Origin of the sequence: Chthonobacter albigriseus, assembly GCF_013839445.1 — a bacterium.
Taxonomy (GTDB): domain Bacteria; phylum Pseudomonadota; class Alphaproteobacteria; order Rhizobiales; family Pleomorphomonadaceae; genus Chthonobacter; species Chthonobacter albigriseus.
Genome location: NZ_JACDIT010000003.1, coordinates 1 through 52845, shown reverse-complemented (window position 1 = coordinate 52845; position 52845 = coordinate 1). Strand labels below are relative to the sequence as shown.

61 protein-coding genes and 1 tRNA gene (1 of these 62 only partly in view) are annotated in these 52845 nt (G+C 66.6%); 36 read left to right on the top strand and 26 right to left on the bottom strand.

The window, feature by feature from the left end:
* The 4 genes from purB to HZ321_RS10520 form a co-directional block, all read right to left on the bottom strand.
* On the bottom strand, positions 1–1138 hold the 5' portion of the coding sequence (gene purB, locus HZ321_RS10535) for an adenylosuccinate lyase (protein WP_181702258.1). 191 nt of this gene lie to the left of the window's left edge; only the first 1138 of its 1329 coding nucleotides appear in the window; it begins with the start codon at positions 1136–1138; its stop codon lies beyond the left edge, outside the window.
* 65 nt (positions 1139–1203) lie between these two features.
* Positions 1204–1758: a hypothetical protein gene (locus HZ321_RS10530; protein ID WP_181702257.1), complete on the bottom strand. Its 555-nt coding sequence runs from the start codon at positions 1756–1758 to the stop codon at positions 1204–1206.
* A 108-nt stretch (positions 1759–1866) separates the two neighbouring features.
* On the bottom strand, positions 1867–2895 hold the full coding sequence (locus HZ321_RS10525) for a P1 family peptidase (RefSeq protein ID WP_181702256.1): 1029 nt from the start codon (positions 2893–2895) through the stop codon (positions 1867–1869).
* Positions 2896–3009: 114 nt separating this feature from the next.
* Complete coding sequence (locus tag HZ321_RS10520; RefSeq protein ID WP_244635788.1) at positions 3010–3558, bottom strand: flavin reductase; 549 nt, start codon at positions 3556–3558, stop codon at positions 3010–3012.
* A gap of 351 nt (positions 3559–3909) precedes the next feature.
* Here HZ321_RS10520 and HZ321_RS10515 point away from each other — a divergent pair, with 351 nt between their 5' ends.
* The 11 genes from HZ321_RS10515 (at position 3910) to HZ321_RS10465 (ending at position 13877) form a co-directional block, all read left to right on the top strand.
* Positions 3910–4827: a branched-chain amino acid ABC transporter permease gene (locus HZ321_RS10515; RefSeq protein WP_181702255.1), complete on the top strand. Its 918-nt coding sequence runs from the start codon at positions 3910–3912 to the stop codon at positions 4825–4827.
* Positions 4828–4831: 4 nt separating this feature from the next.
* On the top strand, positions 4832–6217 hold the full coding sequence (gene livM / locus HZ321_RS10510) for a high-affinity branched-chain amino acid ABC transporter permease LivM (RefSeq protein ID WP_181702254.1): 1386 nt from the start codon (positions 4832–4834) through the stop codon (positions 6215–6217).
* Entirely contained in the window at positions 6217–7089 is an 873-nt protein-coding gene (locus HZ321_RS10505; RefSeq protein WP_181702253.1) for an ABC transporter ATP-binding protein, read from the top strand. Before livM ends, HZ321_RS10505 begins: the two co-directional genes overlap by 1 nt.
* Positions 7089–7826 carry an ABC transporter ATP-binding protein gene (locus tag HZ321_RS10500; RefSeq protein ID WP_181702252.1) on the top strand — a complete coding sequence of 246 codons (738 nt, stop codon included), beginning with the start codon at positions 7089–7091 and terminating at the stop codon, positions 7824–7826. Before HZ321_RS10505 ends, HZ321_RS10500 begins: the two co-directional genes overlap by 1 nt.
* A 10-nt stretch (positions 7827–7836) precedes the next feature.
* The gene (locus HZ321_RS10495) at positions 7837–8184 is read left to right on the top strand and encodes a DUF6867 family protein (protein WP_181702251.1); all 348 of its coding nucleotides are present in this window, start codon (positions 7837–7839) and stop codon (positions 8182–8184) included.
* A gap of 417 nt (positions 8185–8601) precedes the next feature.
* Complete coding sequence (locus tag HZ321_RS10490) at positions 8602–9720, top strand: branched-chain amino acid ABC transporter substrate-binding protein (protein WP_181702250.1); 1119 nt, start codon at positions 8602–8604, stop codon at positions 9718–9720.
* A 178-nt stretch (positions 9721–9898) separates the two neighbouring features.
* Positions 9899–10984: a branched-chain amino acid ABC transporter substrate-binding protein gene (locus tag HZ321_RS10485; RefSeq protein ID WP_181702249.1), complete on the top strand. Its 1086-nt coding sequence runs from the start codon at positions 9899–9901 to the stop codon at positions 10982–10984.
* A gap of 103 nt (positions 10985–11087) precedes the next feature.
* Complete coding sequence (locus HZ321_RS10480) at positions 11088–12005, top strand: AAA family ATPase (protein WP_181702248.1); 918 nt, start codon at positions 11088–11090, stop codon at positions 12003–12005.
* 50 nt (positions 12006–12055) lie between these two features.
* Positions 12056–12322, top strand: coding sequence for a hypothetical protein (locus HZ321_RS10475; RefSeq protein ID WP_181702247.1), 267 nt, complete (start codon positions 12056–12058; stop codon positions 12320–12322).
* Complete coding sequence (locus HZ321_RS22015) at positions 12319–12657, top strand: type II toxin-antitoxin system RelE/ParE family toxin (protein ID WP_181702246.1); 339 nt, start codon at positions 12319–12321, stop codon at positions 12655–12657. The genes HZ321_RS10475 and HZ321_RS22015 overlap by 4 nt, the downstream gene beginning before the upstream one ends.
* Positions 12654–13877: a vWA domain-containing protein gene (locus HZ321_RS10465; protein WP_181702245.1), complete on the top strand. Its 1224-nt coding sequence runs from the start codon at positions 12654–12656 to the stop codon at positions 13875–13877. Before HZ321_RS22015 ends, HZ321_RS10465 begins: the two co-directional genes overlap by 4 nt.
* Positions 13878–13914: 37 nt before the next feature.
* On the opposite strand, the gene HZ321_RS10460 is transcribed toward HZ321_RS10465, so the two are convergent.
* A complete protein-coding gene (locus HZ321_RS10460; RefSeq protein WP_181702244.1) occupies positions 13915–14073 on the bottom strand; it encodes a DUF2256 domain-containing protein in 159 nt (52 codons plus the stop codon).
* A 68-nt stretch (positions 14074–14141) separates the two neighbouring features.
* Here HZ321_RS10460 and HZ321_RS10455 point away from each other — a divergent pair, with 68 nt between their 5' ends.
* From HZ321_RS10455 to cueR, 4 genes are all read left to right on the top strand, one after another.
* The gene (locus HZ321_RS10455; RefSeq protein WP_181702243.1) at positions 14142–14873 is read left to right on the top strand and encodes an SDR family NAD(P)-dependent oxidoreductase; all 732 of its coding nucleotides are present in this window, start codon (positions 14142–14144) and stop codon (positions 14871–14873) included.
* 85 nt (positions 14874–14958) lie between these two features.
* The gene (locus HZ321_RS10450) at positions 14959–15402 is read left to right on the top strand and encodes a c-type cytochrome (RefSeq protein ID WP_181702242.1); all 444 of its coding nucleotides are present in this window, start codon (positions 14959–14961) and stop codon (positions 15400–15402) included.
* Positions 15403–15642: 240 nt separating this feature from the next.
* Positions 15643–15912, top strand: a complete 270-nt coding sequence (locus HZ321_RS10445) for an usg protein (RefSeq protein WP_181702241.1) — start codon at positions 15643–15645, stop codon at positions 15910–15912.
* 67 nt (positions 15913–15979) lie between these two features.
* Positions 15980–16369 (top strand): Cu(I)-responsive transcriptional regulator, encoded by a 390-nt coding sequence (cueR, locus tag HZ321_RS10440; protein WP_181702240.1) that lies wholly within the window; start codon positions 15980–15982, stop codon positions 16367–16369.
* A 3-nt stretch (positions 16370–16372) separates the two neighbouring features.
* Here cueR and HZ321_RS10435 read toward each other — a convergent pair whose 3' ends face one another.
* The 8 genes from HZ321_RS10435 to sfsA all read right to left on the bottom strand — a co-directional run bounded on the left by HZ321_RS10435 (position 16373) and on the right by sfsA (position 23747).
* Entirely contained in the window at positions 16373–17113 is a 741-nt protein-coding gene (locus tag HZ321_RS10435) for a proteasome-type protease (protein WP_181702239.1), read from the bottom strand.
* A 180-nt stretch (positions 17114–17293) separates the two neighbouring features.
* Positions 17294–18121 (bottom strand): transglutaminase family protein, encoded by an 828-nt coding sequence (locus tag HZ321_RS10430; RefSeq protein WP_181702238.1) that lies wholly within the window; start codon positions 18119–18121, stop codon positions 17294–17296.
* A 5-nt stretch (positions 18122–18126) separates the two neighbouring features.
* Complete coding sequence (locus HZ321_RS10425) at positions 18127–19068, bottom strand: alpha-E domain-containing protein (protein WP_181702237.1); 942 nt, start codon at positions 19066–19068, stop codon at positions 18127–18129.
* 61 nt (positions 19069–19129) lie between these two features.
* On the bottom strand, positions 19130–20626 hold the full coding sequence (locus tag HZ321_RS10420; RefSeq protein WP_181702236.1) for a circularly permuted type 2 ATP-grasp protein: 1497 nt from the start codon (positions 20624–20626) through the stop codon (positions 19130–19132).
* Positions 20627–20803: 177 nt separating this feature from the next.
* Complete coding sequence (radC, locus tag HZ321_RS10415; RefSeq protein ID WP_181702235.1) at positions 20804–21505, bottom strand: RadC family protein; 702 nt, start codon at positions 21503–21505, stop codon at positions 20804–20806.
* A 131-nt stretch (positions 21506–21636) separates the two neighbouring features.
* Complete coding sequence (locus HZ321_RS10410) at positions 21637–22095, bottom strand: VOC family protein (protein ID WP_181702234.1); 459 nt, start codon at positions 22093–22095, stop codon at positions 21637–21639.
* On the bottom strand, positions 22092–22922 hold the full coding sequence (gene map, locus HZ321_RS10405; RefSeq protein WP_181702233.1) for a type I methionyl aminopeptidase: 831 nt from the start codon (positions 22920–22922) through the stop codon (positions 22092–22094). The genes HZ321_RS10410 and map overlap by 4 nt, the downstream gene beginning before the upstream one ends.
* A gap of 120 nt (positions 22923–23042) precedes the next feature.
* On the bottom strand, positions 23043–23747 hold the full coding sequence (sfsA, locus tag HZ321_RS10400) for a DNA/RNA nuclease SfsA (RefSeq protein ID WP_181702232.1): 705 nt from the start codon (positions 23745–23747) through the stop codon (positions 23043–23045).
* A 118-nt stretch (positions 23748–23865) separates the two neighbouring features.
* Here sfsA and HZ321_RS10395 point away from each other — a divergent pair, with 118 nt between their 5' ends.
* The 5 genes from HZ321_RS10395 to HZ321_RS10375 all read left to right on the top strand — a co-directional run bounded on the left by HZ321_RS10395 (position 23866) and on the right by HZ321_RS10375 (position 26665).
* The gene (locus tag HZ321_RS10395; RefSeq protein ID WP_181702231.1) at positions 23866–24648 is read left to right on the top strand and encodes a competence/damage-inducible protein A; all 783 of its coding nucleotides are present in this window, start codon (positions 23866–23868) and stop codon (positions 24646–24648) included.
* A gap of 36 nt (positions 24649–24684) precedes the next feature.
* The gene (gene gpt, locus HZ321_RS10390) at positions 24685–25203 is read left to right on the top strand and encodes a xanthine phosphoribosyltransferase (RefSeq protein WP_181702230.1); all 519 of its coding nucleotides are present in this window, start codon (positions 24685–24687) and stop codon (positions 25201–25203) included.
* Positions 25204–25349: 146 nt separating this feature from the next.
* A complete protein-coding gene (locus HZ321_RS10385) occupies positions 25350–25826 on the top strand; it encodes a septal ring lytic transglycosylase RlpA family protein (protein WP_425305389.1) in 477 nt (158 codons plus the stop codon).
* Positions 25827–25940: 114 nt separating this feature from the next.
* Positions 25941–26026: transfer RNA gene (locus HZ321_RS10380), tRNA-Leu, on the top strand.
* A gap of 285 nt (positions 26027–26311) precedes the next feature.
* On the top strand, positions 26312–26665 hold the full coding sequence (locus HZ321_RS10375; protein ID WP_181702229.1) for a hypothetical protein: 354 nt from the start codon (positions 26312–26314) through the stop codon (positions 26663–26665).
* A gap of 78 nt (positions 26666–26743) precedes the next feature.
* Here HZ321_RS10375 and HZ321_RS10370 read toward each other — a convergent pair whose 3' ends face one another.
* Positions 26744–27592: a quinoprotein dehydrogenase-associated SoxYZ-like carrier gene (locus tag HZ321_RS10370; protein WP_181702228.1), complete on the bottom strand. Its 849-nt coding sequence runs from the start codon at positions 27590–27592 to the stop codon at positions 26744–26746.
* Between the two features lie 123 nt (positions 27593–27715).
* Entirely contained in the window at positions 27716–28816 is a 1101-nt protein-coding gene (locus tag HZ321_RS10365) for a quinoprotein relay system zinc metallohydrolase 2 (protein ID WP_244635785.1), read from the bottom strand.
* A 315-nt stretch (positions 28817–29131) separates the two neighbouring features.
* Here HZ321_RS10365 and xoxF5 point away from each other — a divergent pair, with 315 nt between their 5' ends.
* From xoxF5 to HZ321_RS10345, 4 genes are all read left to right on the top strand, one after another.
* Positions 29132–30940: a lanthanide-dependent methanol dehydrogenase XoxF5 gene (gene xoxF5, locus HZ321_RS10360; RefSeq protein WP_181702227.1), complete on the top strand. Its 1809-nt coding sequence runs from the start codon at positions 29132–29134 to the stop codon at positions 30938–30940.
* 157 nt (positions 30941–31097) lie between these two features.
* Positions 31098–31607, top strand: coding sequence for a c-type cytochrome, methanol metabolism-related (locus tag HZ321_RS10355; RefSeq protein ID WP_244635783.1), 510 nt, complete (start codon positions 31098–31100; stop codon positions 31605–31607).
* 334 nt (positions 31608–31941) lie between these two features.
* Entirely contained in the window at positions 31942–32805 is an 864-nt protein-coding gene (locus tag HZ321_RS10350; protein WP_342343834.1) for a substrate-binding domain-containing protein, read from the top strand.
* 13 nt (positions 32806–32818) lie between these two features.
* The gene (locus HZ321_RS10345) at positions 32819–33454 is read left to right on the top strand and encodes a PQQ-dependent catabolism-associated CXXCW motif protein (protein ID WP_181702226.1); all 636 of its coding nucleotides are present in this window, start codon (positions 32819–32821) and stop codon (positions 33452–33454) included.
* 18 nt (positions 33455–33472) lie between these two features.
* On the opposite strand, the gene HZ321_RS10340 is transcribed toward HZ321_RS10345, so the two are convergent.
* Together HZ321_RS10340 and HZ321_RS10335 are read right to left on the bottom strand one after the other, a co-directional pair.
* The gene (locus HZ321_RS10340) at positions 33473–34192 is read right to left on the bottom strand and encodes an ABC transporter ATP-binding protein (RefSeq protein ID WP_342343833.1); all 720 of its coding nucleotides are present in this window, start codon (positions 34190–34192) and stop codon (positions 33473–33475) included.
* Positions 34176–34868, bottom strand: coding sequence for an ABC transporter permease (locus HZ321_RS10335; protein ID WP_244635806.1), 693 nt, complete (start codon positions 34866–34868; stop codon positions 34176–34178). Before HZ321_RS10335 ends, HZ321_RS10340 begins: the two co-directional genes overlap by 17 nt.
* A gap of 375 nt (positions 34869–35243) precedes the next feature.
* Between HZ321_RS10335 and HZ321_RS10330 the strand changes: the two genes are divergently transcribed.
* Positions 35244–36422 carry an AGE family epimerase/isomerase gene (locus HZ321_RS10330; protein WP_181702224.1) on the top strand — a complete coding sequence of 393 codons (1179 nt, stop codon included), beginning with the start codon at positions 35244–35246 and terminating at the stop codon, positions 36420–36422.
* A gap of 297 nt (positions 36423–36719) precedes the next feature.
* Positions 36720–38342, top strand: a complete 1623-nt coding sequence (locus HZ321_RS10325) for an AMP-binding protein (protein WP_181702223.1) — start codon at positions 36720–36722, stop codon at positions 38340–38342.
* 333 nt (positions 38343–38675) lie between these two features.
* On the opposite strand, the gene HZ321_RS10320 is transcribed toward HZ321_RS10325, so the two are convergent.
* On the bottom strand, positions 38676–39485 hold the full coding sequence (locus HZ321_RS10320) for an enoyl-CoA hydratase (RefSeq protein ID WP_181702222.1): 810 nt from the start codon (positions 39483–39485) through the stop codon (positions 38676–38678).
* Positions 39486–39672: 187 nt separating this feature from the next.
* Between HZ321_RS10320 and cysE the strand changes: the two genes are divergently transcribed.
* Together cysE and HZ321_RS10310 are read left to right on the top strand one after the other, a co-directional pair.
* Complete coding sequence (gene cysE, locus HZ321_RS10315) at positions 39673–40509, top strand: serine O-acetyltransferase (RefSeq protein WP_181702221.1); 837 nt, start codon at positions 39673–39675, stop codon at positions 40507–40509.
* Between the two features lie 99 nt (positions 40510–40608).
* Entirely contained in the window at positions 40609–40830 is a 222-nt protein-coding gene (locus HZ321_RS10310; RefSeq protein ID WP_194304009.1) for a DUF3126 family protein, read from the top strand.
* A gap of 10 nt (positions 40831–40840) precedes the next feature.
* Here HZ321_RS10310 and HZ321_RS10305 read toward each other — a convergent pair whose 3' ends face one another.
* On the bottom strand, positions 40841–41596 hold the full coding sequence (locus HZ321_RS10305; RefSeq protein ID WP_181702219.1) for a hypothetical protein: 756 nt from the start codon (positions 41594–41596) through the stop codon (positions 40841–40843).
* A 201-nt stretch (positions 41597–41797) separates the two neighbouring features.
* On the opposite strand from HZ321_RS10305, the gene HZ321_RS10300 reads away from it, so the two are divergent.
* Positions 41798–42124: a DUF6949 family protein gene (locus HZ321_RS10300; protein WP_181702218.1), complete on the top strand. Its 327-nt coding sequence runs from the start codon at positions 41798–41800 to the stop codon at positions 42122–42124.
* A gap of 74 nt (positions 42125–42198) precedes the next feature.
* Complete coding sequence (locus tag HZ321_RS10295; protein WP_181702217.1) at positions 42199–42735, top strand: gamma carbonic anhydrase family protein; 537 nt, start codon at positions 42199–42201, stop codon at positions 42733–42735.
* A 62-nt stretch (positions 42736–42797) separates the two neighbouring features.
* Here the strand turns inward: HZ321_RS10295 and HZ321_RS10290 are convergent, their stop codons facing one another.
* The 3 genes from HZ321_RS10290 to HZ321_RS10280 all read right to left on the bottom strand — a co-directional run bounded on the left by HZ321_RS10290 (position 42798) and on the right by HZ321_RS10280 (position 45086).
* The gene (locus HZ321_RS10290; RefSeq protein WP_244635781.1) at positions 42798–43403 is read right to left on the bottom strand and encodes a transglutaminase-like cysteine peptidase; all 606 of its coding nucleotides are present in this window, start codon (positions 43401–43403) and stop codon (positions 42798–42800) included.
* 280 nt (positions 43404–43683) lie between these two features.
* Complete coding sequence (locus HZ321_RS10285; RefSeq protein ID WP_181702216.1) at positions 43684–44301, bottom strand: PilZ domain-containing protein; 618 nt, start codon at positions 44299–44301, stop codon at positions 43684–43686.
* Positions 44302–44420: 119 nt separating this feature from the next.
* Positions 44421–45086: a PAS domain-containing protein gene (locus tag HZ321_RS10280; RefSeq protein WP_206682767.1), complete on the bottom strand. Its 666-nt coding sequence runs from the start codon at positions 45084–45086 to the stop codon at positions 44421–44423.
* Positions 45087–45586: 500 nt separating this feature from the next.
* Here HZ321_RS10280 and HZ321_RS10275 point away from each other — a divergent pair, with 500 nt between their 5' ends.
* Positions 45587–46351, top strand: coding sequence for a rhomboid family intramembrane serine protease (locus HZ321_RS10275; RefSeq protein WP_181702214.1), 765 nt, complete (start codon positions 45587–45589; stop codon positions 46349–46351).
* Between the two features lie 186 nt (positions 46352–46537).
* A complete protein-coding gene (locus HZ321_RS10270; protein ID WP_181702213.1) occupies positions 46538–46969 on the top strand; it encodes a CBS domain-containing protein in 432 nt (143 codons plus the stop codon).
* A gap of 3 nt (positions 46970–46972) precedes the next feature.
* On the opposite strand, the gene HZ321_RS10265 is transcribed toward HZ321_RS10270, so the two are convergent.
* The 3 genes from HZ321_RS10265 to folE all read right to left on the bottom strand — a co-directional run bounded on the left by HZ321_RS10265 (position 46973) and on the right by folE (position 49232).
* On the bottom strand, positions 46973–47983 hold the full coding sequence (locus tag HZ321_RS10265) for a patatin-like phospholipase family protein (protein ID WP_181702212.1): 1011 nt from the start codon (positions 47981–47983) through the stop codon (positions 46973–46975).
* A gap of 105 nt (positions 47984–48088) precedes the next feature.
* Positions 48089–48559: a phosphoribosyl-AMP cyclohydrolase gene (gene hisI, locus HZ321_RS10260; RefSeq protein WP_181702211.1), complete on the bottom strand. Its 471-nt coding sequence runs from the start codon at positions 48557–48559 to the stop codon at positions 48089–48091.
* Between the two features lie 40 nt (positions 48560–48599).
* Positions 48600–49232, bottom strand: a complete 633-nt coding sequence (gene folE, locus HZ321_RS10255; protein ID WP_244635779.1) for a GTP cyclohydrolase I FolE — start codon at positions 49230–49232, stop codon at positions 48600–48602.
* A 227-nt stretch (positions 49233–49459) separates the two neighbouring features.
* Here folE and HZ321_RS10250 point away from each other — a divergent pair, with 227 nt between their 5' ends.
* Genes HZ321_RS10250 through yidD form a run of 4 tightly spaced genes read left to right on the top strand, consistent with a single transcriptional unit; the run spans position 49460 to position 50912 of the window.
* Complete coding sequence (locus HZ321_RS10250; RefSeq protein ID WP_181702209.1) at positions 49460–49909, top strand: iron-sulfur cluster assembly scaffold protein; 450 nt, start codon at positions 49460–49462, stop codon at positions 49907–49909.
* A 37-nt stretch (positions 49910–49946) separates the two neighbouring features.
* Positions 49947–50171, top strand: a complete 225-nt coding sequence (locus HZ321_RS10245; protein ID WP_181702208.1) for a hypothetical protein — start codon at positions 49947–49949, stop codon at positions 50169–50171.
* Complete coding sequence (locus HZ321_RS10240) at positions 50168–50590, top strand: type II toxin-antitoxin system VapC family toxin (RefSeq protein WP_181702207.1); 423 nt, start codon at positions 50168–50170, stop codon at positions 50588–50590. The genes HZ321_RS10245 and HZ321_RS10240 overlap by 4 nt, the downstream gene beginning before the upstream one ends.
* Positions 50565–50912 carry a membrane protein insertion efficiency factor YidD gene (gene yidD, locus HZ321_RS10235; protein WP_181702206.1) on the top strand — a complete coding sequence of 116 codons (348 nt, stop codon included), beginning with the start codon at positions 50565–50567 and terminating at the stop codon, positions 50910–50912. Before HZ321_RS10240 ends, yidD begins: the two co-directional genes overlap by 26 nt.
* Positions 50913–50941: 29 nt before the next feature.
* Here the strand turns inward: yidD and HZ321_RS10230 are convergent, their stop codons facing one another.
* Complete coding sequence (locus HZ321_RS10230; protein ID WP_181702205.1) at positions 50942–52336, bottom strand: MFS transporter; 1395 nt, start codon at positions 52334–52336, stop codon at positions 50942–50944.
* Between the last annotated feature and the right edge of the window lie 509 nt (positions 52337–52845).

Genomic DNA, 52845 nt, shown 5'->3' with positions numbered 1-52845 from the left:
GCTGGACCAGGCGATAGGCGTCCTCGCGGGAGACGCCCTTCTGGGTGAGCGCGAGCAGGATGCGCTGGGAGTGAACGAGGCCGCCCAGGCGGTCCATGTTGGCGACCATCCGGTCGGGGTAGACCAGCAGCTTGTCGACGACGCCGGTGAGCCGGGCGAGCGCGAAGTCCAGCGTCACGGTGGCATCAGGGCCGATCATGCGCTCCACCGAGGAGTGCGATATGTCGCGTTCGTGCCAGAGCGCCACGTTCTCCATCGCCGGGAAGGCGTAGGCGCGGACCATGCGGGCAAGGCCGGTGAGGTTTTCCGTCAGCACAGGGTTGCGCTTGTGCGGCATCGCCGAGGAGCCCTTCTGGCCGGGCGAGAAATACTCTTCGGCCTCCAGAACCTCGGTGCGCTGCAGATGGCGGATCTCGATGGCGAGCCGCTCGACGGACGAGGCGACGACGCCGAGCACGGCGAAGTACATGGCGTGGCGGTCGCGCGGGATCACCTGCGTCGACACCGGCTCCACCTCCAGGCCGAGGGCCTTGGCGACGTGCTCCTCCACCCGCGGGTCGATGTTGGCGAAGGTGCCGACCGCGCCGGAAATGGCGCAGGTGGCGATCTCCTTGCGGGCATGGACGAGACGCTCGCGGCAGCGGGAGAACTCCGCATAGGCCTCGGCCATCTTCAGGCCGAAGGTCACCGGCTCGGCGTGGATGCCGTGGCTGCGGCCGATGCAGACGGTGTCCTTGTGCTCGAAGGCGCGGCGTTCGATGGCGGCGAGCAGGGCGTCGACGTCGCGCAGCAGCAGGTCCGTCGCGCGGACGAGCTGGACGTTGAAGCAGGTGTCGAGCACGTCGGAGGAGGTCATGCCCTGGTGGACGAAGCGGGCGTCCGGGCCGACGATCTCGGCGAGGTGGGTGAGGAAGGCGATCACGTCGTGCTTGGTGACGCGTTCGATCTCGTCGATGCGGTCCACGTCGAAGGTCGCGGCGCCGCCCTTTTCCCAGATGGTCCTGGCGGCTTCACGCGGGACGACGCCGAGGTCGGCGAGTGCATCGGTGGCGTGCGCCTCGATCTCGAACCAGATGCGGAACTTGGTCTCCTGGCTCCAGATGGCGGTCATCTCGGGGCGGGAGTAGCGCGGGATCATCGGCAGGCGCCTCGGCTTTCAGAGGGGAGAAGTCGGGCGCGGTGTAGCAGGAAGGGGCGGGCGCCTCAACCGGAGCGGCTGCCGGCGAGGTGCGCGAAGGCGGCGGCGCCGCCGATCAGCGGGACCACGCCCCACGGCATCAGCAGCGGGGCTCCAGAGGCGGCGAAGGTGTAGGCGACGCTGGCGGTGGCGAACACGAAGCCGACGACATACTGGAGCAGCGACATGCCCTCGTGGACGTTCTGGAAGTAGCTCGTGAAGGCCACGAAATAGATGGTCGCGATGCCGCCGGCCGTGCCGACCGACAGGGCGAGCAGCATGCCGGCGAAGCGGGCGGTGACGGGGCGCGCCGCGACGACGACGGCCGCGACGATCCAGGCTGCGAAGCCGCCGAGCGCGGAGCCGAGCGCGAAGGTGGAGATCAGTTCCATGCTGCGCGACCCGAACGCCATGTCGCGCGCGCCGATCCCGTGGATAGTGATCAGCGTGACCAGGGTCGCATGGACGAGACCGAAGGCGGCGGCATGCGCAAGGGCGCCGCGCGCCCGGACCAGCGATGTCGCGATCAGGCGATAGGTCCGGCTTGGCCGGTAGGGCTGGGAAGCAGTCTGGTCAACCATCGCGTCAATGTAGATGTGCGCCGTTTCCGGCCGCTTAATCCAATCGGCAGAATGCAAAAAGCATGTTCTGGCAAGTGACTGAGAGGACTGAACGAAGAATATGGCCGGCTAAAGGCTGCCGAAGCGTTCCGTCCAGGTGACGTAGGGATCGCGCGACGCGGGTCGGGCGGCATGGACGCCGCGGGCGATGGCGCGCGACAGCGTGGAGGCGGCGATAGCGCAGAGCACCAGCAAGTCGCGGTCCGGGTTGGCCAGCGGCCGGCGGCCTGTCGACAGCGCGAAGACGATGTCGCCATCGAAGGGCGTGTGGGCCGGCCAGACCGCGCGGGCGATGCCGTCGTGGGCGGCTACGGCCAGCCGGCGGGCTTGTGCCTTGGTCAGGGCGGCGTCCGTGGCCACTGCGCAGATGGTCGTCGCGGCCAACGGGTCGCCGGAGAATTTGGTGCGGACCGCGCAGGCCTCGGGCACGAAGATCGGCGGCCAACCAAGGCCGCCGAACTCGTCGCCGATCTCGAACGGCGCCGCCCAGAAATGGCCGGTGTCGCCGAGTGTGGCAGAGCCGACGGCATTGACCGCGGCGATCGCGCCGACGGTGGTTCCGTCGTCGAGCAGCGTGGAGGCCGAACCGAGGCCCCCCTTCAGGCCGGCGGTGTTGGCGCCGGTGCCGGCGCCGACCGAGCCGAGGCTGAAATCGCGTTCGACGGCGAGGAGCGCGCGGCGACCGAGGCCCTTGTAGGGCGGATCCACGGGGCGGCCGGGCTGGGCGGCGACCCAGGGCTTGTCGCCGCCGTTGAGGAGGTCGAACAGGATGGCGGTCGGCACGATCGGTACGCGCGCGACGCCGACGGAAAAGCCGCGGCCCGCTTCCGCGAGGGCGTTCATCACGCCGGAGCCGGCTTCAAGGCCGTAAGCCGATCCGCCGGACAGGACGACCGCGTCGACGCGCTCCACCGTCTGCTCGGGGGCAAGCAGGTCGGTCTCGCGCGTGCCCGGCGCGCCGCCCATCACCATGCAGGACGCGACGGCCGGCTCGTCGGCCAGCACCACCGAAACGCCGGTCTTGGCGAGTTCGTCCGTGGCGTTGCCGACGCGGATGCCGGGAACGTCGGTGATGAGGTTGAGCGGTCCGCTTCGCATGGGCACCGGGTCTGCGCGGTTGAGTCGGCGCCAACTATAGCGGAGCGCGGGCGCCGGTGTCGCGGCGGACGCCGGCAGTGGCGGCCGAACCCGGTCTGATCGGGGAAGCCCGGCTCAGGACTGGCCGTAGCGGCGGTCGTGATAGGTCAACACCGCGCCGGTCGGGTCGTCGGTGCGGATGCCGACCACCCGTCCGAACATCACCGTATGCGTGCCGACCTCGGCGACCTCGACGAGCAGGCAGTCCATGGTGCCGATGGCGCCTGCCAGCACGGGTGCGCCGGTGACCAGCGTGTCCCAGTGGCCTGCGGTGAAGCGCTCTGCCATGGAGAGTCCGGCTCGGCCGGCGAAGACGTCGGCGATCGCCTGGGTTCCGGCAGCCATCAGATTCACGGCAAAGCGACCGTTGGCCTTGAAGATCGGGTTCTGGCTGCTCTTGCGGTTGAGGCAGACGAGCACGGTCGGCGGATCGTCGGAGACGGACGCGAAGGCGGTGGCGGTGAAGCCGCAGCGGCCGGCCTCACCGTCCGTGGTAATCACATGGACCGCCGACGGGACCCGGGCGATGCAGTCGCGAAAGAGCTGGCCCGCAACGGCCGGCATCGCGCCGGAAAGTTCCTGATCGCCGCCGCCGATGGTGACCGCCCCCAATTCCTCAGACATCTTCAATCCTTCGACCCGGCCGATCGCTCACCGGCAAGGAGGGATGTAGCGGCCCTTCCGTGCTTTGGCAAAGCGCGGAAAACAGCCTATATCCGCGTTTTTCCGAATAGGCGACGGGCTTAACCGGGCATTCAACCGTATCTTTCTCCGCTCCTTGTTTAGACGTCAGCGAATCTTCCGGACATAAGCTGATTTGCCGAGCTTTTCCCCGTTTTCACTGGATACCCCTGCGATACCTGCGGAGTGAGTTGTGCTCCGCAAAATGGCCTGATATTGGAATCCTAACCGCGCTTAATTATTGCGATGCAAAAAACTAAATGCACGCACTGCGGTCGCAGGGGGTCAGTCGGTATGGAGATCTTCGTCCAGCAGCTGATCAACGGGATCACCCTCGGGTCGATCTACGGGTTGATCGCCATCGGCTATACGATGGTATTTGGCATCATCGGCATGGTTAACTTCTCCCATGGCGATGTATTTATGGTATCCGCCTTCTTTGCGTTGATCTTCTTCTTGGTCCTGACGCAATGGCTGGGCGTTTCGTCTGTGATCGTGGCGCTGATCATCGTGATGGTCATCTCGATGATCCTGACAGGCCTGCTGTCCTGGGCGATCGAGCGGATCGCCTACAGGCCGCTGCGGGGGTCCTTCCGCCTGGCGCCGCTGATCTCGGCGATCGGCATGTCGATCGTCCTGTCCAACTTCATCCAGGTGGCGCAGGGCCCGCGCAACAAGCCGACACCGCCGATGGTGCGCGACGTCTACACGCTCTGGGACGCCAACGGCTATGCGGTGACGCTGTCCCTGAAGCAGATCATCATCATCGCGGTGACGATCATCCTCCTGGCTGCCTTCTGGTACCTCGTCCAGAAGACGCCGCTCGGTCGCGCCCAACGCGCCTGCGAGCAGGACCGCAAGATGGCCGGCCTGCTCGGCATCAACGTCGACCGGACGATCTCGCTGACCTTCGTCATGGGCGCAGCGCTCGCCGCGGTCGCCGGAACGCTGTTCCTGATGTACTACGGCGTGGTGCATTTCGCCGACGGCTTCGCGCCGGGCATCATGGCGTTCACCGCGGCCGTGCTCGGGGGCATCGGCTCGCTGCCCGGAGCGGTTCTCGGCGGATTGCTGATCGGCCTGATCGAGACGCTGTGGGGCCAGTACGTGTCGGCCGACTACAAGAACGTCGCCGCGTTCTCGATCCTCGTGGTCGTTCTGATCTTCATGCCGCAAGGCATCCTGGGTCGTCCCGAAGTCGAGAAGGTCTGATCCCATGGCAGAATCCAGCAAAGCGGCGGCCGCAGGCCCCGACTTCGGCAAGGCTGCGAAGGACGCTCTCCTTTCCGGCATCATCGCCTTCGCGCTGTTCGGCCCGCTCGTCGGGCTGCGCACGGCGCAGAACATGAACAACGAGCTCGTCGTCCTGAACGAGCTCGGCAAGGCCCTCCTGATCACCGCCATCGTGGTGGCCGGACGCTTCCTGCTGTCGGCCTTCGTCTTCCCGGCGATCGCGTCCCGCGGCAAGAAGAGCAAGGCCATACTGACCCCGGAGGAAGTGGCCGCCGCCAGCGCGCGGACCCGCAACGTTTCCCGCGGGGCGCTGCTCTTCCTGCTGGTCTATCCCTTCCTGATGGTGCTCATCTTCGGGGTACAGGGCTCGATCAAGTGGGTAGACAACTTCGGCATCCAGATCCTGATCTACGTGATGCTGGGGTGGGGCCTCAACATCGTGATCGGCCTCGCCGGCCTGCTCGACCTCGGCTACGTCGCCTTCTACGCGGTCGGGGCCTATTCCTACGCGCTGCTGGCGATCAACTTCGACCTCAGCTTTTGGATCCTGCTGCCGCTCTCCGGCATCCTCGCCGCGTTCTGGGGCATGATCCTCGGCTTCCCGGTGCTGCGGCTCAGGGGCGACTATCTGGCCATTGTGACGCTGGCGTTCGGTGAAATCATCCGTCTGGTCCTGATCAACTGGAAGGACTTCTCCGGCGGCTCGGCGGGTATCTCGTCGATTCCCAAGGTGACGCTGTTCGGCATCAAGTTCGACGCCTCGCCCGAAGGCTTCGCGAAGATGTTCGACCTGCCGATGTCGTCGGCCTACTACAAGATCTTCCTCTACTACCTGATCCTGGCGCTGGCGCTGCTCACCGCCTACGTCACGCTCCGGCTGCGGCGCCTGCCGATCGGCCGGGCCTGGGAGGCGCTCCGCGAGGACGAGGTGGCGTGCCGGTCGCTCGGCATCAACACCACCAACACCAAGCTGACAGCGTTTGCCATCGGCGCCATGTTCGCCGGCTTCGCGGGCTCCTTCTTCGCGGCACGGCAGGGGTTCGTCTCGCCTGAATCCTTCGTGTTCATGGAATCGGCCGTCATCGTCGCCATCGTGGTGCTCGGCGGCATGGGCTCCATGGTGGGTGTCGCGATCGCCGCGGTGGTGATGATCGGCGGCACGGAGCTCCTGCGCGAACTATCCTTCCTGAAGGTGGTGTTCGGCAACGACTTCAATCCTGACCAGTTCCGCATGCTGATCTTCGGCCTGGCCATGGTGGCCACGATGATCGTCCGGCCGCGTGGCTTCGTCTCCGCGCGCCAGCCGACCGCCGTGCTCTTCGAGCGCAAGGCGATCTCCGGCGACCTCGTCAAGGAAGGCCACGGCTGATGAGCACGCAGAACCGCTGGGAGAATGATCCCATCCTCGAGGTCCAGCATCTCACCATGCGCTTCGGCGGCCTGGTGGCGGTGAACGACCTCACCTTCCGCGCCGGTCGCGGCGACGTCACGGCGCTGATCGGGCCGAACGGCGCCGGCAAGACCACCGTGTTCAACTGCATCACCGGCTTCTACAAGCCGACCACCGGCATGCTCCAGCTGAAGCACCGGGCGGGCGGCGAGTGGCTCCTGGAACGGATGCCGGACTTCAAGATCGCCCAGAAGGCGAGGGTGGCGCGCACCTTCCAGAACATCCGCCTGTTCTCCGGCATGACCGTGCTGGAGAACCTCCTCGTGGCGCAGCACAACCCGCTGATGATCGCGTCGGGCATGACCTTCCTCGGCGTGCTCGGCATCGGCGGCTATCGGGCCAAGGAGAAGGAGGCGATCGAACGGGCCAAGTACTGGCTCGACAAGACGCGCCTGATGGAGCGGGCCGACGATCCGGCCGGCGATCTTCCCTATGGCGCGCAGCGCCGTCTGGAGATCGCCCGGGCGATGTGCACCGAACCGGAACTGCTGTGCCTCGACGAACCGGCAGCGGGCCTCAATCCCCGCGAGTCCGCCGAACTCAACCAGCTCCTGCTCGGCATCCGCGAGACGGAGGGGACTTCGCTGCTGCTCATCGAGCATGACATGTCGGTGGTGATGGAGATCTCCGACCACGTGGTCGTGCTGGAATACGGCACCAAGATCTCCGACGGCACGCCGGCCGAAGTGAAGAGCGACCCGAAGGTCATCGCGGCCTATCTGGGCGTCGACGACGAGGAAGTGGAGACGGTGGAGCATCAACTCGACGTCCTGACCGGGGAGGCGAACTGATGACCGCCACCAACGGTTCGCCGCTGCTCGCCATCCGCGGCGTGAAGACCTACTACGGCAACATCATTGCGCTGAAGGGCGTGGACGTGGATGTCCATCCGGGCGAGATCGTCACGCTGATCGGCGCCAATGGTGCCGGCAAGTCCACCCTGATGATGACGGTGTTCGGCAGCCCGCAGGCGCGGGAAGGCCGGATCACCTACCAGGGCCAGGACATCACGCGGATGCCGCCGCACGAGATCGCCCGGCTGCGGATCGCGCAGAGCCCGGAAGGGCGACGGATCTTCCCGCGCATGACCGTGCTGGAAAACCTGCAGATGGGGGCGTCGCTGGACGGCCTCAAATACTTCGATGAGGACGCGGAGAAGATGTTCGTTCTCTTCCCGCGCCTGAAGGAGCGCCTGAACCAGCGCGGCGGCACGCTGTCCGGCGGCGAGCAGCAGATGCTCGCCATCGCCCGCGCGCTGATGGCCCGTCCCAAGCTGCTGATGCTGGACGAGCCGTCGCTGGGCCTGGCCCCGCTGATCGTGAAGCAGATCTTCGACGCGATCCGCGAGCTGAACCGCACGCAGGGGCTCACCGTGTTCCTGGTGGAACAGAACGCCTACCACGCGCTGAAGCTCGCGCATCGGGCCTATGTGATGGTCAACGGCGTGATCACGATGACCGGGTCGGGCCGCGAACTGCTGGAGAACCCCGAGGTGCGCGCCGCGTACCTCGAGGGTGGCCGGCACTGAGGAGGGCGGGATGCAGGGCATTCTCTACGAAGAACACAGCATCGTCCTCTTCGCGCTGATCACCGTTCTGATCGGCGGATGGGCGGCGTGGATGACCGGACGGGCCTGCGCCAAGACCTGGCGGGGCGGGCTCATCCTGTTCATCTACATCCTGTTCCTGGGGATGGCGGTGCGGTTCATCCACTTCGCGGTGTTCGGCGGGACGCTGCTTTCGCTGCACTACTACATCGTCGATACGGTGATCCTGGAGATCATCGCCTTCGTCGGTTTCCGCTACACCCGGACGCGGCAGATGGTGCGCCAGTACTTCTGGCTCTACGAGCAGTCGGGGCCTATATCGTGGCGTTCGAAAGGTTAACTGAAAGCTGTTTCAGATTTGTCTGAATCCGGGTGACAACGCTGAAAAGATGGGCGAAATTCTCCACGCGGCGCGTCATCAGGAGTTCGCGACCCGAGGTTCCGGCCAACCTCGGGGACCACAAGGGAGAGGTCTCATGATCGGCGGTCGGTTGCGGGCTTTCCGCCGGATGAGCCGGAAACCGCCCGGCACCCACGACCGTCGTACCGCTCAGCGCGGTTGCCGTTACCATCATTTCCGCGTGCCTGCCGGCAAGCCCTTCGGTGGATCCATGGGGCAGCGGGACATGATGCTAAAGGGGAGCTTATCCCGAGCGTTGGTTCGGGAAGCGACCTAGTAAAACGCCTTCCGGCCTGTGGCTTGGTCCGGATGGCGCTACCCAGCAGTCAAGTCACGGACACAGATGGGAGCACAAGAATGAAGAAGCATCTTCTGACAGGGGCGGTCTTCGCGGCGAGTGTTCTGTTCGCCGGTTCCGCATTCGCCGATATCAAGATCGGCGTCGCGGGTCCGCTGACCGGTCCGAACGCAGCGTTCGGTGCACAGCTCCAGAAGGGCGCCGAGCAGGCGGTTGCGGACATCAATGCCGCCGGCGGCATCAACGGCGAGCAGCTGGTGATCTCGCTCGGCGACGACGTCTCCGATCCCAAGCAGGGCGTGTCGGTCGCCAACAAGTTCGTTGGTGACGGCGTGCAGTACGTGGTCGGCCACTTCAACTCGGGCGTCTCGATCCCGGCCTCGGAAGTCTATGCCGAGAACGGCATCTTCCAGATCACCCCGGCCTCGACCAACCCGAACTTCACCGAGCGCGGCCTGTGGAACACCTTCCGCACCTGCGGTCGCGACGACCAGCAGGGCGCGGTCGCCGGCAAGTACATCGCCGACAACTTCAAGGACGTTCCGGTCGCGATCGTCCACGACAAGACCCCCTACGGCCAGGGCCTTGCCGACGAGACCAAGAAGGCCGCCAACGGCCTCGGCATCACCGAAGCCGTCTACGAAGGCATCAACGTCGGTGACAAGGACTTCTCCGCCCTCATCTCCAAGCTGAAGGCTGCGAACGTCGGCGTCATCTACTACGGCGGCCTGCACACCGAAGCCGGCCTCATCGTCCGCCAGGCGGCCGACCAGGGCCTCAAGGCCGTCCTGATGTCCGGCGACGGCATCACCTCCGACGAGTTCGCCTCGATCGGTGGCCCGGCCGTCGAAGGCACCCTGATGACCTTCCCGCCCGACCCGCGTGCGAACCCGAACTCCAAGGACATCGTGGAGAAGTTCCGCACCGCCGGCTTCGAGCCGGAGGCCTACACCCTCTACTCCTACGCTGCGGTTCAGATCATCGCTGCCGGCATCAAGGCCGCCGGCGAGAACGATCCGCAGAAGGTGGCCGAGGCGCTGAAGGGCGGCGCGGTGACCGAGACGGCCGTCGGCCCGCTCGGCTACGACGAGAAGGGTGACATCACCCGTCCGGACTACACCATGTACGTCTGGAAGAAGAACGACGCGGGCAAGATCACCTACATCCAGATGCAGTGATCCGGTCGGCCCTTTGAGGGCTGACTTACCGATCAGGCCCGTCCCGGGAGACCGGGGCGGGCCTTTCCGCGCGACGGAGCGGGCGACCGCTAACCATGGCTCCAGTCCCGCCGCGACTCCGATTTGATTCCGCCGCCATCCATGAAACAGTGAAACCGGTTTCTTCCGCGAAATTGCCATGCGATCCTTCATCCTCATCCCGATCCTGACCGCGCTGACTTCGCCTGCCTCGGCAGACGTGGTGATCGGCGTTGCGGGTCCGATGAGCGGCATCTTCGCGCCGGTCGGGTCCGAGATCCTCGCCGGCGTGACGCAGGCGGTCGATGTGCTGAACGCGGCCGGCGGCGTGGGCGGGCAGAGCGTCGTGGTCGAAGTGGTCGACGACAAGTGCGAGGCGAAGACCGGGGAAGCCGTGGCGAACCAGCTCGTCGGCAAGGGGGCGGTGCTGGTGGTCGGGCACGCCTGCGCCGCGGCGGCGATCCCGGCCGGAAAGGTCTATTCACAGGCCGGCATCGTCTTCATCAGTCCGGCGACGACCAACCCGCGCTTCACGGACGAGCGGATCGGGCCGGGCGTCTTCCGGCTCGCGGCCCGTGCCGACGAGCAGCCAAAGGCGATCGCCGCGCATCTTCTCAAGGCCTTCGCCGGCGGCCGGGTGGGCTTTGCCAGCGACGGCAGCGTCTACGGGCGCCAGATCACCGACGGCGCCCGGGAGGCCTTCGAGGCCGGCGGCGGGACGACGATCCTCAACGAGACCTTCACCCCCGGCGAGAAGAGCCAGGTGAACCTGACCGGCAAGGTGCAGGACGCCGCGCTCGATGTGCTCGTGGTGGGGGCAGGGGCTGCGGACGGCGCCGTGGTGGCGACGGAGATGGCCAACCGGGGGCTCTCGACGCGGCTGATCGGCGGGGATGCGCTGGGGCTGGAGGAGTTCCGCGATATCGCCGGTCCTGCGGCAACGGGCGTGATCTTCGCGCTGCCGACCGACTACCGCCGCGAGCCGGCCGCGGCGGACGCGGTCGCCGCGTTCCGGGCCGCCGGCTCGGAGGCGGCCGGCTTCACGCTGCCGGCCTATGCCGCGGTGGAGGTGTGGGCGGCCGCGGCGGCAGGGGGCGGCGGCTTCGAAACCGTTGCCGCAGCGATCGCGGAGGGCGCCTTCCCCACGGTGATCGGGCCTGTCTCCTTCGACGACAAGGGCGACCTGGAGGGGCTGAACTTCACGCTCCAGGCATGGCAGGATGGCGGCTTCGAGCCGGTTCCCTGAGCGCTCTCCCGTACTATCGGCCACCCTCGGAATCCGGCGCGGCGGTGCTATAACGGCGGCAACGAACGGCCAACCCCGCAGCCGAACTGCGCCCGAGGAATTCATGTCCATCGATAGTCCCGCTTCCATCGACGACACGCTCGCGCTTCTCACCCGTGGCGGCTACGTCGCCGACCGGGCGCTCGCGACCGTCCTGTTCCTCAGCCTGAAGATGCAGCGGCCGCTGTTCCTGGAGGGTGAGGCGGGCGTCGGGAAGACCGAGATCGCCAAGGTACTGGCCGCCACGCTGGATCGGCCGCTGATCCGCCTGCAGTGCTACGAAGGCCTGGATCTCTCAAGCGCGGTCTACGAGTGGAACTACGCCGCGCAGATGGTGGAGATCCGGATCGCGGAAGCCTCCGGCGTGGAGGATCGCGGCGAGATCGCCTCGGACGTGTTCTCCGAGAAGTTCCTGATCAAGCGGCCGATCCTGAAGGCGCTGGAGCCGACGGTGGACGGGCGCGCGCCGGTGCTCCTGATCGACGAACTCGATCGGGCCGACGAGGCGTTCGAAGCGTTTCTTCTCGAAGTGCTCGCCGATGCGCAGGTGACGATTCCCGAGTTCGGCACCGTGAGGGCGCCAACGCCGCCGATCGTGATCATCACCACCAATCGGACGCGCGAGATCCACGACGCCCTGAAACGTCGCTGCCTCTACCATTGGGTCGACTACCCCGACGTGGAGCGAGAGATGGCGATCGTGCGGACCAAGGTGCCGAAGGCGCCCGACCTGCTCGCGCGGCAAGTGGTCGCCTTTGTCCAGAAGCTGCGCGAGATGGACCTCTTCAAGGTGCCGGGCGTCGCCGAGACGCTGGACTGGGCGACGGCGCTCGCCGAACTCGACAAGCTCGCGCTCGATCCGGAGACGGTGTCCGACACCCTCGGCGTGCTCCTGAAGTACCAGGACGACATCGCCCGAGTGAAGACATCCGACCTCGGCCGCGTTGTGGAGGAGGCGAAGGGCAGGGCGCTGGCGGGGTGAAGCTTTGCAACCTCCGGCGGTGTGGTATCATTGAAGTTCTGGAGAACGCCATGCCTCTGGAAGTCACGCCTCAGCTTCTACGGATTATCTCCGATCTGCGCGGTACGAACGCCGAGCAGATCGAAATCTGCATCGCACAGGCCTGGCAGGATCATAGTCGCGGACACGATCTGCCGCTCGATCCCGCGTTCGCCGCTGCCTTGCGCGATGCAATCCAGGAGACCGTTCGGGACGCGGACGGTCCTTACTATTCCGACGACGAAGTCTTCGGCCAGCTCGTGACAGAACTCGACGATGTCGGGAGCGATGCTGGGTGAGGACGCTCATCTATCACGCAAGGGCACGAGACGACATTATCGAGCTTCGACGTCATCTCGATCGCACGTCTGGTGAGCCGCGCGTCTCTGATGCCTTCCTACGCAAGGTGAGAAGCAGGATCGGCAAGCTGGCACGGAGTTCGACCGTCCAGGGAAGGCTTAGGCCGGAGTTCGGGCCGGACTTCAGATCGGTACCGGTTGACGACTATCCCTTGATAGTCCGCTATTTCCCTGAATACCTCCTCGTGCTCCGCTTCGTTCACAGCGCTCGCCGTCTCGATCGCATGCGTTTCGATGAAGAGCGCCAGCCGTACATTAGCGAGAATGCTGGATGAACAACGAAGCTGTCGTCATTCCCCCCTCCAGCCGTCTTCCCGAAAACGTCGTGCACTTCGCGCGGCTGCTGCGGCGCGCCGGAATGCCGGTGGGGCCGGCGTCGGTGGTCGAGGCGGTGGAGGCGATGACGATCGCCGGTGTCGGATCGCGGGAGGACGTCTACTGGACGCTGCATGCGATCTTCGTGACCCGGCGCGAGCACCACATCCTGTTCGACGAGGCGTTCCGGACGTTCTGGCGGTCCCGCGGGCTCGTGGAGAAGATGCTGCAGGTGTTCTCGCCCGTGGCGCCACCGCGCGCGCCCCTGGACAAGCCGAAGGCCGGAGCGGCGCGGCTGGCGCATGCGCTGTTCGGCGACGCCGCGGCCGACCGGCAGGTGGAGCGGCCGGAGGTGGAGATCGACGCCCGCTTCACCGTGTCGGACCGGGAGATCCTGCAGAAGAAGGATTTCGCCCAAATGTCCGCGGACGAGATCGCGCTGGCCCTCCAGGCGGTGCGCGGGCTGGTGATGCCGGTGGACAAGGTGCCCGTCCGGCGGCGGATGGCGGCGCCGCGGGCGCGCGAGATCGACCTCAGGCGCACGATGCAGGCCTCGCTGAGGGCCGGGGGCGCGATCATCCCGCTCGCCTTCCGCGAGCCGAAGCAGGTTCATCCGCCGATCGTGGCGCTGCTCGACATCTCGGGGTCGATGACGCAGTACTCGCGGCTGTTCCTGCACTTTCTCCATGCGCTGTCGTCGACGCGCCGGGTCACCACCTTCCTGTTCGGGACGCGGCTGACCAACGTGACCCGGCAGATGCGCATGAAGGACCCGGACGAGGCGCTGATCGCCTGCACCAACCACGTGGTCGACTGGTCGGGCGGCACCCGCATCGGAGAGGCGCTGCATCTCTTCAACAAGGAATGGTCGCGCCGGGTGATGTCGGGCGGACCCATCGTGCTTCTCATCACCGACGGATTGGAACGCGACGATGTCGCCGGACTGGCCCAGGAAACCGATCGGCTGCACCGGTCCTGTCGCCGGCTGGTCTGGCTCAATCCGCTGCTGCGCTTCGAAGGCTTCGAAGCACGCGCGGCCGGCGTCAAGGCGATGCTGCCGCATGTGGACGAGTTCCGGCCGATCCACAATCTCGACGCCGTGAAGGATTTGTGCGGCGCCTTGGCCGGTGACGACGCGAAGCGGTTCGATCCGCGCAAGTGGCTGCGCCAGATCGCCTGAGGCGGGTTCAGAGATCGAATCCGATTCAAGGCGCAGCCTATTGAACCCGCTCGCTTTTTCCGGACCGACGGCAGCGGTTTGAGCAGAACCTCACCTCTGTCCAGACGCGTTCCCATTTCTTGCGCCAGGCGAACGGGCGACCGCATGCGGCGCAGGTCTTGGTCGGCAGGTCGGCCTTCTTGATCATCTTCGGCATGATGCGTCCTGAACCAGGGCGACCGGCTCAGCGTAGACCCTCTATCAGCAGTTTGCAGGGATACGCATATGACGGACCGGACGATCATCTACGGCGGAACGGGCGGCATCGGATCAGAGATCGCGCGGGCCTTGGCCCGGGCCGGACGGGCGGTGCATCTGGTCGCCCGCGACGGAGGCCGGCTCGCCGCGCTCGGCGCGGAGATCGGCTGCGGCGTCACCGAGGGCGACGTCACCGATCCCGCAACCTTCGATCGCGTCGTGCAGGATGTCGGAGACAGCCCGGTCGCCGGGCTGGTCTACGCGGTGGGGACGATCACGCTGAAGCCGCTCGCCCGTCTCACCGACGCGGACTATCTCAGCGATTTCACGCTCAACGCGCTCGGGGCGGCACGTGCCGTGCGGGCGCACCTGCCGGCGATGCAGCGCGCCGCCAGCGGGGCTTCCGTGGTGCTTTTCTCCAGCGTCGCCGCCCGGCAGGGATTCGCCAATCACGCCTCGATCGCGATGGCCAAGGGCGCTGTGGAGGGGCTCGTGCTGTCGCTCGGCGCCGAACTGGCGCCCAAGGTTCGGGTCAATGCCGTCGCGCCGAGCCTCACCGATACGCCACTTGCCGCCGGCATGACTTCCAACGAGGCGATGGTGAAGGCGATTGCCGGCCTGCATGCCCTGCCGCGGATCGGCACGCCTGTCGACATTGCGGGCCTCGCCGTCTTTCTCCTCGGCGAGGGAGCGTCCTGGATCACCGGGCAAGTGATCGGCGTTGACGGCGGCCGGTCCACGCTCCGCACCAAGGGCTGATCGTCGAACGGAAGCCGTTGTCCGGCGTTGCCCCCCTGGCGCGGCGGAGGCGGGATCTCCATGCTGGCCGCCTGGAGATTCGACCATGACCATGCGACACGCTCTCGTCATTCTCGCCGTATCGCTGCTCGGCACCGTTCCGGCGGCGGCGCAGTCCGCGCCGACCGGGGCTCCCGATGCCACCGTCGCCGGGCCGACCAGCCCGCCGCCGGAGACGCCGGCCGACGCCCCGACGGCCGCCGGCAGCGCCGCGCCCACGGAGGGGCCGTCGGCCCTCCAGGGAAAGATCTATCTGCAGACGACCTGCTCCGGTTGCCATGCCGTTGGGGCCACCGACGCCAGCACGGATCCGAAGGCGCCGGCGTTCCGCGAGGTGGTCACCCGCTACCAGCCGGAGGACCTGGAGGAGAGCCTGGCGGAGGGGATCGTCACAGGCCATCCGGAGATGCCACAGGTCACGCTGGACCCGCCCCAGATCGCCAACGTGATCGCCTATCTCGACGCGCTGAAGGTGGTGACCTCCCCGTAGGGCCATCACCGTCGGGCCGTGGCGCATCCGCTTGACAGATCGGCCGGGCGGGACTATCGGTCCCGCGCGCCCAAGTTCGCGGCAGGCCTGTTTTGGCAGCACTCTCGCCACTCTGCTGCTAACTTATTGATTAAGCTTGTAAAAACACTTTTCCCCGCAGTCTCGTGATGGCACCATTGGCTGTCGGCGCCGCAAGGGTTCGACGCCGGATCAGCCATCCGTGTCACTGCGAGGTATGGAATGGTCACACCCGAGTTCAAGCTACAGTTGGCGGGCTACGGACTTACCACGGCCCATATTCTCTACCGACTGCCGGACCACCCCAAGATCCTGCAAAGCTACGTCTGGCAGGACTACGATCTGGCGCCCGAGTTTCCAGAGCTGTCGCGATTTCTGCAGTTTTGGCGAACCAAACTCGATGGGGCGCTCCACTCGGTCGACGTTGCCCATCGCAAGCTCATCGGCCCGGCCGAGGTGAGGAAGGTGGACGCCCAGTTCCTGCTGCACTGAAACCCTTCGCAACGGCGTCGCTTCGCACCTACATGAGAGCGAAGCGATTCTTTCTGCGAGGTCAGCCATGAACATCGGCGAGGCGGCGGAATTGTCGGGCCTACCGGCCAAGACGATCCGCTACTACGAGGACATCGGCCTTCTGAAGCCGCCGCGGACCGGCAACGGTTATCGTGAGTACCGGGACACGGAGCTCCACAAGCTGCGCTTCCTGCAGCGGGCGCGTTCGCTCGGCTTCTCCATCGAGGACTGCCGCCACCTGCTGTCGCTCTACGAAGATCGGTCGCGGGCGAGCGCGGACGTGCGAGCGCTTGCGGAGGCGCGGATCCGCGACGTCGAGGTGAAGATCCGCGAACTCCAGGCGATGAAGGCGACGCTCAACCGTCTCGTCCATGCCTGCCATGGCGACGATCGACCGGACTGCCCGATCCTCACGGATCTTGCCGGCGCGGACTGACCGTCAGCCGGAATAGGGCGGCTTGGGAATCGCCTGGTGGGCGGCGCGCAAGGCGGCCCCCCAGCGTTCGCGCAGGTCGTGGAAATAGGGCTCGCCCGCCTCGATGCGGTGGAGCACGTCGTGGCGGATCGCGTCCCGGCGGATGGTGACCAGGTCGATCGGCATGCCCACACCGAGGTTCGAGCGCATGGTGGAATCCATCGAGATCAGGCCCAGTTTCAACGCCTCGTCGATGCCGGTGGTGAACTTGATGGCGCGGTCGAGGATCGGCTTGCCGTACTTGTGCTCGCCGATCTGGAGGAAGGGCGTGTCTTCGGTCGCCTCGATGAAGTTGCCCTGGCGATAGATCATGAACAGGCGCAAACGGCCCTTGGAGATCTGCCCGCCGACCAGCATCGTCACGTCGAAGCCGGCTGCGGACTGCTCCAGCGCCGCGCCGTCGACGCGATAGACCTCGCGGATCGCCTTGCCGACGAACTGCGCCACGCGGAACATGGAGGGCTGCGTCCACAGCGTCTCGTGGTCGCCGGTGTCCGGGTCGCGGATCCCCTCGTTGAGCAGCGAGATCACCGCCTGCGTCACCGCCAGGTTTCCGGCGGTGGCGATCGAGACGATGCGGTCGCCAGGGCGCTCGAAGATGTGGAGCTTGCGGTATTGGGCGATGTTGTCGAGGCCCGCGTTGGTGCGGGTATCCGCGATCAAGGTCAGCCCGTCGGCGACGAGGATCCCCACGCAGTAGGTCATCGGTAGCTCCAGCCATTCCCCCCGGCAGCTCGAAAGCGCCGTCAATCCCTAGCCGCGGCTTTTAGAGCATGCCGGGGCCGTCGTCAGTCGACAATTCGACGCGAAGAGCCGGACGGAAGCGTGCCGCGTCCGCCGAGGCCGGCCACACGATCCCAGCCCCAGCCGCACGGCCGGACCGTATCATCCCCGCGAAACGGCGATGGTCGCCCGGCTCTCCGTGCTGGCGGCCGTAACCCCCGTGTTGGCGCCGCGCATAAAGGCGGCGCCGTTCTGGTCCAGGCTCGCCGACACCCGGACGTAGGCGTCCGTCGGGCAGGTCCGTCCCGTCACGTCGAAGCCCACCCAGCCGAGACCGTCGACATGAGCTTCGGCCCAGGCGTGGGCCGCGCTGCCGCTGTCGCGCTCGTCGTCGCGCCAGACGTAGCCCGTGACGAAGCGAGCCGGTACCCCGATATGGCGCGCCGCCGCGATGAAGACGTGCGCCATTCCGATCGGGCCGGCCTTGCCGGACGCGAAGACCGCGGGCGCGGCGGTGGTCACCGTTCCGCAGATGTCGTCGGCCGGATCGCCTTCCGGCTGCATCCTGTCGGCCAGGGCGTGCATCAGCGCGTGGCAGCGGTCGAGCGGATTTTCGCCCGCGGCCTCGGCCACGGTCCACCCGAAGTCGCGCAGGTCCTGGTCCGCGTGGGTCAGCGGCGTCTCGCGCATGAAGAGCCCGGGCGGCAGGCGCGCGGCCGTCTGCAGCACGCCGGCAGTGTCGTCGACCTCCACCTCGCCCATGGCGGTGACGGTGAAGGCACGGACCGGGCCGGCAAGGGAGAAGTTGTGGATGATGTTGCCGTAGGCGTCGAGGACGCGGTCGAGGCGGCAGTCCTGGTCGACGTCGATGCGCCATTCGCCGACGTACTGGCCGTCGTAGGTGCGCGGGGTCAGGCGAACCTTGCGAATCGCGCTGGTGATCGGCGGGTCGAACTGGGATGCGATCTCGTGGACGATCTTCAGACGCATCGCGGCTACTCAAGATACTGTTCGGCGATCGCGGCGCCGAGGCGGCCGTTGTCCCAGACGAAATCGGCGAGGAAATCGGTGAGGCCGGCCTTGAAGAGCTCGTCGAGGTCGCAGCCCTGCAGTCGGCCGAGCGTGGAGCGTGCCCGACGCTGGCTGGGGCCCTGGCGGCCGTAGTCGCGGGCGAGGCTGTCGAGGAAGCGGGTGATGTTGTCGTAGCAGGAGACCAGAGAACGCGGCATCTCCTCTTTGAGGATCAGCAGGTCGGCGACCAGGTGCGGCTTCAGGTTCTCCCGATAGACCCAGTGGTAGCTGGTCAGAGCGGACACGGACCGTAGGATCCAGGACCACTGGTAGTAGTCGAAGCCGCCGCCGACGGTGGGGCGGTCCGGGTCGAGCACGTTGGCCTTGACGTTGAGGATGCGGGCTGTGAAGTCGGCCCGCTCGATGTAGGTGCCGAGGCGCAGGAAATAATAGGCGTCGTTTCGCAGCATCGTCCGGTAGGCCGAACCGTCGAAGCGCAGCGAGGTCTCCTTAACCCAGGTGAGGAAGTCGGAGAGCTCCTGCCGGTTCATCTTGGCGGCGGAGAAGCGGCGCATCTCCAGCCAGCCGAGGTTGATGGTCTCCCACATGTCCATGGTCAGCGCGGTGCGGACCGAGCGGGCGTTGGTGCGGGCGGTCTCCAGGCAGGAGCGGATCGAGGAGGGGTTGGTGCTCGAGAAGGCGAGATGGTCGACCACAGTGCGGGCGTTGGCCTCGCCGTAGGTGGCGGCGAAGCTGTCGAGCGTGCCGGTGGCGGCGACGGCCATCTCCCATTCGTTGGCGCCCTCGGCATGGGCTACCGGCATGGCGGAAAGGCGGGCGGCCGCCTCCAGCAGGCGGGCCGTGTTCTCCGCGCGTTCGACGTAGCGGGCGAGCCAGAAGAGACTGTCGGCGTGGCGGCTCAGCATGATGGACGGGTCCGGTCGGTGTGGGGCAGGGGTTCGGTCCGCGCGGGCAGGGGCAAGGCCGTCACGACCCCCCTTGCGATTGGGATTGGCTCTGCGAAACCATCCCGCCGCCGAGGGCCGCGTCCTCGTCGTCGTCGGGGTCCTCGATGATCCAGGTGTCCTTGGTGCCGCCGCCCTGGCTGGAGTTGACCACCAGGGAGCCCTCCTTCAGCGCCACGCGCGTCAGACCGCCGGGAACGATGCGCACCCGGTCCGAACCGGTGAGAACGAAGGGGCGCAGGTCGACGTGACGAGGGGCGATGCCCTCGCCGACGAAGGTGGGTGAGGTGGAGAGCGCCAGCGTCGGCTGGGCGATGAAGTTGTCGGGATCGGCGCGCAGCTTGGCGGCGAAGGTCTCGATCATGGCCTTGTCAGCCTTGGGACCGACCAGCATGCCGTAGCCGCCAGAGCCCTGGACCTCCTTCACGACGAGTTCGGGGAGGTGCTCCAGCACGTATTTCAGCGAATCGGGCTCGCGGCAGCGCCAGGTCGGCACGTTCTTCAGGATCGGCTCCTCACCGAGGTAGAAGCGGACGATGTCGGGCATGTAGGTGTACATGGCCTTGTCGTCGGCGACCCCGGTGCCGACGGCGTTGGCCAGCGTGACGTTGCCGGCGCGGTAGGCCGAGATCAGGCCGGGCACGCCGATCACGCTATCGGGCCGGAACACCAGCGGGTCGAGGAAGTCGTCGTCGATGCGGCGGTAGATCACGTCGACCCGCTGCGGGCCCTCGGTGGTGCGCATGTAGACGACGTTGTCGCGCACGAAGAGGTCGCGGCCCTCCACCAGGTCCACGCCCAGCTTGTCGGCCAGGAAGGAGTGCTCGTAGTAGGCCGAGTTCAGCGGGCCGGGCGTCATCAGCACCACGGTCGGCTCGGACGGGGCGGAGGCAGGCGCTAGGCTGCGCAGCGTCGCCAGCAGTTCGTCCGGATAGTTCTCCACCGGCTGGATGCGCGCCTCGGCGAACAGGTCGGGGAAGAGGCGCATCATCACGTCCCGGTTCTCCAGCATGTAGGAGACGCCGGACGGCGTGCGCGCGTTATCCTCAAGGACGTAGAAGTCCTTGTCGTCGGTGCGGATCACGTCGATGCCGGCGATCTGAACGTAGACGTCGGCGGGCAGCTTGACGCCCAGCATCTCGGGCCGGAACGACGGGTTCTGATAGACCAGTTGCTCGGGGATGATGCCGGCGCGGATGATGTCACCCTTGCCGTAGATGTCCGCCAGGAAGCGGTTCAAGGCCGTCACGCGCTGCGTCAGACCCTTTGAGAGGGTGCCCCACTCGCTGTTGGTCAGCACGCGCGGCACGATGTCGAAGGGAATGATCCGCTCGTCGGCCTCCGCGTCGCCGTAGACGGCGAAGGTGATGCCGATCCGCCGGAAGAGGAACTCGGCCTCCTGCTGGCGGCGCTTCAGGAACTCCGGATCCGTCGCGTCGAGCCAGGATTTGATCAGTCCATAGGCGGCCCGGCACGCGTCGCCGGTCCCATTCATCTCGTCGAACGCTACAGGAGGCATTCATTCGCCCTTCGCACACCGTCATGCTGATTTAAGCGGCAAAATCATCTGCGGGGCAAGGACACGGGATGAGCAAGTTTTACGCGTCTCTGCCCATAGTGTAGGCTGAACGGCTCTCTTACCCCGGCTTCGAGCGCCGAACAGGTCAACCGACATCCGGCGCGCACGCCGAAAGCACTACATCAGCTTCAGCCCCTTCAGGCTGGAGTGACCGTCGCGGCCGATGATGACGTGGTCGTGGACGGCGATGCCGAGCGGCTGGGCGACGTCGACGATCTGCTTGGTCATGGTCACGTCGGCGCGCGAGGGGGTCGGGTCGCCGGACGGGTGGTTGTGCACCAGGATGATGGCGGTGGCCGACAGTTCCAGCGCCCGCTTCACCACTTCGCGCGGGTAGACCGGGGTGTGGTCCACGGTGCCGGTCTGCTGCACCTCGTCGGCGATGACGGCGTTCTTCTTGTCCAGGAAGAGGATGCGGAACTGCTCCTTCTCCTCGAAGGCCATCGCCGCGCGGCAATAGTCGAGCACCGCGCTCCAGGAGGACAGAACCGGCCGCTTCAGCACGGCGCCGCGGGCGATCCGGCGGGCGGCGGCCTGCACGATCTTCAGGTCGAGGATGGTCGCCTCGCCGAGGCCCTGGACCGAGCGCAGCCGGGTTTCCGAGGCGCCGATCACCTCGGCGAAGGTGCCGAACTGGGCGATCAGCGTCTTGGCAAGCGGCTTGACGTCCTGACGCGGAATGGAGCGGAACAGCACAAGCTCGAGCAGTTCGTAGTCGGCCAGCAGGTCGCCGCCGGCGTCGCGAAAGCGGGCGCGCAGCCGGTCGCGGTGGCCGTGGTAGTGCGGCACGGCAGCCTTGCCATCCTCCAGCCCGTCCATCGCCCTTGCGCTCCGCGGTGGGAAAGACTCGCGATAACTATCAATGGCGGGGGCGGGGAGGGTTGTCGAGGGGGAGCGGCGGGAAGATCGGCGTCGGCGCTGCCGAGGCGCGTTGGCGGAGCTTGCGCTGCTCAGCCCTCCGCCGCGGCCGCTTGGCTGCCGTCGTTGGGCCAGAGTCCCGGGGTGGCGAACTCGATCGCGTGGCCGTCGGGGTCGCGGATGTAGAGGCTGGTGCCGCCGCGGCTCCAGCGCGCCTCGCCGGCGAGCGGGATTCCATGCGCAGCGAGGTGCGCGCGCCAGGGGTCCAGGTCCTCGGCGCAGATCGCGAAGGCCATGTGCAGGCGGCCGGCGCCTTCGTGGCCGGGGATGGTGCCGGAGGACTCGACGAGATCGTCCGACGTGGCGCCCGCCTGGAAGAGCAGCAGCGTGCCGCCGGCGCCGGCGTCCATCGCCACGAGGCGCGGGGTCTCCAGCATCGGGAGAAGGCCGATCACGTCGCGATAGAAGCGCGCCGACCTCTCGAGGTCGGCGACGTAGAGCGCGGTCTCCAGGATGTTGGCGACGCGCGGCCGTTGCGCCGCGCCGGTCACCGCAGCCCGACCGGCGGCTTGTCGAGGCCCGCGGGCGACAGCGTGAAGATCTCGCAGCCGTTGTCGGTGACGCCGACGGCGTGCTCGAACTGGGCCGAAAGGGAGCGGTCGCGCGTGACGGCGGTCCAGCCGTCGGCCAGCACCTTCACCTGCGGGCGGCCGAGGTTCACCATCGGCTCCACCGTGAAGATCATGCCGGGCTTCAGGACGACGCCTTCGCCGCGCCGGCCGTAGTGGAGGATGTTCGGGGCGTCGTGGAACAGGCGGCCGACGCCGTGGCCGCAGAAATCGCGGACGACCGAGCAGCGCTCGCTCTCCACATACTTCTGGATCGCCTCGCCGATGTCGCCGGTGGTGGCACCGGGACGGATGGCCGCGATGCCGCGCAGCAAGGACTCGTAGGTCACGTCGATAAGGCGCTCGGCGGCGCGCTTGACGTCGCCCACGCCGTACATCCGGCTGGAATCGCCGTGCCAGCCATCGAGGATCAGCGTCACGTCGATGTTGACGATGTCGCCGTCCTTGAGGGGCTTGTCGTTGGGAATGCCGTGGCAGACGACGTGGTTGATCGAGGTGCAGGACGACTTGGTGTAGCCGCGGTAGTAGAGCGTCGCGGGCAGGGCGCCGTGGTCCATGCCGAACTCGAAGACGAAGCGGTCGATCTCGTCGGTCGAGACGCCGGGGCGGACCCGCTCGACCAGTTCGTCGAGGCAGCGGGCGGTCAACTGGCAGGCGCGGCGCATGCCTTCGAAATCGTCGGCGTTGTAGAGGCGAATGTCGCCTGTGTTGCGCAGCGGCGCGACCGCGGCGTCGACGTAAGTCACCATGAGCCATCTCGTCTTGAAGGACGACGGGAGCCGTCCGGGTCGGGCAGCACGGTCCGGCGCGCTGCGTTCGTTCTCACTTATATAAACATTCCTGACGTTTTGCGCATCCGCCAAAGAATGTCAGGGCGGCGTGATCGGAATTCGCCGTTCCGTGTGGATTCCGGCCGGGTCGATCCGACAGGCGTAGGCGACGGCTTCGACGCCGCGCGCCATCGCTTCCCGGAAGGCGGCCGCGTAGGCCGGGTCGATGTCGGCGGCAAGCGCCATCGCCGTGCAATCGGTGCGCTGAACGAGGAACACCATCACCGCCCGGTGGCCGGCCTCCACCATGTCGCCGAGCTCCACCAGATGCTTGGCGCCGCGGCTGGTGACGCTGTCGGGAAACTCGGCAAGGCCGGGCGTGCGCATGAGGTGGACGTTCTTGACTTCCACATAGGCGGGCGGCTTCTCGGGGCATTCCAGCAGCAGGTCTACGCGGCTGTTCCTGCCGTACTTCACCTCGCGCCGGAGAACGGGGTAGCCGGCGAGTTCGGCGATGATGCCGCCGAGGATGGCCTCCGCGACGAGCCCGTTTGGGTGGGCGGTGTTGATGCCGACGAGGCCGCCGTCCGCCTCGACGATCTCCCAGGAGTACTTCAGCTTGCGCTTGGGATCGGAGGACCGCGACAGCCAGACCCGCGAACCGGGGGCGGCAAGGCCCAGCATGGAGCCGGGGTTGGCGCAGTGGGCCGTTACCTCCTCGCCGGTGTCGAGGACGACGTCGGCCAGGAAGCGCTTGTAGCGCCGGACGAGGCGGGCGGAGACGAGCGGATCGGCGAACTGCATGGGGAGACTCGGTCCATCGGATGGGGTGCCGGACCATATCCGCGCGGGGGTGCGCCGGGAAGCTCCCGCTTGAGCGGGGCGCGGCGACGCGCTAGACCGCTGGACCGGGAGGACTTCGATGAGCGGCGAACAGGGCAGCGAGAGACGCGTCACGGCGGGCGTGGTCGTCATCGGCGACGAGATCCTGTCCGGGCGGACACGCGACACCAACTCCGGCACCATCGCATCCTTCCTGACGGCCATCGGCATCGACCTCACCGAAATCCGCGTGGTGCCCGACGACCAGCCGATGATCGTGGAGGCGATTAACACGCTGCGGTCCCGCTACACCTATGTGTTCACCACCGGCGGCATCGGCCCCACGCACGACGACATCACCGCGGACGCGGTCGGAGCGGCGTTCGGCGTTCCGGTCGACCTCGACCCGCGGGCGGTGGAGATCCTCAAGGGGCACTACCAGCGTCCCGAGGACCTGACCGAGGCCCGGCTGCGGATGGCGCGGATCCCGGCCGGTGCGGATCTCATCCCCAATGCGCTGACCAAGGCGCCGGGCTTCCGCCTGGGCAACGTGTTCGTCATGGCGGGCGTGCCCAAGGTGATGGAGGTCATGCTGCAGGCGATCGGTCCACTGCTGGAGACCGGGGAGAAGGTGCTCTCCAACACGGTGGACTGTCCGTTCGGCGAGGGGCTGATCGGCACGGCACTCGGCGCGGTCGCCGCCGCCCACGCCGATGTGATGATCGGCAGCTATCCCGTCATGAACGGCACCAGCTTCTCCACCAAGCTCGTCGTGCGGTCGCGCGATCCGGAGGCGCTCGCCCGGGCCACCGCTGCGGTGGAGGCGATGCTCGCCCGGATCGCCGCCGAACAGGCCGCCGGCTCCAGGCCGGTCAAGTATTGAACCCAGAACCGTCCGTCTGATCCGAAGGTCGCCGCCATGAAAGACAGCCACCAGCCGCTCAACCCCAAGGCGTTTCCCGTTTCCTGGGACCAGTTCCACCGCGACGCGCGGGCGCTCGCCTGGCGGCTGTCCGGGCAGGGGAAATGGACTGCGATCGTCTGCATCACGCGTGGCGGTCTGGTGCCGGCGGCGATCGTAGCGCGCGAGCTTGGCATCCGGGTGATCGAGACGGTGGGGGTCGCCTCCTACCACGAGTACAAGGACCAGGGGCAGCTGCAGGTGCTGAAAGGCGTCGATCCCAAGCTGATCGAGATGGACGGCGGGCAGGGCGCCGGCATCCTGATCATCGACGACCTCGTGGACACCGGGGCGACGGCACGCATCGTCCGGGAGATGATCCCCAAGGCGCATTTCGCCACCGTCTATGCCAAGCCGAAGGGACGACCGCTGGTCGACACCTTCGTCACCGAGGTCAGCCAGGACACCTGGATCTATTTTCCGTGGGACATGGACTTCGCCTACGCGCCCCCGATCAGCGGTCGCGGGGACGGCTGATTCCGGCGGTTTCGCCCGATAAAATCTTGTGACGATCTTGTAAAAGAGGCGTGCGACCTCTTGACGAATCGCAATCGATTCTTAACGCCTGCCTGATTCTCGCCACAGTTGGCCGGCTTCTCGGTTCTTGCGCGCCTGTTCCGTTCTTGAACAGAACCCGCGTGGAGGCTTGGAAGACCGCCGCGGCAGCAACGCGGACCATCTGGAAAGGCGAGACATTGATCACCACGACGAAGGGCGCTCGCCGCGCCATCATCGCGGCCGTTGCCATGGCCGCATTCGCCGCCGGTGCCATCCCGGCATCCGCCCGCGTCCAGTGCGGAAAGGCATCGTGGTATGCGATGCATACCCGGACGGCGAGCGGGGAGCGGGCCAATCCGCAGGCCCTCGTCGCGGCCCACAAGACGCTTCCCTTCGGCACCATGGTCAAGGTGGAGAACCTGCGCAACGGCAAGTCCGTCGTGGTGCGGATCAACGACCGCGGCCCGTTCGTGCGCGGCCGGGTGATCGACCTCTCCAAACGCGCCGCCAACGATCTCGGCTTCGTGTCGCGCGGCGTCGCCTCCGTCCGCGTGAGCGTGATCGGCAAGGACGGCGAGGCCACTGCGGCGACCTGCGGCTGATCTCCCCCGCGCCCGGGATCCTGCCCGACGTCGTGACAGTTGCTCGATCAGTCTTGACCTGTCGCCTCCGTGCCACGTAACCCAGGGGCCTGCCGGCGCGTCCGCTCCGGCGATGGCCGCTTGGTGGAACTGGTATACACAAGGCACTTAAAATGCCTCGGGCTTAGCCCATGGGGGTTCGATCCCCCCAGCGGCCACCACTCCCCGATTCTCCTGAAAGCTGAACGTCTGGTCAAAAGATCAATAATTTCCGCCGCCTTGGGATCGGCGAGGCGGGCAGCGCTTGCGTTGGAACGTCGCAGGTAACGCCGCAGTTACTAAACAATCGCGACGAAACACTCAACATGACTCCTTCTTCCGTAGGAGGAAGCCTCCGGAGACCGGCTGGGCGGAGCGGCGTTGTGACCGTCGTCACGCCTATGGAAATGGGTGGGGGCCGGTGCCATGTTAGCGGCAACAGTGAAGAACCGAGGGAGGATGCCTGGATGAGACTCAACGCGACCCTGTGCGCGGCCGCCTTCGCGATGGCCGCGGCGCCGGCCCTGGCGCAGGAGCCCGCCGTTCTCAACGATTTCCCGACCATGGCGCGCGCGGACTACGTCTACGGCTGCATGAAGGCGAACGGCGAGACGCAGCAGGCCATGGAGCACTGCTCCTGCTCGATCGACGTGATCGCCACGATCATCCCCTACGCCCGTTACGAGGAGGCCTCGACGTTCATCTCGCTCGGCCTGCAGACCGGCGAAAAGGGCGTGGTGTTTCGCACCAGCGAGGAATCGAAGGCGGCGGTCGGCGACCTGCGGCGGGCGCAGGCGGAAGCGGAGATGCGCTGCTTCTGAGCCGGGGCAAAGCGGGATCAGATGTATAAAAGCCCCGGTCTTGCCGGGGCTTTTTCATGTCTCGGGTGTGGGGGCCGGTCAGCTGCCGCCGTTCTCCACGGGGAAGCTGGAGCGGAACACTTTCTGCTCGGTGTCGATGGCATCGACGGTGATCGTGTCCGCACCGTTGGAGAGATAGCTGAAGCGGATGTTGGGGTCTTCCGAGAGCGAAATGCCGCCGCTTACTTTCAGCAGCATGTCCTCGCCTTGGCGGACCGTCAGGTCCGAGATGAACCAGGCCGGAATGTAGTTGCGGGTCACTTGGTCCATCTGCAGGCCGGAATACTGCGGGTGGCGCAGCATCACCTGGGCTTCGCGGCGCTCCGTGCCCGGCGCGGGCGTGGCGGCGGCGAACTGGCGCAGCTTCATCTGGCCGAGGTTCTTCAGAGCGGCGACTGCGTCCTTGTTCGCGGGCGCGGAGCAGCCGCCGGAGGCCTTCACGAACTTCTCGGTCATATAGAGCGTGCCGTCGCTGGCCTCAGCCACCGCATGGACCTTGGAGTACATGTTGACGCGAACCCGCGTCTCGATGCGCTCGATGCCGGCCTTCTCGCCGAGTTCGAACACGGCGGCTACCGGGGCCGGATTCTGGTCGATGACGAGCGTGACCTTGCGGATGGAGCGCGTGTCGTTGGGCGGCAGCTTGACGTTCATCGCCATCGGAACGATCGCGGCGTCCTCGGCCCGGTAGGGCGCTTCCAGCTCGATGATCCCCGCACCGTCCTGCATCGGGCGGCCGTCGAAGACGTCGGTGACGAGGCCGCTCCAGACTTCGTCGGTCTCTGCGCCGGCGGGAGCCACTACAGACTGCGCGATCGCGGTTCCGGCGGATAGGCCGATGCCCATCACGAGAGCCGCCACCGCGGCAGTGAAGGTGGAAAGGGTCATAGTGCAGTCTCCTCCCGGTTCATTCTTGTCGGCGCCGACGGCGCGCGGACCCGGTCACCTGACAAGATGTGCGAATCCGCCGCTATTTGCCATAGGGCAGGTGATCACATCAGCGCGTTCGACCTATTCCCATTCCAGTTCAGCGTAGGCGGCAGTCGCGTTGCGCATGTTGAACTGGTCGAACAGCAGCCAGTCGCCCCGCTCGCCCTCACCGGCCGTCTGAACGGCGGTGGCGAGCGGGATGCCGGCGTCGATCGCGGTTTTCAGATCCTTGGCCAGCGCGTCGAAGTACCGGCGCTCCGGCTCGATTGCGGCGGGCCAGGGCGAATCGATCGGCCCGTGGCCCGGCACGACACGGGTCGCCGGGATCGCCGCGAGGCCGTCGAGCGCCTTCTGCCAGCCCCGCAGGCTGCCGTCGATGGAGGGCAGGTGCTCCAGGAACACCAGATCGCCGGAAAACAGCGTGCCGGTGGTCTCGTCGAACACCGTCAGGTCGCTGTCGGTATGGGCCACGGGCCAGGCCCGGAGCGTCAGGATTCGGCCTCCGAGGTCGATCTGCCGGACATCGGCGACCGTTTCGGTGGGCAGCACCAGTTCGGTGCCGGCGAGCAGCCTTTCGGTCATGGAAGCGCGGTTTGCAGCCAGATAATGCTCGAAACGCTGTTGCAGAGCGTCCGGCAGGCGGACATGACCGACGAATGCGACATCCCGTCCCAGGAATGCTGCATTGCCGAAGACGTGATCGGGGTGGACGTGCGTGTTGATCACCCAGCGAACGGGCAGGTCGGTATGTTGTTCAATCGATTTGAGTAGCGCTTCGCCCTGCCTGCGGCTTCCGCCGGTGTCGATCACGGCAACGGATTGCGCTCCGACTACAAATCCGACATTGGCGATGGCTCCACCATTTTCCGCAAGCATCAGCGCATTGATGCCTTTGTGTACGAAGACGCCCGGAGCAACCTCTTTTACTTCAAGAGGACGAGGATCATCCGCGGCAAACGAAATGGGAACTAGTGAGAAGTACGTTAGCAGTACATAAACCAATGCCGCCCAGTGGTACGAAAGTCTTAGCCCTGTTTTATTGTGCACTGCAATAAAGCTGTGCGCGGCAAAACGAGTTATAACTTTCACCCGATAGGCCGCGCCTATCGAGGCGTTGTGCATCTTTGTTATCAAGCCTCTGATTTCATTGAGGTAAGCTGCTTTGGAGGCATGCCTTGTCATGATGCATTTCCGCCCGCTATGTCAGAGACGCTTACTTAACGGCTCAAGTTGAGCACACAGTATCCAACTTGCTTGGTCCCTGAAAGCTGAGTAAGGTCATCGGAGTCGCCGATCGATCAGGCGCCGGCGTTTGAGGGAACGCCGACGACCATCGCAGGCCGTAGAGCGGGGAGAGGGAACCCGGCTCGTCGGGCGTGACACACGATCGGAGATGAACTCGACTGAGTTTGCGGAAGTGCGGCGTTCTCTCTTTGAGGCGTGCATCTAAACAGACTCCAATGAGCACTCATAAAGTGTGGTCTAGGGAGAACACTAATGAGAAAAGTGCTGCACACGGCATGCATGACTGCGGCCGTCGCTCTGTTTGCGACTTCTTCTTTCGCCAACGAAGAGCTGGCTGGCCTGATGAAGGACCCGAAGCAGTGGGTCGCGCAGGCTGGTAATTTCGCCAATACGCGCTACTCCGAGCTGAACCAGATCACCAAGGACAACGTCGGCAAGCTCCAGGTCGCCTGGACCTTCTCGACCGGTGTCCTGCGCGGCCATGAGGGTGGCCCGCTGATCATCGGCGACGTGATGTACGTCCACACGCCGTTCCCGAACATCGTCTATGCGCTCGACCTGAACAACGACGGCGCGATCCTGTGGAAGTACGAGCCCAAGCAGGATCCGAACGTCATCCCGGTCATGTGCTGCGACACCGTGAACCGCGGCGTGGCCTACGGCGACGGCAAGATCATCCTGCATCAGGCCGACACCACCGTCGTGGCGCTCGACGCCAAGACCGGCGCTGTCGCTTGGTCGGTGAAGAACGGCGATCCGGCGATCGGCGAGACCGGCACTGCCGCTCCGCACGTCTTCGGTGATAAGGTCCTCATCGGCATCTCGGGTGGCGAGTTCGGTGTTCGTGGTTCGATCACCGCCTACAACCTGAAGGATGGTTCGAAGGCCTGGCGCGGCTACTCGATGGGTCCGGATGCGGATACCCTGATGGATGGCGAGAAGACCACCCATCTCGGCAAGCCGGTCGGCGCCGACTCGGGCATCGCGACGTGGGAAGGCGATCAGTGGAAGATCGGCGGCGGCACCACCTGGGGCTGGTTCTCGTACGATCCCGAGCTGAACCTCGTCTATTACGGCTCCGGCAACCCGTCGACCTGGAACCCCGCTCAGCGTCCTGGTGACAACCGCTGGTCCATGACGATCTGGGCCCGCGACCTGAACACCGGCATGGCCAAGTGGGTCTACCAGATGACCCCGCATGACGAGTGGGACTTCGACGGCGTCAACGAGATGATCCTCACCGAGCAGGAAGTCGGCGGCGCAACCCGCAAGCTTCTGACCCACTTCGATCGTAACGGCCTCGCCTATACGATGGATCGTGAGTCCGGCGAGCTGCTCGTTGCCGAGAAGTACGATCCGGTCGTGAACTGGACGACTGGCGTGGACATGGACAAGAACAGCCCGACCTATGGTCGCCCGGCGGTTGTTGCCCAGTACTCCACCCACCAGAACGGTGAAGACGTGAACACGACGGGCGTCTGCCCGGCGGCTCTCGGCACCAAGGACCAGCAGCCTGCGGCCTACTCGCCGAAGACCAAGCTGTTCTACGTCCCGACCAACCACGTCTGCATGGACTACGAGCCGTTCCGCGTGTCCTACACCGCGGGTCAGCCCTACGTCGGTGCCACCCTGTCGATGTACCCCGCGCCGAACAGCCATGGCGGCATGGGCAACTTCATCGCCTGGGACGGTGTCAACGGCAAGATCGTCTGGTCGCTCCCCGAGCAGTTCTCGGTGTGGTCCGGCGCTCTGGCGACGGCTGGCGACGTTGTCTTCTACGGTACCCTCGAGGGCTACCTGAAGGCGGTCGACGCTACTGACGGCAAGGAACTGTACAAGTTCAAGACGCCGTCGGGCATCATCGGCAACGTCACGACCTACGAGCATGGTGGCAAGCAGTACATCGCCATCCTGTCGGGCGTCGGTGGCTGGGCCGGTATCGGTCTTGCGGCTGGTCTGACGGATCCGAACGCCGGTCTCGGTGCGGTGGGTGGTTATGCCGCCCTCTCCAAGTACACCGCGCTCGGTGGTCAGCTGACCGTCTTCTCGCTGCCGAACTGACCTGACTTGAACTGACAAACACGGCCCGGACCGCAAGGTTGAACCTTGTCAGGCCCGGGCCGTTCTTCGTGACACGCGGAGGGTAAGTCGCGTTCCGGGGTAGCGGCCCTCGCCGACGTGGTGCGATCCCACCAAAGGAGTTCCAAAGGAGAACTAGATGTTTGTGCGCATTCTCGCTTTTGCCTGCATGATGTCCGTCAGCGCTTCCGCTGTAGCCGCAGCCCCGGCCAGCTCGGCGATCGCGTCTGAAGAAAACGGCAAGTTCCTCGACGCCGAGGGCAACCCCACCTACAAGGTCTTCGACGACAAGTCGGTGGACTGGTACACGTGGCGCGGCTTCAAAAAGTACAACGCCAACTGCATGCAGTGCCACGGGCCGGACGGCATGGGATCGAGCTTCGCGCCGAACCTGACCGACTCGCTCAAGGTGCTCGGCTACGAGAAGTTCATGGAAGTCGTCTCCAGCGGCCAGCAGAACAAGTGGCATCCGGAGAACAGCGTGATGCCGGCGTGGGGCAGCGACCTCAACGTGATGTGCTTCGCGGACTCTATCTATTCCTATCTGCGCGGTCGGTCCGACGACGCGATCGGTCGCGGCGAGATCAAGCGCAACGGCCCGGTGAACGAGGCCGCCAAGGCGGAAGAGAACGCCTGCCTGGGCTTCTGAGCCAACGGGACGGGATCGGCCCAAGACGATCCCTTCTCCGCTCAGGCGCCGACGTCGGCCACCCGGCGTGCGACCAGCTTCAGGCCGTGCCGGAGAAATCCGGTGCGGCCTTTGTCGTTAGGGCAGGTGCGGACCAAGAAACCCGCCGGCGAGATCCAAGCATCGGCCCGGCGGAAATTAAAGATCTGTAAGGTGCAGCTTCACACCATTGAAGTGCGGGACGACTGCATCAAGTCTCTGCTTGAAACGACAGACGCAGGAAGCCGTGGCGATCGATTGGAGATCCTGGGGCGTCCGGTGCAAACCAAGAAGAAAGCCGGGAGGATTCCCTTCGATGCGTAAGATATTCGTGGCAGCCCTTGCCCTTGCCATGCTCCCCGCGCCCGCCGCGCTGGCGCAGAACATGGACTCGGCCGTTCCCGGCACCGCGGAGACGTTCAGCGAGGCCGTCGAACTGATCGACCCGACGACCCTGCGCGTCTGCGCGGATCCGGCCAGCCTTCCGTTCTCCAACGACAAGTTGGAGGGCTTCGAGAACAAGATCGCGGAGTTCCTGGCGGCGAAGCTGAACAAGGGCATCTCCTACACCTGGTTCCCGATGGCCACCGGTTTCGTCCGCAAGACGCTCGGCGAGCATCGCTGCGACGTCATCATCGGCTACGCGCAGGGCGACGAGCTCGTCCAGAACACCAACGCCTACTACCGGACCGCCTATTCGCTGGTGGTCAAGGCGGGCTCCGGCCTGGAGGACGTGAAGGCGCTCAACGATCCGCGTCTGAAGGGCAAGAAGATCGGCCTGGTCGCCGGCACGCCGCCGGGCACCAACATCGCGGCGAATGGGCTGATGGGCAGCGTGCGGCCCTATCCGCTGATGGTCGATACGCGCTACACCCATGTTCCCGAGATGATGATGAAGGATCTCGCCGATGGCCAGATCGACGTCGCGGTGCTCTGGGGACCGATCGCCGGCTACTTCGCCAAGCAGCAGACGCCTCCCGGCGTGGTGATTCCGCTCGTCAACGAGACCACCGGACCGCGCATGGCCTATCGCATCACCATGGGGGTGCGCGCGTCGGACCAGAACTGGAAGCGCCAGCTGAACAAGCTGATCCGCGAAAACCAGAAGGAGATCAACGCCATCCTCACGGAGTTCGGCGTTCCCATCCTCGACGAGAAGGACCAGCCGATCACCCAGTGACGGCGCGACACTGATGACAAACGATCTCCCGGACGCGGTCCGGCCGACCATCCAGTCGAAGGCGGGCGCATGGGCGCTCGCCTTTGCGCTGTCCTGCGCGATCATCCCCATCGCGCCGGCGCGCGCCGAGGATCCGCCATCCCAGCCGGCGGAGGCGCAGCTCGCGGAACCCGACGGCTACCGGATGGACGAGTACCGCGCGCCCGTTCCGGCGACGCTGAAGGGCGCCAAGGTCATCTCCACGGCCGAGGCGGAGGCGCTCTGGAAGGCCGGCGAGGCGGTCTTCATCGACGTGCTGCCGAAGCCGCCGACGCCCAAGCTGCCGAAGGGCACCGTGTTCCGCCTGCCGCCGCGCGACGACATTCCCCGCTCGATCTGGTTGCCGGACGTCGGCTATGGCGCGCTCAACGACGCCATGGCGGCCTATTTCCGCGAGAACCTCTCCGCCGCGCTTGCGGGCGATTCGTCCCGCCCGGTGGTGTTCTATTGCCTCGCCGACTGCTGGATGAGCTGGAACGCGGCCAAGCGGGCCATCGAATGGGGCTACAGCAACGTCTACTGGTATCCCGAAGGCACCGACGGGTGGAGTTTCGAAGGGCTGCCGGTGGAGACGGCCGAGCCCGTGAAGCGCCCCGGACTCGTCGAGTAGCGACCCGACGGCCCCCGTTCAGGCCACCAGCCCAGGCCAATCCCTCACCATTTCCGTGCGCTTGGCCTCCACATAGGCTTCGTCGCGCTCCTCCTGCGGCAGGTCGAGCATCACCTCGGCCACCACATGGCTGGGGCGGGGGGCGAGAAGCACGATGCGTTCGGCGATCTGGATCGCCTCGCGCACGTTGTGCGTCACCATCAGCGTGGTGGGCCGGTAGCGCCGCCAGATCTCCACGACGAGGTGGCGGAGGCGCTGCGCGGTGGTCTCGTCCAGCGAGGTGAAGGGCTCGTCGAGCAGCAGCACGTCAGGTTCGATGGCGAGCGCTCGGGCGATCGCGACGCGGCGGGCGAGGCCGAGCGAGAGCTCCGTCGGGAAGCGGTTGCGCATCTCGGCGAGGCCGAGTTCCTCGAACAGGGGAGCGGGGTCGAAGAGGTCAGGCTTGTCGAGCACGAGCCGGACGTTGTCGTCCACCGTGCGCCAGGGCAGCAGGCGCGGTTCCTGGAACACGATGCCGACGCGGGCCTCCTTGGCCAGCACGATGCGGCCTTCGAAATCGGTGTCGAGACCGGCGAGGATGCGCAGCGACGTGGTCTTGCCGCAGCCGGACGGGCCGATCAGCGCGGTCAGGCTGCCGGCCGCCGCCTTCAGGTCCAGACCGCGCACGGCCTCCACGGTGCCGCCCTCGGCGCCGCGGTAGGTCTTGCGGGCGATGTGGATTTCAAGTGGTGCGGACACGCCAGCGGTTCGCCCGGAGTTCGAGGGGTTGCAGCACGATGACCTCTATCGCCAGCATCACCGCCACGAAGGACAGCGCGTAGGCGATGATGGAGGCGACGTCGAAGAGCTGGAAGAACATGTTGAGTTGGAAGCCGATGCCGTTGGAGCGGCCGAGCAGTTCGACCACCAGCACGATCTTCCAGACCAGCGACAGGCCGGAGCGCGCGGAGGCGGCGAGGTAGGGCTGCAGCTGCGGCAGCAGCACGTCGAACAGGCGCTTGCGCCAGTTCAGGCGGAAGGCCTTCGCCATCTGGTCGAGGTCGGGGTCAAGCGCCCGGGCGCCCTCGCGGATGGTGACGATCACGTTCGGCAGCTTGTTGAGCGCGACGGCGCCGACCGCCGCCGTCTCGTTCAGGCCAAACCAGACGTAGGCCAGGATGATGATCACCAGAGCCGGCAGGTTGAGCAGCACCACCAGCCAGAGGTCGAGCGCGCTGTTCACCGTCCGGAAGCGGCCCATCAGGAAGCCGATGGCGGTGCCGAGAAGCATCGCCAGCATGAAGGCGACCGCGACGCGGGTCAGCGTGGCGCCGAGATGGTAGGGCAGGCGGCCGGAAGCCGTCTCCTCCACCATGATCATCAGCACCTCTTCCGGCGCAGGCAGGTGGCGGAAATTCCCCCAATGGGCGCCCATCCACCAGAGGGCCAGGAAGACCACGGCCGACAGCAGCGCGGCATGACTCTTCAGGCCGTTCTTGGCCAAGGCACTCACCTCCCGGTCGGCTGGGTTCGGACGCTTCGGCCCTTGGCCGGGATCCGACGTCTCTCCCATGCGCCGCCTTCCGGCGGTCGCCATTGCGCGGAGTGTGTGTTCGCCGGCAGGCGGGGTCAATTGCCCACTGGTGTCTTCGTGTCGCAGGGAGGAATTCCCGTCTTAACCGAACCGCGAGAATCAGGCCCTCGGCTTTCTGGTCAGGCCGGATCGGGGAGGCTAGGCTTGACGCCGAGGCCGGCAGGCGTGATGGCCTGCCCTGTTCGGAAGACCCCGAGCGAGAGGACGATTGGACCGATGAGTGCACTTCAGAAGACGGAGACCGCCGGCGCGGCGGCGGTCCGCGACCGGCTTATGGCGTGGCTGCTGGACGAGGCGCTGCCGATCTGGTGGGCCTTCGGCGGCGACCACGTGAACGGCGGCTTCCACGAGAAGCTGGGGCTGCGCTGCGAGATCCGGCCGGATCCGCGGCGGGTCCGCGTGCAGGCGCGGCAGGTATTCTCCTTCGCGGTCGCCGGCCGGCTCGGCTGGAAGGGGCCATGGCGGGAGGCCGTCGACCACGGGCTCGGTTACTTCCTCGCCAACTGCGTGCTGCCGGAGGGGCCGGTCCGCATGGTCGTCAACCCGGACGGCAGTCCGAAGGACGATACCTTCAACCTCTACGACCAGGCCTTCGCGCTGTTCGCCTTCGCAGCGGCCGCGTCGGTGGTGGAGGACCGCGCACCCGTCGAGGCGGCCGCGGTCAAGCTGCGCGACTACCTGGAGCGCCACCTCAAGCATCCCGCCGGCGGGTTCGAGGAGAGCGTGCCGCGCTCGCTGCCGCTGAAGGCCAACCCGCACATGCACCTCTTCGAGGCGTGCCTGGCCTGGGTCGAAACGGGTGGCGACGCGCGCTGGGGCGAACTGGCGGACGAGATCGCCGAACTGTGCCTGACGAAGTTCCTCGACCCCGGCGAAGGCTGGTTGCGCGAGTTCTTCGACGGCGACTGGGCGCCCATGCCCGGCGTCGAAGGCCGGATCGTCGAGCCCGGCCACCAGTTCGAGTGGGCGTGGCTCCTGACCCGCTGGGGTGTGATGCGCGGCCGCAAGGACGCGATCGCGGCGGCCGGCAAGCTGGCGCAACTCGGCGAGGATCACGGCATCAACGCCAAGCTGGGCGTCGCGATCAACGAACTGCTCGACGACGGCTCGCTGCGCGACGGTTCGGCCCGCCTGTGGCCGCAGACCGAGCGGATCAAGGGGCATGTGGCGCTCGCCTCGGTCGCACCGGATGCGTCGACGCGCGCCGCGCACATGGCGCTCGCGGCGGATGCCGGCGTCGCGCTCGAGATGTATCTGAAGGTGGAGACGCCCGGCCTCTGGCGCGACCGGCTCAACCCGGACGGCAGCTTCGTAGTCGAGCCGGCGCCGGCCAGCTCCTTCTACCACATCATCTGCGCCATCGAGGAACTCGACAAGGCGGTGAAGGCGCTCTGAGAGCGGCTCGAAACCCGGCGACAACAGCAACGGCCGGAGCGTCCCTCGGCGGGGGCGCTCCGGCCGCTGTCGTTCCGGTGGAGCGCCGCACGGTCAGAATGTGCGCTCCGGAGTGACGCCCCCCGTCCCCCGCAGGCCGGCTGCCAAGTCTTGCAAGGTCCGCTCCGGGCCGGCATCACCCGTATTGGGTAGACCGGCGACAGTCCGCGGCAAGCGCCCACCGCTTTCCCGAAATCATGCGCTGCAGCGTGATTTTCTCCGCGCCTTACCTTACGTGTTGTCGAACGGAGGTGGACGATGGTGGCCGTTGAAGCTCAAGAGCAGCAGATCCCGGCGGCGCGGACGACCGCGGGCATCCCCTGGCAGCAGGCCGGGCTCGACGCGGCTTTCTGGCAGCGGTCGCTGTTCGAGTCGCTTGCCGATGCGGCCGGGCGCTACGGTCCGGACGCGGTTGCGGTGGAGGATCAGGACCGCCAGCCGTTGACGCGCAAGAAGCTGATCCTGGCCTCCCTCGTGCTCGGGCGGAAGCTCGCTTCCGTCACGGCGCACGGCGAGCGAGTCGGGCTGCTGCTCCCCAACGTGAACGGCGCCGCGGTGGCCTTCTTCGCGCTGTCGGCCTACGGCCGCGTGCCGGCGATGCTGAACTACTCCACCGGGCTGAAGAACCTGGAGGCCGCGTGCACGGCCGCCGACGTGAAGACGATCGTCACGTCCGGGCTGTTCGTGAAGACGCTGAAGCTGGAAGACACCATCGAGAAGCTGTCGAAGCGGGCGCGCATCGTCTACCTGGACCAGCTCCGCAAGGAGATCGGCCCGATCGACAAGGCCGTCGGCGCGGCGGCCTCGCTCGCGCCCAAGCTCTTCCACCGGATCTACGCCCGCAAGCCGGACGACGTCGCCGTGGTGCTGTTCACGTCCGGCACGGAGGGTGTTCCGAAGGGGGTGGCGCTCTCCAACGCGAACATCCTCGCCAACATCGCGCAGATCCTGCCGATCTACAATTTCGGCCCGTCCGACGTGATTTTCAACGCGCTGCCGGTGTTCCACTCCTTCGGCCTCACGGCCGGCATGCTGCTGCCCGTCCTCGGCGGGTTCAAGTCGTTCCTCTATCCCTCGCCGCTGCACTACAAGCAGATCCCCGGGCTGGTGAAGAGCACGGCCACGACCATTCTTCTGACCACCGACACCTTCGCCAACGGCTGGGCGAAAGCGGCCGAGGCCGATGACTTCCAGTCCGTCCGCTTCACCATCTGCGGTGCAGAGCGCGTCAAGGAGCCGACACGCAAGCTCTGGCGCGAACGCTTCGACGTGGACCTCAACGAAGGCTACGGCGTCACCGAGACGGCGCCCGTGCTGGCGGTGAACCGTCCGGGCGACAACCACCATGGCACCGTGGGCCCGCTCTTGCCGGGCATCGAGGCGCGGCTGGAGCCGGTGCCCGGCCTGACGGACGGTGGCCGCCTGCAGGTCCGCGGCCCGAACGTGATGATCGGCTACTACAAGGTCGACAAGCCGGGCGTGCTGGAGCCGGCCGGCGAATGGTACGACACCGGCGACATCGTCGCGATCAGCGACGACGGCTTCATCAGCATCCGCGGGCGCGCCAAGCGCTTCGCCAAGATCGGCGGCGAGATGGTTTCGCTCGCCGCCGCTGAGGCCTATGCCGCCTGCGTCTGGCCGGACGCGTCGACAGCGGTCGTCGCCGTGCCGGACGCGCGCAAGGGGGAATCGCTGGTGCTCGTCACCGACGCTCAGGATGCCACCGTCGAGCCGCTGCTGGCCTGGGCGCAGGCGAACGGTGTCGCCGAGCTGATGGTGCCGAAGAAGATCGTCAACGTCGATGCATTGCCCGTGCTCGGCACCGGCAAGGTCGACTACGTCACGATCGAGCGGCTGGCGCGCGGCCAACCGACCAGCTGACGTTCAAGCTTCGCCATTCCTGCGAATTCTCCGCGGTGCGAGCCGATTAGCCGGACAATCGACGCTGGAGCTGCATCCGGGCGCATCCGCTCAAGCTCGCGCCGAGCCGGATGGTGTTTCTATCAATATAAACAAATATTTGCCACCATAACCTCAAGATCAGTTTCAGCGCCGCCCGAACTCGTCGATCGCGATGGGACCAGGTGCGGCTGTGGCGATCTTCAGGCGCCGGCGAATCGCTGTTGCGCTGGGCCGACCGGCAGAGAATCAGATCCCTCTCGGCGGATCAAGGGGCGGCATGCGGGATTTTCCGGATGCTGGCCGCCCGTACCGTCAGCGGCCGCGGAAGATCGGTTCGCGCTTTTCCCGGAAGGCTGCGCGGCCCTCGGCGTAGTCGGCGCTGACGAAGCAGGCTTCGGCCATCTGGCGGGCCCGGTCCCAGTTCGCGTCCGCCATGCCGACGGAAGCGTTGATCGCCGCTTTCACCGCGCGCTGGGTCAGCGGGGCCAGCGCCGAGACGCGCGCCACGTAGGCGGCTGCGGCCGCGTCGAGCTCGTCGTCGCGAACCACGTCGTCGACGAGGCCGATCCGCAAGGCGGTCGCCGCGTCGATCCGCTTGGCGGTGAAGAACAGGTCCTTGGTGCGCGAAGGGCCGATCAGCGCCACCACGTCGGCCACGGCCTCGGCGGGGTAGGCGAGCCCGAGGCGCGCCGCCGGGATCGCGAAGGCGGTGTCCTCGGAGGCGAGGCGGATGTCGCAGGCCGCCGCCAGCCCGACGCCGCCACCCATGCAGAAGCGCCGGATCACCGCCACCGTGGGCTTCTCCGCGCCGCGCAGGGCGGCGAAGGCGGCCGCGTTGGCAGCCTCGTAGGTCTTCGACGTGACGGCGTCGCGGCGGACGACGTCGAACTCCGAGATGTCCGCGCCGGAAGCGAAGGCGCCGCCCTCCGAGCCGGTCAGCACGATGACGCGGACGTCGGGATCGGCCTCCAGTTCGGCCACGGCGCCCGGGATCGCCTCCCACATGGCCAGCGACAGGGCGTTGTGGCGGCCGGGGTTGTCGATGACGATCCGGCCGAGTGCGCCCAGCACGTCGAGGCGGATGCGGCCTTCCTGCGTCGGGGCGAGGCGAGGCTGTGTCATCGGGGGTCTCCGTCGGAAGAACTGGTTCAAGGGCTGGTGATTCATGATTTACAGCCCCGTCCCTTTTCTCGTTCTCAGGGAAGGCCTATCCTTAGAATGAAAAGGTCGACATCTCATCTGCTCCGTTCGTCGAGTGCGTCGCGATGACCACAGCCGGATCAAGCGGGTCCCCCATGAGGGCGAGTCCATGAACGTTACATTGAAGCCGCAGGGCGTACCGGCGCTCGACACCGTCGACCCGGTATGGCGCCGTGTCCGCGACGAAGCCTCGGCGGCGATCGAGCGCGATCCGGTGCTTGCCGCCTTCCTCCACACCACCGTGCTCGACCAGCCGAGCCTGGAAGACGCGGTCGTGCAGCGGGTCGCCGACCGGCTCGACAGCCAGGTCGTCCCGTCGATCATGATCCGCCAGGCCTATGCCGACGCGCTGTCGGCCCAGCCCTCGATAGGCGAGGCCTTCCGCGTCGACATAGGGGCGGTCTACGACCGTGATCCGGCCTGCGAGCGCTACCTGGACCCCGTGCTCTACTTCAAGGGCTTCCACGCCTTGCAGACGCACAGGCTGGCCCACTGGCTGTGGAATGCGGGGCGCAAGGATTTCGCCCTCTACCTGCAGAGCCGGGCCTCCGCGGTGTTCCAGGTCGACATCAACCCGGCCGCCCGCATCGGGCGCGGCATCTTCCTCGACCATGCCACCGGCATTGTCGTCGGGGCCACTGCGGTGATCGAGGACGACGTGTCGATCCTGCAGGGCGTCACCCTCGGCGGCACCGGCAAGGAGACGGGCGACCGTCATCCGAAGATCCGCCACGGCGTGCTGATCGGCGCCAACGCTTCCGTGCTCGGCAACATCGAGGTCGGCCGCAACTCGCGGATCGCCGCCGGTTCGGTGGTTCTGAAGGCGGTGCCGCCGTGCACCACGGTCGCCGGCGTGCCGGCCAGGGTGGTGGGCGAGGCGGGCTGCGCGGAGCCGGCGCGGAGCATGGAGCACCGCATCCTGGAGTACTTCGATCCGGGCATCTGAGCGGCTGCGACCTACGCCCGTCCACGGCAATCGGCCGGGGGCGGGTTTTCTCCGCGGTCGGTCCGTGTCAGAAGGGCGTCGGACACCGATGGACGGAGAATGCCCGTGACCAAGGACGAACTGCAGAAAATCGAGAAGTATCTTCGCAAGACGCTCGGCTCGCCGACCGTTTCGGTGCGCGCCCGTCCGCGCAAGACCGATTCCGCCGAGGTCTACGTGGGCGAGGAGTTCGTCGGCGTGATCTTCGTCGACGACGAGGACGAGGACGACCTCTCCTACAATTTCCAGATGGCGATCCTCGCCATGGACCTGGAGGGCTGAGCCGGACGGTTCAGCTGAACAGGCCGAAGCTCAGCAGCAGGGCCTTGGAGGCCTTCTTGATGCCCTGCCATTCGCCGAGCAGGCCCTTGCGGAACCGCACTTGGACGGAGAGGCTCTCGCCGGCGTGGATCTCGGTGAGGCAGGGCGCCGGATAACCCGAGCCGTCGTCGGCCAGGCAGTGGGTGGTGAAGGGGTCGGTGGAGCCTGCCTCGAAGAAGACCTCCTCGCCAGGCAGGCCGGAATCCTCCGACAGCCGCCGGCCAATCAGGCCGGGCGGCGCCTCCAGCGCGGTTTCGTCGAAGAAGTGCTGGTAGACGTTGGCCAGGCGCCCGGCGCTGTCGGTCGCCGTCTCGCGCGGGCGGATGGTCAGGAAGACGACCGGCGCGTTCTGCGTCGGGTCCAGGAAACTCTCGCGGCGCGCCTCCGAAAACCCCTCCAGCGACGGCCAGTGGATCGCCAGGTCGATCCGTTCGTGCTGGCCCACGGCGCGCTGGTTTTGGAAGCGGAACATGTTGCCGGGGATGGTCAGCCGCTGGTCGGCGACAAAGACGGTGACGGGCGAAGGGTCGCCGGTGCGGCCGTCGCGGCCGTGGATCAGCGACGTCCAGTTCAGCACCAGATCGGTCAGCACCAGCGTCCCGGCGAGCGCGATGCAGATCGTCGTGATCTTGAGCACCCAGCTGATCGTGGAAGCCCTGCGCACTGGCTTGCGGCGCACCTGGTAGAGCGCGGGATCGTCGTCGGCGTAGGAAGTCGTCACGGCCACGCTGGCTCTCCCAAATCGGGATGATTGTGTTCCAAACCGGCCCGTCCGGAGCGCCCCGACGAACAGGCTCCGGTGGCTTTTGTCGCCCGCATTCGCGGAAATCCGCCCGCTGTCCCCGTCCGGTCCGAGCCTTGCGACTCGGCAGATGGAGAACCTCATCCCGTTTCATTTCGGGATTACGGTTAAAGGGGCGTTAAATTCATGCTGCGCGAGCTCATCATCACGTTTTTCGCCATCGCGACAGGCTTCGTCGGGGCGGGGATCCTGTCGTCGCTCTATCAACTCGTCACCACGCGACCGGCGCGGTTCGACATGGAAGGCGAGACGGTCCTGAAGGGCATCGCGGCCATCATGCTCCTGATGTTCGCCGGTCCGGTGATCCTGATGCGCAACGCGATCCGGGCGCGGCTGGAGGAGCGGCGGCCGTTCGGCTGGCTGGCCGCCTCCACCGTGATCGCGGGCTGCTGGAGCCTCTGCTCCGGCTTCGTGCTGCTGGAATTCGTCCTGGCGCTGCGGGACTCGCTGTGACGGCCTGAAGGTCGCATGGAGGGCGGGCGAGGGCGCCGGTATGATCCGGCGGTCACCTCACGGAGTCCCGACCCATGCCGCTCTATTCGCTCGAAGGTATCGCGCCCACCGTCCCGGCCGCGGGCACGTGGTGGATGGCGCCCGATGCGTCCGTGATGGGCAAGGTGGTCCTCGGCGAGGGCGTCGGGCTGTGGTTCGGGGCGGTGCTGAGGGGCGACAACGAACTCATCGCGATCGGCGCGAACACCAACATCCAGGAGCATGCGATGCTCCATACCGATCCGGGTTTTCCGCTCACCGTGGGCGAGGGCTGCACCATCGGCCACCGGGCGATCCTGCATGGTTGCACCATCGGCAACAACTCGCTGATCGGCATGGGCGCCACCGTTCTCAACGGGGCGGTGATCGGGAACAACTGCCTTGTCGGCGCCAACGCGCTCGTCACCGAGGGCAAGGCGATCCCGGACGATTCGCTGGTGGTCGGCGCCCCCGCCAAGGTGATCCGCAGCCTGGACGAGGCGGCCATCGCCCGTCTGAAGGTCTCGGCCGCCAACTACGTGCGCAACTGGAAGCGCTACGCTGCGCATCTGGTGCTGCTGCCGCAGGACTGATCTCCAGGCAGCAAAAAGCCGGCCTCGGAGGGCCGGCTGTCGCGTACCGCCTCAGGTCGGTGTCAGCGAACGCTGCCGACCATGATGTTGCGGCTGTCCTCGATCTGGTCCCACGCGGTCGGTGCCTTGGCGGACTGACGTTTGACGAAATGGTAGGGCGTCTGGTCCCAGACGAGCACGCTGTCGGTCTTGTTGTCGAGGATGAGGTCGCCGCGGTCGGTGCGGACCGTGAGGACCGCATGGCCGTCGCCGGCCTCGTCGCGAACGACGGTGAGCAGCATGGCGCTCGCCGGCCAGCCGGCCCTGGTGAGCTCGCGCCGCTTCTCCAGCGCATAGTCTTCGCAGTCGCCCATCAGGCCCGGGTAGGTCCAGTACTCGATGCGGCCGTAGGTTTCCTTGTCGGTCGCCGGAACGACCGCCCGGTTGACCGTCAGGTTGACGGACTTGAGCTTGTCGAACGTGGCCTGCGTCAGCCGGACCACCTTGTTCGGCGCCTTGTAGCTGCCGCAGTCACGGGGGTTCTCGTGGCAGAACTGGACTGCGCCGATCGGCGGCGAGGTTTCTCCCCGCACCAGCATAGGCCGGGCGCCGGCCTCTACCGTGGACACTGTCCCCACCAGCGCGATGGTTGCAAGGGCCAGAACTGCGATCCGCGACTGCATAGTCATCGTCTCCGATACCTGAAGACGATGGTGTCATGTGCGTCTTGAACTCTCGTGAAAATGTATGGTGAAGCGTTGGTTTACGTTCTCTGCTTATAGATCTATACGGCAAACTCAGGGCTATATTGTGGTGTTTTACATAGATCCTTCATGCTTTAGAAGTGATCTGTTTACCATAAGTCGACGCGAGCTTGATCGGATGCGCAAGCCGACGACGCTTGCGCGGAAGCACTCGTCGGGTTCCGGTTGCGGGCGGAACGCGGATGGCGACCTGGCGCGGTTGATCTCAGAGATTGTTGCTGATGACGTCCGGCGACTGCAGGGCCGCGAACTCCAGCGCGATGCCGTCCTCGAAGTGACGGACGACGCGGGCGCGCATACGGCCGAGCGTAACGGCCGCGCCGAGCGGCGGGCGGATGTCCACGGCAACGGCGGCACCGGACAGCGACACGTCGATGATCCGGCAGCGGATCTCGCGACCGTCCGGCAGGATGACGTGGGAGAACGGATTGCGCGGCACGATGCGCTCGTGGCGGCGGTCTTCCGGCAGGTTGAGCACGTGCCGGTTGGCAAGCCAGGTCAGCTGAGAGGCGAGCTTGTCGCGCTTGCGGGCCGTGGCGTTCACCGTCATGGCGAAGCCACCTTCGAACAGGCGGCTGATCTCGCCCTCGATGCGGCCGATGTGATCCACGTAGGCGATCACCCGCTGGCCGACCTCGCCGGAGACCGGCGCCATCAGGGCGGCGCCACCGGGCGACATGTCGACGACCTGGCAGGGATACTCCGCCCGGTTCGGCAGCATGAATCGGCCGAGAACGTTGATCTTGACGCGCTGAAACCGGCGCCTGTCCACCTTGGGGAGGACCCGCCTTGCAGTTCGGTAGGGTTCAGCGACGGACGACATCGAACTCGAAACCATCGATAGCGCGGGATCGATCTCTACCGATCCTGAGTCGATCCTAGGGACGCGTGCTTAACAGCCGGTTTATCCCTTCGATCGAATCCGATGATCGCTGCCGATGGTTACTGCCGACCTCCGTCGATCACCGTGAGGTGGCCGATCCGGCGTCCTTCCGCCGGCGCGCGGCGCGGCACGGCCGGGCGGGCGTGGGCCGGCTTGTCGACGGCCATCACGTCGCCGAGAGCGTGGTCGATGGCGGGAACCTGGTCGCCGCGGCGAATGAAGCTCGGGCGCTCGTCGGGCCAGATCAGCCGCAGGCTGAGGATGGGCTGGCGCATCACCGGATAAAGGCCGAGCCAGTAGGGCTGGTCCAGCGGTGCGAAGCAGCCGAGGATGCGGGTGTGGTGCGGTCCCTCGTGCTTCAGCGGGAGCAGCATGATTTCGACCGGCATCTTCTGGCCGCGGTCGTTCTGGCATTCCAGGCCGATGATCGCGGCAGCGCCGTCCTCCACGATGGCTGCGAGCAGACAGGCGATCGCCTCGCGGTCCTTGCCCACCCAGTTGTCCAGGAAGTTTCGGCCCTTCAGTTCGCGGCAGTAGGCGGCGCAGAGCCGCGTGCCCGCCAGGCGGTAGGTGTAGGTCTGCCGGTCGCCGGCCTCCAGGATGAAGGTGTCGCCGAGGATGTGGCGGATGTCGCCGGGCTCGATCTCGGTCCGGGCCGGGGCCGTGCGGCTGCCGCGCAGGCGGGACCAGTAGTCGTAGAGCGTGCGGGTGGCGGCGTGCTTCATCTTCGACCCCAAACCGGAGTGGCTTCGTTCTTCCGGGTTCCGACGGCGCGCTTTGCCGGTCCATTCCGGCACAGGCGATCCCGTCATAGCCCAATCCCGAAGGGGTCGGAGCAGAGGCCATGCCAGTCGGACGAGTCGTCCACATGGTTTTAAGGAAGCGTTTTTTTCCGGCACCACCGGTTAACCTTTACCCCTGCTTTCCAGGATCGGAGAAACCGGATCCAAACGCCGCGGCGCTGCCTGGGCGGCGGGAATGCGCCATTCCGGTCACCCGAGCCAAGGGTTGACGCCCGTTCATCATGATTGACGCCGGGATCGGCGCGATCGTGGCGGGCCGGGCCCTCTGGGCGCGCGAATCGCGTTCGGGACGGCTGCGGCGTTGCGCGGACCGGCGCACCGTCCTATCTCGTGACGGTGCCTGCCCATTCCGGGACGGTTCCAAGCCCGGCCATCCCGGTCCGGCACAACGACGGCTCGGCGCGGCGGGTCGCAGGCTTCCGATGAACGAACCCATTCTGATGCCCGACGAACCGGCCCTCAATCTGCCCAGGGTGATCACCTGGTCGATCGCGGCGCTGCTGGTCATCCACGTGATCCGCGCCTTTCTGCTCAGCGCGGAGCAGGACTTCGACCTGGTCTTCCTGTTCAGCTTCATTCCGGCCCGCTACGACAACCTGGACATCCCGGAACTCGCCAGCGGCCTCGGGCCGGACCTCTGGACGCCGGTCACCTACGGCCTGCTGCACGGCGACTTCGTCCATCTCGGCGTCAATGCGGTCTGGCTCGCGGCCTTCGGCAGCGCGCTTGCCTGGCGGTTCGGTTCGGGGCGATTCCTCCTCTTCACGCTCGGAGCCACCGTCGCAGGGGCTGCGGCGCATTATCTCGCCCACCCGCACGAGATCATTCCGGTGGTCGGCGCGTCGGGCGCCATCTCGGGACACATGGCCGCAGTGTCGCGCTTCATGTTCCAGACGGGCGGCCCGATGCAGCGGCTCGGGCGCGGCTCGCGGGAGCGGTTCTCGGTGCCCGCCGTGCCGCTGATCGGCGTTCTCACCGACCGCCGCGTGCTCCTCTTCCTGACCGTCTGGTTCGGCATCAACCTGTTGGCGGGATTTGGAACTTTGGTCCCCAACGGAGACGACGCGCAGATCGCCTGGGAGGCGCACGTCGGAGGCTTCCTGTTCGGTCTCATCGCCTTCGGCCTGTTCGATCCGGTGCGCGAAGAACCGGTTCCGGAGCCCTATGGCGACGAGGACGAGACCTAAGGCGATCCCTTCGGGCGTTTACCACCATGGCCAATTAGACCAATGGCCGACCTTGAACCTCAATCGATTTAAACCCACACTCCGGGCCATGTCTCGCAAACAACAACAACGGCGGGCGGGTGCGCGGAGCGGGGTACGCCGGAGGTCCGCGCCTTCAACAGGATCGATCCGGAGGAAATGCTGACGATGACCGTGAAGTCGATACTCAACCTCAAGGGCGGTGGCGTCACCACCGGCGACCCGTCGATGACCATCGCGCAGGTCTGCGCCCGGCTCGCCGAGCAGAAGATCGGTGCGCTCGTCATGACGGACGAGAGCCGCAACGTGGTGGGCATCATCTCCGAGCGCGACGTGGTTCGCGTGATGGCGCAGGTTGGAGCGGGCGCACTGTCCGACACGGCCGGCAGCCACATGACGAAGACCGTCATCACCTGCCGCAAGCGCGACACGGTCGACGAGGTCATGGAGATGATGACCCGCGGACGCTTCCGTCACGTGCCCGTGGTGGACGATGGCGAACTCGTCGGCATCATCTCGATCGGCGACGTGGTGAAGTATCGGATGGCCGAGGTGGAGCGCGAGGCGCAGCACCTGCGCAGCTACATCGCCACGGCCTGAGCCTTACAGTGTGAGCGCGGCCACCAGTTCCCGGATCTCGCCGATCTGGCGGTGCGCGCCCTCGTAGCCGGCCTCGATGGCCTCCGCGGCGCGGTGAAAGTCGAACAGACCCACCTTGCCGAGCCGCGGGCCGATCATCACGTCGGGCGGATCGCCGGCCAGGCGCGCCCGCGTGATGCGGTCCTGGATGATGTTGAAGGCTTCCATCATCACGCCGGGAATGCCCGGCAGGTCCGACGTTCCCCCCACCACGGTGCGCAGCCAGCTCGGCTTGGTCCGGCTCGGCGGTTCGATCGCGTCGGGCAGATGGTCGACGGGCGAGGGCGGCAGGTGGTGATGGATCACCGTGCCGCGCCCGAAGGTATCGATCCCGAGGTTCACCGCAATCACCAGGCGGGCGCCGAGCGCGCGCGTCACCGAGACGGGCACCGGGTTGACCAGCGCGCCGTCCACCAGCCAGCGGCCGCCGACGCGGACGGGCGTGAAGATGCCGGGCAGGGCATAGGAGGCGCGCATCGCGTCGGTCAGGCGCCCGGTCGACAGCCAGATCTCGTGGCCGGTGCCGAGTTCGGTGGCGACCGCCGTGAAGGCGCGCGGCAGGTCCTCTACCCGGGTGTCTCCGAACTGCTCGGAGAGCAGCCCGCCCAGCCGGTTGCCGCCGATCAGGCCGCTCCCGGACAGCGAGAAATCCATCAGCCCGATCATCCGGCGCTTGGTGATGGAGCGGGCGAAGGCCTCCAGCTCCTCGATCCGGCCGCCCAGCCAGCAGCCGCCGACGACCGCGCCGATCGAGGTGCCGGCGACCACGTCGACCTCGATGCCGCCGTCGCGCAGCGCCTTCAGAACGCCGATGTGCGCCCAGCCGCGGGCCGAGCCGCCGCCGAGGGCGAGCCCGATGCGGGGGCGGAAAGCTGGTTGGGTCGGCAGGGCGGAGAGGTCAGGGACATCGGTGCCCGAGGCCAGGCCTTGGCCGGCGGGGTCCTTCCTCCAGAAACGCGTGACGGACTCGAACATCCAGAGCCCCCGATATCCACCTGCAGGCTAACACCTGCAGGCTGAATATCTTGTGAACGCCCCGGCCGCGTCCGAGGTTCGGTGCGCCGGGCTCCGCCTTTAGGCTCAGCCTTTGCCGTAGACGTCCTTGGGATCGAAGCGGCGCTCGCCGCCGATGTCCTCAAGCCGCACCGGGCCGTCCGCCGCCTTTTGGCCGAGCGGCACGCGGCGGTAGAAGCAGGACACGCGGCCGGTGTGGCAGGTGGCGCCGTGGCCGTCCACCCGCACCTTCATGACCAGCGCGTCCTGGTCGCAGTCGACCAGCAGCTCGGTCACCTTCTGCACGTTTCCGCTGGTGGCGCCCTTGTGCCAGAGCTCCCCGCGCGAGCGGCTCCAGTACCAGCCCTCGCCGGTTTCCACGGTCAGCGCCAGGCTCTCTGCGTTCATGTGCCCGACCATCAGCACCGCGCCGGTGTCGGCGTCCACGGTGACGCAGGTCACCGTGCCGTCCGGGCCGAAGCGGGGCGCCAGAAACGAACCGCCCTCGAGCTCCGCTTTGGAGCCGAGGGCGGGAAACAGGGTCGGGCTCGTCGTCATCTCTGCGTTCCGCGGCGGTTCGCCTGCCGCGGACGCTGGATCAGCGGGAGCCGCGCAGGAGGGTCATGAAGCGGACCTGCTCCGTCGGATCGTCGCGGAACACGCCCGTAAACTGGGTGGTGATTGTCGAAACGCCGGCCTTCTGGACCCCGCGCATCGACATGCACATGTGCTCGGCCTCGATCATCACGGCGATGCCGCGGGGCTTCAGCCCTTCGTCAATGGACGACACGATCTCGGCGGTCAAGTTCTCCTGCGTCTGCAGGCGCCGGCCGAAGATGTCGACAAGTCGGGCGAGTTTGGACAGGCCCACCACGCCCTCCGACGGGTAGTAGGCGATGTGCGCCTTGCCGACGAAAGGCACCATGTGGTGCTCGCAATGTGAATAGAACGGGATGTCGCGCACGAGGACGATGTCGTCGTAGCCGCCGACCTCCTCGAAGACGCGCTCCAGCGCCGACGACGGGTTCTGCCGGTAGCCGGAGAACAGTTCGTCATAGGCCTTGGCCACGCGCTTGGGCGTGTCGATAAGGCCTTCGCGCTCCGGGTTGTCTCCTGCCCAGGCAATGAGCGTGCGGACGGCCGCCTCGGCTTCCTCGCGCGAGGGACGCTTCACGGTCCGGATCGTCTCCGGGCGATCGACTAGGCCGGCAGGGGTAAGAATGGCGTCCAACTTGGGACCTCCCGTCGTCTTCTGTTCCACCCTTGTACGTCCCGTCACGTCGGCCGGACCATACACGAATACGCGATCCGCACGAGTTCCGAACCATGCCAATGGAGGACCGGGACGGTGGTTGTCGCGGCCATGAGGGCTTATATACTCAGCAACCTGCCTCGTTGAAAGGCCACCTGAACGCGACATGGATCCCGGGGATCGCGGTTAGGCGGCAATGGAATGCCATGATCGACGACATCTACAACGCACGAATCCTGGACTACGCCGGCAACATTCCCCGGCTCGGGCGGCTCCCCGCGCCGGACGCCACCGCCAAAGCCCACTCCAAGCTCTGCGGATCCACCGTGGTGGTGGACCTCAGGGCCGAGGATGGCCGTGTCGTTGATTTCGCACATGACGTGAAGGCCTGCGCGCTCGGCCAGGCATCGTCGTCCATCATGGCGCGCCACGTGGTCGGAGCGACAGCGGACGAACTGCGCGACCTCCGCGATACCATGCGCCGGATGCTGAAGGAGAACGGCCCGCCGCCGGCCGGCAAGTTCGCTGACTTCGCCGTGCTGGAGCCGGTGCGCGACTACAAGGCCCGTCACGCCTCCACACTGCTCACCTTCGACGCGGTGGTCGACTGCCTCGACCAGATCGCGGCCAAGGGGGACATCGCAGCTGCGCAGTGATATGGTCCGGATGGGCACGAAGCCTGGAGATCCGCAGATGACGGTTGTCGAGCTGGAGGAGATCGAGAAGCGCCGTTCGGAAATTCGGCAACGGATCCGTCGGGGTGGACGTGTCCTGACCAGTGCGGATCTTCCTGTCGGCGATCTCGGCACCGACGATCAGGTTATCGCCGAATGGTTGGCCGACGTGCAAGCCAAGGGCGGCTTCGACTTGCGTCTTCCCGATCGCCTGCCGACCCGGGATTTGCCCGACTTCCGATGATCTACGTGATCGACACGAACGTCATCTCCGAGATCGTGCGACCAGCGCCGAACCCCTCCGTCGTGTCCTGGTTGACGTCCATGCGCCGGTCCAGATTGGCGATCGCATCGGTGACTGCTGCGGAGCTCCTGGGCGGCGTGGAACTCATGGCGAAGGGAAGGCGTCGTAAGGAACTCGACGAGGTCGTCTCCGACTGGATCTATTCGGTCCTGGATGGACGGGTACTGCCGTTCGACCGTGAATGCGCCGAAGTGTTTGCCGTTCTTTCCGCTGAGCGTTCGAGGCTTGGCCGCCCGGTGGACGCCATGGACCTCATGATCGCAGCCATCGCGCTTAATGCGGGCGCGACGCTCGTCACACGCAACACCCGCCATTTCGAGGGCCATGGTCTCGATGTGTTCGACCCCTGGACATTCTGAGCGATCGCTTCGGCGCTCCGCGGGCCGGGCGCTCGTCCATGGGCTTATCCGCGCCTACCAGCTGACCTTTTCCGGTTTCATGGGCCGGCAGTGCCGATACGAGCCGTCCTGCTCGCACTACACCGACGATGCGGTCCAGCGGTTCGGCCTGTGGGTCGGGGGGTGGATGGGCCTCGCGCGGATCCTGCGCTGCAATCCGTGGGGGTCGTCCGGCTACGACCCGATCCCGGAGGCGCTGCCCGCCGGCTATCGCTGGTGGGCGCCGTGGCGAGCGGGCTTGTGGACCGGCGCGCATATCGATCCCAGCACCAAGTGGGAGTGAAACCGACCGTAGCAGGTTGGCTTGACGCTTCACGGTGTCTTGGCCGCCTGCACCAGCTTGTGGCCGGAAACCTCGGATCCTGCGTCCGGCCGCAGGCGCAGGAAGACCAGGGACGCCAAGGTGGAGATCGCCGCCACGGCCAGGAAAGCCGGTGCGAAATCGTCGGCCATCAGGGTGAGTTCGCCGCGTCCGGCGCGGGTCGCCTCCAGGACCGCCGCCGCCACCGCCACGCCAAGCGCAACGGAGATCTGCTGCGTCACGCTTGAAAAGCTGGTCGCTTGGCTCATCCGCGGCTGGTCCAGATCGGAGAAGGCGAGACCGTTCAGCGCGGTGAACTGCAGCGAGCGGAAGAAGCCGCCGACGAGCAGGACCGTGAAGATCACGGCGCCCGGCGTCGCCTCGGTGAACAGCGTGCAGGTGGCCAGAAAGGCGGCCGAGATCAGGCCGTTGGCGACCAGCACGCGGCGGAAGCCGAAGCGGCGCAGGATCGGAGGCGCAGTCACTTTCATGAGGATGGCGCCGGCCGCGGCGGCAAACGTCAGCATGCCGCTCTGGAAGGGCGACATGCCGAAGCCGACCTGCAGCAGGAGCGGCAGCAGGAAGGGCAGGGCGCCGTTGCCCACGCGAAAGAACAGCCCGCCGACCACGCTTGCGCGGAAGGTCGGGATCGACAGCAGCCGCAGGTCGACCAGCGGGTTCGGCGAGCGGCGCGCGTGCAGGACGTAGCCGACCAGCAGCGCCAGCCCGAAGCCGATCAGCGTGCCCACCACCTCGTGCGGCAGCAGCCCGATGCCGCTCGCCGCCACGCCGAACACGAAACCCGCCAGCCCGAAGCCGGAGAGCAGGAAGCCCACGACGTCCAGCCGCCGCATCTCCGCCTCGCGGATGTTCGGGATGTAAAGCGAGACGAGCACCAGCCCGAGCACGCCGATCGGCACGTTGATCCAGAAGATCCAGCGCCAGTCGAAGAAGGTGGTGATGAAGCCTCCGACCGGGGGACCGAGCACGGGGCCGATCAGGCCGGGGATGGTCAGCCAGGAGAGCGCGCGCAGGTAGTCGCGCTTCTCGATCGAGCGCAGCAGCACCAGTCGGCCCACCGGCACCATCATCGCGCCGCCGAGGCCCTGGACGATGCGGGCCGCGACGAAACCCTCCAGCGAGCCTGACGTGCCGCAGAGAATCGAACCGCCGATGAACACCACGATCGCCGCGCGGAACACCGTCTGTGACCCGAACCGGTCCGCCATCCAGCCCGACACCGGCGTGAACACCGCAATCGACAGGAGGTAGCTCGTGAACGCCAGCTTCAGAGCGATCGGGTCGACGTGCAGATCCCGCGCGATCGCCGGCAGGGCGGTGGAAACCACCGCACTGTCGAGATTTTCCATGAAGAGGGCGCAGGCGATGATGAGGGGGATGAGCATGGCGGCCGATACGAGACCCGTATGGCAGCCTTATGGTTCAGAACAGCCGGACCGGAAAGAGGGAGCGCGGATCACGTTGGGGAGAGCTGGCGTCGGTGTGTTGTGGAGGAGCGTCTGACCGCCTGGGTGGCCGGGAGGCTGCTGAGCCAACGCGGACCGGCCCTCCTCAACGTCGGTAGTAACCTGCCCCTTTTCCGCGTTCCCCGCACTGAGCCGTCGTATGTCGTCGCAGGCGGCTTCCACAAAGTCGTGGGTGGTCCGCCTTCGCGGACCATGACGATCGGAGGAGGGGTGGATCGGCTCTATCGACACGACGGCTCCACCTGCCTCTCCACCACTTTCCCCACTTCCCCTTCCGCCGTCATGGTCCGCGAAGGCGGACCACCCACGCCTTTTCCGCGCCGCTGCGCGACCGTCAGGCGGTGTTGTGAATGTAGCCCACAAAGTCGTGGGTGGTCCGCCTTCGCGGACCATGACGATCGGAGGAGGGGTGGATCGGCTCTATCGAC

What these genes read in the sequence shown, in the direction of transcription:
- HZ321_RS10530 (WP_181702257.1), bottom strand. Translation starts at nt 1,758, where the DNA reads ATGGTTGACCAGACTGCTTCCCAGCCCTACCGGCCAAGCCGGACCTAT.
- HZ321_RS10525 (WP_181702256.1), bottom strand. Translation starts at nt 2,895, where the DNA reads ATGCGAAGCGGACCGCTCAACCTCATCACCGACGTTCCCGGCATCCGC.
- HZ321_RS10520 (WP_244635788.1), bottom strand. Translation starts at nt 3,558, where the DNA reads ATGTCTGAGGAATTGGGGGCGGTCACCATCGGCGGCGGCGATCAGGAA.
- HZ321_RS10515 (WP_181702255.1), top strand. Translation starts at nt 3,910, where the DNA reads ATGGAGATCTTCGTCCAGCAGCTGATCAACGGGATCACCCTCGGGTCG.
- livM (WP_181702254.1), top strand. Translation starts at nt 4,832, where the DNA reads ATGGCAGAATCCAGCAAAGCGGCGGCCGCAGGCCCCGACTTCGGCAAG.
- HZ321_RS10505 (WP_181702253.1), top strand. Translation starts at nt 6,217, where the DNA reads ATGAGCACGCAGAACCGCTGGGAGAATGATCCCATCCTCGAGGTCCAG.
- HZ321_RS10500 (WP_181702252.1), top strand. Translation starts at nt 7,089, where the DNA reads ATGACCGCCACCAACGGTTCGCCGCTGCTCGCCATCCGCGGCGTGAAG.
- HZ321_RS10495 (WP_181702251.1), top strand. Translation starts at nt 7,837, where the DNA reads ATGCAGGGCATTCTCTACGAAGAACACAGCATCGTCCTCTTCGCGCTG.
- HZ321_RS10490 (WP_181702250.1), top strand. Translation starts at nt 8,602, where the DNA reads ATGAAGAAGCATCTTCTGACAGGGGCGGTCTTCGCGGCGAGTGTTCTG.
- HZ321_RS10485 (WP_181702249.1), top strand. Translation starts at nt 9,899, where the DNA reads ATGCGATCCTTCATCCTCATCCCGATCCTGACCGCGCTGACTTCGCCT.
- HZ321_RS10480 (WP_181702248.1), top strand. Translation starts at nt 11,088, where the DNA reads ATGTCCATCGATAGTCCCGCTTCCATCGACGACACGCTCGCGCTTCTC.
- HZ321_RS10475 (WP_181702247.1), top strand. Translation starts at nt 12,056, where the DNA reads ATGCCTCTGGAAGTCACGCCTCAGCTTCTACGGATTATCTCCGATCTG.
- HZ321_RS10465 (WP_181702245.1), top strand. Translation starts at nt 12,654, where the DNA reads ATGAACAACGAAGCTGTCGTCATTCCCCCCTCCAGCCGTCTTCCCGAA.
- HZ321_RS10460 (WP_181702244.1), bottom strand. Translation starts at nt 14,073, where the DNA reads ATGCCGAAGATGATCAAGAAGGCCGACCTGCCGACCAAGACCTGCGCC.
- HZ321_RS10455 (WP_181702243.1), top strand. Translation starts at nt 14,142, where the DNA reads ATGACGGACCGGACGATCATCTACGGCGGAACGGGCGGCATCGGATCA.
- HZ321_RS10450 (WP_181702242.1), top strand. Translation starts at nt 14,959, where the DNA reads ATGACCATGCGACACGCTCTCGTCATTCTCGCCGTATCGCTGCTCGGC.
- HZ321_RS10445 (WP_181702241.1), top strand. Translation starts at nt 15,643, where the DNA reads ATGGTCACACCCGAGTTCAAGCTACAGTTGGCGGGCTACGGACTTACC.
- cueR (WP_181702240.1), top strand. Translation starts at nt 15,980, where the DNA reads ATGAACATCGGCGAGGCGGCGGAATTGTCGGGCCTACCGGCCAAGACG.
- HZ321_RS10435 (WP_181702239.1), bottom strand. Translation starts at nt 17,113, where the DNA reads ATGACCTACTGCGTGGGGATCCTCGTCGCCGACGGGCTGACCTTGATC.
- HZ321_RS10430 (WP_181702238.1), bottom strand. Translation starts at nt 18,121, where the DNA reads ATGCGTCTGAAGATCGTCCACGAGATCGCATCCCAGTTCGACCCGCCG.
- HZ321_RS10425 (WP_181702237.1), bottom strand. Translation starts at nt 19,068, where the DNA reads ATGCTGAGCCGCCACGCCGACAGTCTCTTCTGGCTCGCCCGCTACGTC.
- HZ321_RS10420 (WP_181702236.1), bottom strand. Translation starts at nt 20,626, where the DNA reads ATGCCTCCTGTAGCGTTCGACGAGATGAATGGGACCGGCGACGCGTGC.
- radC (WP_181702235.1), bottom strand. Translation starts at nt 21,505, where the DNA reads ATGGACGGGCTGGAGGATGGCAAGGCTGCCGTGCCGCACTACCACGGC.
- map (WP_181702233.1), bottom strand. Translation starts at nt 22,922, where the DNA reads ATGGTGACTTACGTCGACGCCGCGGTCGCGCCGCTGCGCAACACAGGC.
- sfsA (WP_181702232.1), bottom strand. Translation starts at nt 23,747, where the DNA reads ATGCAGTTCGCCGATCCGCTCGTCTCCGCCCGCCTCGTCCGGCGCTAC.
- HZ321_RS10395 (WP_181702231.1), top strand. Translation starts at nt 23,866, where the DNA reads ATGAGCGGCGAACAGGGCAGCGAGAGACGCGTCACGGCGGGCGTGGTC.
- gpt (WP_181702230.1), top strand. Translation starts at nt 24,685, where the DNA reads ATGAAAGACAGCCACCAGCCGCTCAACCCCAAGGCGTTTCCCGTTTCC.
- HZ321_RS10375 (WP_181702229.1), top strand. Translation starts at nt 26,312, where the DNA reads ATGAGACTCAACGCGACCCTGTGCGCGGCCGCCTTCGCGATGGCCGCG.
- HZ321_RS10370 (WP_181702228.1), bottom strand. Translation starts at nt 27,592, where the DNA reads ATGACCCTTTCCACCTTCACTGCCGCGGTGGCGGCTCTCGTGATGGGC.
- HZ321_RS10365 (WP_244635785.1), bottom strand. Translation starts at nt 28,816, where the DNA reads ATGACAAGGCATGCCTCCAAAGCAGCTTACCTCAATGAAATCAGAGGC.
- xoxF5 (WP_181702227.1), top strand. Translation starts at nt 29,132, where the DNA reads ATGAGAAAAGTGCTGCACACGGCATGCATGACTGCGGCCGTCGCTCTG.
- HZ321_RS10355 (WP_244635783.1), top strand. Translation starts at nt 31,098, where the DNA reads ATGTTTGTGCGCATTCTCGCTTTTGCCTGCATGATGTCCGTCAGCGCT.
- HZ321_RS10350 (WP_342343834.1), top strand. Translation starts at nt 31,942, where the DNA reads ATGCGTAAGATATTCGTGGCAGCCCTTGCCCTTGCCATGCTCCCCGCG.
- HZ321_RS10345 (WP_181702226.1), top strand. Translation starts at nt 32,819, where the DNA reads ATGACAAACGATCTCCCGGACGCGGTCCGGCCGACCATCCAGTCGAAG.
- HZ321_RS10335 (WP_244635806.1), bottom strand. Translation starts at nt 34,868, where the DNA reads ATGGGCGCCCATTGGGGGAATTTCCGCCACCTGCCTGCGCCGGAAGAG.
- HZ321_RS10330 (WP_181702224.1), top strand. Translation starts at nt 35,244, where the DNA reads ATGAGTGCACTTCAGAAGACGGAGACCGCCGGCGCGGCGGCGGTCCGC.
- HZ321_RS10325 (WP_181702223.1), top strand. Translation starts at nt 36,720, where the DNA reads ATGGTGGCCGTTGAAGCTCAAGAGCAGCAGATCCCGGCGGCGCGGACG.
- HZ321_RS10320 (WP_181702222.1), bottom strand. Translation starts at nt 39,485, where the DNA reads ATGACACAGCCTCGCCTCGCCCCGACGCAGGAAGGCCGCATCCGCCTC.
- cysE (WP_181702221.1), top strand. Translation starts at nt 39,673, where the DNA reads ATGAACGTTACATTGAAGCCGCAGGGCGTACCGGCGCTCGACACCGTC.
- HZ321_RS10310 (WP_194304009.1), top strand. Translation starts at nt 40,609, where the DNA reads ATGCCCGTGACCAAGGACGAACTGCAGAAAATCGAGAAGTATCTTCGC.
- HZ321_RS10300 (WP_181702218.1), top strand. Translation starts at nt 41,798, where the DNA reads ATGCTGCGCGAGCTCATCATCACGTTTTTCGCCATCGCGACAGGCTTC.
- HZ321_RS10295 (WP_181702217.1), top strand. Translation starts at nt 42,199, where the DNA reads ATGCCGCTCTATTCGCTCGAAGGTATCGCGCCCACCGTCCCGGCCGCG.
- HZ321_RS10290 (WP_244635781.1), bottom strand. Translation starts at nt 43,403, where the DNA reads ATGACTATGCAGTCGCGGATCGCAGTTCTGGCCCTTGCAACCATCGCG.
- HZ321_RS10285 (WP_181702216.1), bottom strand. Translation starts at nt 44,301, where the DNA reads ATGTCGTCCGTCGCTGAACCCTACCGAACTGCAAGGCGGGTCCTCCCC.
- HZ321_RS10280 (WP_206682767.1), bottom strand. Translation starts at nt 45,086, where the DNA reads ATGAAGCACGCCGCCACCCGCACGCTCTACGACTACTGGTCCCGCCTG.
- HZ321_RS10275 (WP_181702214.1), top strand. Translation starts at nt 45,587, where the DNA reads ATGAACGAACCCATTCTGATGCCCGACGAACCGGCCCTCAATCTGCCC.
- HZ321_RS10270 (WP_181702213.1), top strand. Translation starts at nt 46,538, where the DNA reads ATGACCGTGAAGTCGATACTCAACCTCAAGGGCGGTGGCGTCACCACC.
- HZ321_RS10265 (WP_181702212.1), bottom strand. Translation starts at nt 47,983, where the DNA reads ATGTTCGAGTCCGTCACGCGTTTCTGGAGGAAGGACCCCGCCGGCCAA.
- hisI (WP_181702211.1), bottom strand. Translation starts at nt 48,559, where the DNA reads ATGACGACGAGCCCGACCCTGTTTCCCGCCCTCGGCTCCAAAGCGGAG.
- HZ321_RS10250 (WP_181702209.1), top strand. Translation starts at nt 49,460, where the DNA reads ATGATCGACGACATCTACAACGCACGAATCCTGGACTACGCCGGCAAC.
- HZ321_RS10245 (WP_181702208.1), top strand. Translation starts at nt 49,947, where the DNA reads ATGACGGTTGTCGAGCTGGAGGAGATCGAGAAGCGCCGTTCGGAAATT.
- HZ321_RS10240 (WP_181702207.1), top strand. Translation starts at nt 50,168, where the DNA reads ATGATCTACGTGATCGACACGAACGTCATCTCCGAGATCGTGCGACCA.
- yidD (WP_181702206.1), top strand. Translation starts at nt 50,565, where the DNA reads ATGTGTTCGACCCCTGGACATTCTGAGCGATCGCTTCGGCGCTCCGCG.
- HZ321_RS10230 (WP_181702205.1), bottom strand. Translation starts at nt 52,336, where the DNA reads ATGCTCATCCCCCTCATCATCGCCTGCGCCCTCTTCATGGAAAATCTC.